Below are 57,671 nucleotides of genomic sequence, written 5' to 3' on the forward strand. Positions count from 1 at the left end.
AGGTTACATGCTCTTAATTCCCTCTATAAGCCAGGTTCAATCCTATAGTTCATTATTTCTGCTATTTTAACATGTGATTTTGTGAGATTCATTGCCTTTGTCTTTAGATTCTTTATGGCTGAGCGGAATTCCTGCTTTTTCGAAGATTATTTAGGTTATAGGCAGGGTTTCCATGGTTTTTTCGCTTGATTCCTCTTTATATATGGAAAGGTTTTTCCATTGCGCACGGATTATGCACATATACGCACGCTTTATACATAAATACGCACGGGATATTCATCTATACGCACAGGTTATGCACCTTTGCGCGCGGAAAACCTTCAGACACGCACACTTTTCCTTTTTATGTAAAAATACCACCCTGCTAGAAAAACAAAAAAACGGCCAAACCCGGCCGCTACGTTATATATTGTTATTGATTCATACGCTCGAAGTTGGTCTCTAACGTCTTTTTCATATCTGATGTGAAGCCGTCTTTCATCTGCTGGCGTTCAGTGCGGAAATAGTCTACCACTTCTTCGTCGAACTCGATTTCGATCAAATCGCGAAGATCCCAGATTCTAAGCGCTGCCATGATGGAAATCAGGTGGGCGACAGTCAATGATTTCTTTTTAAAATTCACGAGTTCATTGATTGTTGCAACACGCAGGCCTGTGAGTCGGTGCAGATCGCCCTGCGTCATTCCGCGTTCCTTCAGAATTTTCCCCAGCTTGATATTGACCTTGTGAGGAAACTTTTCGAGGGTTTCAATAACAATGGTATTTGTCTTTTGATGGATCATGCTGTTACCCCCTAACAGTATTCTCTATAAGAATACCGCGATTTCCGTAATTCGTGAAGAGGGAAACAGTTCCAGCAAAACCATGCCGCTTTAGTGCTTTAAACCACTAAGAGGGCCTGGCCCTTTTCCTGCAGTAACGCGGTGAAGTACTAAGAGGGCCAGGCCCCCTTAGCGCGCCACCGCGTTAATGCGCAAAAAAGGGCCTTCCCCACTCCAGGGAAGGCCCTTGCTGCTATTACATTTGCACCTGGTTCATCAATGTGGTTTTGATGCTTTGGAATACGACGTTCCAGATGGTTTCGTTTTCTTTGTATTGAGCTGTCAGCCTGCTGATCATTTGCTGCTGGGCTTCGGGGAAGGATTCGTGGTCCTTCGGGGGCATCTTCGCTTTTTCTTCGTCCACCAGCTGCTGGACCATAGCGGCACGCGGTCCCCAGACTGCTGTCTCGTTATAATCTTTATCTATAAATATGAAAATAGGAATCGCACGCGATGTTCCATTTGTTAAATACTGATCCATCAACTCGAGGTTTTCATCGCGGTTCAGCGTGCGCACTTCCATATCCGCTGCTTCCGCGATCTTCAGCAAGATTGGCAGGTTGACCATGGCGTCACCGCACCAGTCCTCTGTCAAAACAATGACACTCAAATTTTTGGAAGCGAGCTGTTTCAGGTTCTCTTTTTCATTATCCGGGATTGAAAACCCCTGATACACTTTCAGCAACTCTTCTTTATTATGTTCCATAGAATCTATATATTCCCGGGGCGTCTGCCCTTTTTCAAACCACTGTTTCAAATCCATGACGCTCCTCCTTCTGGCTTTCCTGTTGTGCAGTACTACTAGCTTATTTCTATTTTTTCTATTTAAAAAGAAATTCTGCTTATTTTTCAAGTATTATTTGTAAAAAATATGCTTACAGGCATATAATTAATGAAAGGCCTATTTACTTGCAAAGCGTTGTACAATCGCCTACATAAAAAAGAGACCGCCACCTTTGTAACAGCCTCTAGGTTATTTCAGCATTTGTGGGAGCTCTCAACAATATTCTTGAATTTTGCGTAATAATATTTCAGCTCGGTCACGCTATCTGCCTCCTTTATTTTTTCCAAATAATCCTCTGCTTTGGAATATTGCTCCGGGGGCAATTTAACTCTTGTTTTCTTCTCTTTCTTGGACTTCGCCAACAGGTTTCACCTCATTATGCTTTGAAGATCCTCCTATAGTAGAGGTCGTCTCGAGCTGATATTTTGAAAGCTCTTGAAGGTATTCCCATTTAGTTCTTTCCAGATTTTGCTCGATTTTTCTCGTGATTACCGAACTTCCGCCAATGCCGGATAATAAACTGATATAAATCACATACCAGACGGGTACCGTTTCCACAACAGGCAATACTGACAAATAACCGGCCAACACCCCAATAATGATATCTTTTGAGGATCCAAACACATAATGCTTCTCTCCATCTTCATCAACAAAAATACGGGGAAATGTAAAGCGGCCACCCTTGAAAACTAAAATATGTCCTAAGCCACCAATACCTCCCATTAACATCGGTAACAGTATCAATTCAATTAAGGACATTACATTCACCCTCTGGAATGATTTACTAATAGTATACATTATTTACAGAATTTTCTGAATAGAGAATTGGACGCAGTTTTGTCCTTTGCAAAGGAGAGTGCCGCATGCGGAAAATTGTGCTGAAAGTCTCGTCAATCGACAAGCTTCGATTTCAAAATTACCTCGTCTTAATGCAAAAGGCGGAGAGCAAGGCCGAAGCGGACATGTATTTCCGCCTAGCAAAAAAAATCATCCAAAAAGCCCGGATGAAAAAAAATTAGAAGACTACCTTATAACTTTGATAAATCATATACAGGGCCTTTTTTGATATCTCTGAGAATAAAGAACGGGATGAGGAACAGCAGCACTGCAGCAAACAGAAAGAAGATTCCCGCTTCACCTGTCATCTGCTGCCTTCCCTTGGGATGAAATAGTGGGTTGCGTTCGGATATCTGACTTCTTTTAAAAAGCCCAGTGACCGGTAAAAACGGTCAGCTTGATCTGTATCAGTGTTTAATACTATTACATCGAAAGTTTCCCCTGCCCCTTCAAGAATCTTTTCTACAAGCTTCCTGCCGATTCCGGTTCTTCTGTACTCTTTTGCTACGTAAAACCTTCTTAATCTTCCAATGTTTCCTTCTCCTGAAAAGGGATCCCTGTTCAAACCGCCGATTGCAATCAGCCGCCCCTCTGAAAACACACCTGCCATCTGTTCACCCTGTTTGTTAAACGTATTGAAACCTTCTCTATAGTCGTTCACCAATCTCTCAAGAAAACGAAATCCGGCTGTCTGGCTTTCTTTTAGCAAATGGCTGATTTCTGTTTTAAGCAGGTTTGGTATTTTTTCAAAAACATACTTGCTCATACTGTTGTCAGCTCGAGCTTTTCAACAAGCTCTTCCAATTTATCGATGATATTCTTTTCATAGTCACCTTGCAGCATGATCGTTTCATCTGCAAAGCCGGATAGCTGATCATGGTGGCCGATCATCACCGCGCGATTGGCATTTTGAAACAAGGTGATATCGTTCGCGTCGTTGCCGAAAGCGATATAGTCTTTAACACCCAGTGCCCTCAAGGCATTCCATTTATCAATATTCTCAGGAGAAATATCAATTACTTTCTCATTGCGGTGGGTATGCAGTGTCACCTTCAGTTGTGCCAGTTCCTCTGATAATTTTTCAAAATCCGTTGCTGTAAGGATCAATACTTTCAGCATGGAGTGGAGGCTGTCGAATGAAATCGCATTGGCCAAATTAGCTTTATCAAGATTATTTAATATCGGGTGGTTGGCAGGGCCTGTGTAACAGTAATCCCAGTCCCCATCAACCAAATAGGATGCTTCGTATTTTTCAAGCAGATTCTTTAGCCGGGCCACATCTTCCTGAGGAAACGGTTGGGAAAAAATCAGTTCCCCGTCTTGATAAATCATCGATCCATTGCCGCCAATTAATATATTTGTATGAAACCGGGGATGAAGAACCGGGAGCATATCCCGAATCGGACGGGCTGATGCAAAAATAACGTCATGCCCTTCTTCTATTATTCTTTCAAGCGCGTGCAAAATCCCCTCCGAAACCGGCTGGCCTTTAAAACAAATCGTCCCATCCAAATCAAACACGAATTTCATTGAGTGAACTCCTTTATACGAGTATTATCTGTCAGAATTTTGACCTTGTGCAGGTTAGGTTTAAGCATCTTCATGATTTCCGGCTTACTGACTTTTTCAAAGTGATAATTCCACTTATACATGTTCCTCAGCATGCGCCACGTTTGCTTATAATTCCCCTTCTCGAATCCGAGCTTTTGAATGGTAAATCGCTTTAGAATGCGCCAATTCCTCTTGGCTATTGGTGTGTCCAGAAAAACAATCAGGTCGGCGCGCTGAAAGCCTTCTTCTGTCCAGGTATGATGAACCCCTTCAATGATCCAGTGCTCCTGATTCAGGATTCTATTGAACTTCCGATCACGGACTTCAGGGCTGTTGCGGATATCTCCATCTTCGTGCCGCTGCCAGACGACATTATCTAATTCATAATAAGGAATGTTCAGGTCAGCCGAAATCGTTCTTGCCAGTGTTGATTTTCCGCTTCCAACTGATCCGATGATATGTATTTTCATTGCAACTCCTTCAGCATTGGCTCAAAAGTTACTATCTATTTATGATACCTCTCTTCTAATTCGATTTCATGAGAAGAAAATCCTGCTTCTGTTTTTTTGTTAACCAATTTAAATAAACAGGTTGACACAAAACGGTATTTTACTATATTCTATTTTCAGAAAACAATTAGGGGGATACATACTATGAAACTCAGAACAATCGATATCACCATGGCTGCCATGTTTGCCGCACTAATGGCTATCGGCGCCAACCTGACTTCCATGCTTGTCATCGGCGGAGTGCCGATCACACTGCAAACTTTCTTCTGCGTCCTGGCCGGACTGATCCTCGGCAGCAGGCTTGGAGCCATCTCCATGACGGTCTATGCACTCGTCGGTTTAGTGGGTGCTCCTGTATTCGCAGGATTTACCGGAGGGCCGGGAGTTTTATTAAAACCAACATTCGGATTCATTCTTTCTTATATTCTGGTAGCTTATCTTGTCGGTAAAATCGTGGAAGCTAAATCCGGCAAAAAAACATTCATCATTGCCGCATTAGTCGGTATGGCTGTCAACTATATCTTAGGCACAAACTGGATGTACGCTGCCTACATCTTCTGGGCAGATGCTCCTGAAGGCTTCTCTTACGGAATGGCTTGGGCATGGATGCTTGCTCCGCTGCCTAAGGATATTATTTTATCCGCTTTTGCAGGAGCGGCGGCCCCTCGTTTCATAACGGCCATCAGCAAGAACACCACTACATTGAACAGAAGAGCAGCATAAAACATCAAATCCGGGAATTTATTTTTCCGGGTTTTTTTCAATAAGGAATCCGGGAACCCTTTACCCCTTTAAAGCACTAAGAGGGACTGTCCCTTTTGGCGCTTTAAAGCAGGAAAGCAATCTAAGAAACATAGCGAGGCCAGCGGCGGATCAGGGATTGTCATCGGCCTGAAGACAGATGACGTTCATCAGACGGCAGAAGATCTTAAGCTGCGTGGCGTGGAGCTTCTGATGCCTGAGCCGGCTGACTGTCCTCCCGGGAAATATATCAGCTTCAAAGATCCATTCGGGAACACGATGGAATACCTGCAGTTTATTGAGTAGATTGAAAAATGCTTGGAGAAAGGCTTCCTTTCGTCAAGGCATTTTTCAACAGATAAGAAAGAATAAAAAATACTGGTTTAGAAATTAGGCGGCGGTTCTGAATCCAGCTCCAGTGCCTAGCCCCTCGGGTCATAAGCCGATCCGTCAAGAAGGTTAAAGAACAACCTTCCCGCCAGCTCTTCTTATGCCTGTCGGGGCTGAACAAGGCACTTGCGCTTTTTTATTGTGGAAGAGTCAACTGCCAGGAGACCCCAAACTTGTCTGAGATCCATCCGAATTTTTTGCTGAAACCATAATCACCAAGCGGCATCATAGTTCCTCCTCCATCTGATAATCTTTCGTAAAGACGGTCGATCTCCTCTTCGGTCTCACATGTCACAAACAGGGAGAACGACGGTGTGAAGGTGAAATCATGCTGGATGTTGCTGTCAATGCACATGATCTCCTGTCCCTTCAGCGTAAAGACCGCCTGCTTGACAGTGCCTTCGTCCCCGGGTTCACCTTTTCCATAACGGGTAATGCTCACTATCTCAGAATCCTCTATATGGGATATGTAAAAGTTCATTGCTTCCTCAGCCTTCCCCTCGAACATTAAGAATGGAGTAACTTTTCCCATCTCACACAACTCCTTTTAAATAAAATGTTATCATTATTGCCAAGAATGCTATTTTTCAAGGTGGCGTTCGTATTTAAAATAGGAATACATTCTATAGGCGACTGGAACGAGTGCAATTAACGCCACCCCTTTCATGGGCCCCTCTGCAAAAATCCCCCAAAGGACAGCCAGGATCAATGAAATGATGGCGAAGAGGCTCCCGGCGAACCCGTTAATAGGTTCGTTGCTGACAAACAGTGTCCTCGCGCCTTTAATGTTGCTTCCATAACAGCCCTCATGGTAGGGAACCACTTCAAGCATCATTGTTGCTGTAATCAGATCATCCCTGACTTTAATCTGCCTGGAGCAGAAATCGCAGTATATCTCTTTTGACACTTCATCACCTCTATCTATTGGAGCAAACTTATTATGACCAGCTTATTCTTACCTGCTCTTTGTAAAATTCGATATCAAGAGCTTTGTTCCTGCCTGTATTTTTGTGACATTATTTCTATCGAGGAGCCGACATTCTTCGAGCTATTCCGGGGCGTGCCTGTCAAACCCCGAATTACGCCCAGACACGAAAAAACCCCCGCAGACATCTGCCCGGAGGGGGGTTAATTCACGTATTATCAGCGTTTGTTCATTTCTTCGATCAGCAATTTGTTGACCATTGGCGGGTTGGCCTGGCCTTTGGTCTTTTTCATGATTTGTCCGACGAGGAATCCAAGGGCACGGTCTTTTCCGTTCTTGAAGTCTTCGATGGATTGCGGGTTATCGTCAAGTGTTGCTGTAACGATCTTCAGCAGCTCGCCTTCGTCAGAGATTTGGACAAGTCCTTTTTCTTTGACGATCGTCGCTGGGTCTCCGCCATTTTCAACAAGCTCTTTAAAGACCTTCTTTGCCATCTTGGAAGACAAGGTTCCATCCTGGATCAACTTGATCATTCCGGCAAGCCCTTCCGGTGTCATCGGCAGGTCTTCAAGCTCTTTCTGCTCGGCATTCATGTAAGCAGACACTTCACCCATCAACCAGTTCGATGCCTGTTTGATGTCAGCGCCGGCATCCACTGTTGCCTGGAAGTAATCGGACATTTCTTTAGTCAGTGTAAGAACCATCGCGTCATACGCAGGCAGTCCCATCTCTTCGATATACCGTTTTTTACGAGCATCCGGCAGCTCAGGGATTTCAGCGCGTACACGCTCTTTCCAATCCTCATCGATTTGAAGAAGGACAAGATCCGGCTCAGGGAAATAACGATAATCGTCAGATCCTTCTTTTACACGCATGAGAATCGTCTTGCCTGTCGTTTCATCAAAACGGCGTGTTTCCTGCTCAATGATTCCGCCTGAAAGAAGAACTTTTTCCTGGCGGACGATTTCGTGCTCAAGGCCTTTACGCACGAAGTTAAAGGAGTTCAGGTTTTTCAGCTCGGCTTTTGTACCGAATTTCTCCTGGCCGATTGGACGAAGGGAGATATTCGCATCACAACGAAGTGACCCCTCTTCCATTTTACAGTCTGATACACCAGTGTATTGGATGATTGACTTTAATTTTTCCAGGTAAGCATACGCTTCAGCCGGTGTACGAAGGTCCGGTTCTGATACGATTTCGATCAGCGGTGTGCCTTGGCGGTTATAGTCAACCAATGAATAGCCTTCACCGGAGTGATTCAGCTTCCCTGCATCTTCTTCCAGGTGCAGGCGCGTGATTCCGATGCGTTTTTTATAGCCGTCGACTTCGATTTCAATCCAGCCGTTTTCCCCGATTGGCTGATCAAATTGGGAAATCTGATAGGCTTTCGGGTTATCCGGATAGAAATAGTTTTTACGGTCGAATTTGGTATCTGTCGCAATTTCACAGTTCAATGCCATAGCCGCTTTCATGCCGAAGTCGATGGCACGTTTGTTAACGACAGGAAGAACACCAGGATAGCCTAGGTCGATTACGTTTGTATTCGTATTTGGCTCTGCTCCGAAATGGTTGGGAGCCGGAGAGAACATTTTCGAATCTGTTTTCAGCTCAACATGGACTTCAAGTCCGATAATCGTTTCAAAGTTCATTGATTTCACCCCTTACAGTTGTGGTTTTTGTTTATGGAAGTCAGTAGCCTGCTCATAAGCGTGTGCTACTCGATAGATTGTGCTTTCATCAAAGTGCTTTCCGATGATTTGCAGACCAAGCGGAAGACCTTCTTTTGAGAAGCCGCATGGTACAGAAATTCCCGGTACACCCGCAAGGTTAACAGGGATGGTTAAGATATCATTTGCGTACATCGTTAATGGATCATCGATTTTCTCGCCGATTTTGAACGCCGGAGTCGGTGTTGTCGGTCCGATGATGACATCATAGTTTTCGAATACATCTTCGAAATCTTTTTTGATCAGCGTCCGTGCCTGCTGGCCTTTTTTATAGTAAGCATCATAGTAGCCTGAGCTCAGGGCAAATGTTCCAAGCATGATACGGCGTTTTACTTCATCACCGAAGCCTTCTGCACGAGTCTTCTTATACAGATCCAGAAGATTTTCCGGATTAGGGGTGCGGTAGCCGTAACGGATTCCGTCAAATCGGCTCAGGTTGGATGAAGCTTCAGATGACGCAAGGATGTAATATGTAGCCACTCCAAATTTAGAATGTGGAAGAGATACTTCATCGACTGTCGCGCCCATGCTTTCAAGCAGTTTCAATGCCGCCTTGACCGATTGGCGCGCTTCTTCGCCGACACCTTCAGCCATATATTCTTTCGGCACTGCGATTTTCAGGCCTTTGACATCCCCTGTCAATGCAGACGCATAATTCGGGACTTCAACATTCGCCGATGTCGTATCGTTCGCATCGACACCCGCAATCGCTTGTAAAAGATAGGCGTTGTCTTCTACATTTCTTGTAATCGGTCCGATTTGGTCAAGTGAAGACGCAAACGCCACAAGGCCGAAACGGGACACACGTCCATATGTAGGTTTCAAGCCAACGGTTCCTGTAAAAGCTGCCGGCTGACGGATGGATCCGCCTGTATCTGAACCTAATGAAAACGGAACTTCCCCTGCCGCAACAGATGCTGCCGAGCCGCCTGAAGAACCGCCTGGCACTGTCTCAAGATTCCATGGGTTGCTTGTCTTCTGGAAGCCGGAATTCTCTGTGGAAGAACCCATTGCGAATTCATCCATGTTCAATTTTCCAATTGTAATTGTTTCTGCCTCATGCAGCTTGTTGATGACTGTTGCATCGTAGATCGGATTGAAGTTTTCAAGAATTTTACTTGCACAAGTAGTGCGGAGACCTTTCGTTACAATGTTATCTTTAATTCCGATCGGCATACCGAACAACAAGCCTTTCGCGTCGTCCGTCCCGAGCTTCTTGTCCAGTTCCTTCGCTTTTCCTCGCGCATTTTCTTCATCCAATGTTAAAAAGGCTTTCACTTTGTCTTCAACAGCGCCAATTCTTTTATAAGATTCATCGACAAGGTCGCTTACAGAGACTTCTTTCTTCTGCATCAGTTCGTGAAGCTCTGATAGTTTATGGTCAAATAATGACATCGAATTTCCCTCCTATTCTAAAACAGATGGCACGCGGACTTGTCCATCCTGGTGATCTGGTGCATTCTTCAGTACTTCTTCCTGTGGAAGCCCCTTAACCGGCTTATCTTCACGTACGATATTCTTCATTTCGAGTACGTGGGTTGTCGGGTCAACATTTTCTGTATCGAGCTCATTTAATTGCTCGGCAAAATTGATGATGGCATCCAATTGAGTAGTAAATTTCTGTGCTTCTTCTTCTGTTATCGCAAGACGGGCAAGGTGAGCCACATGCTTTACTTGATCTTCTGAAATTCTTGACATTCTTTTCACCTCCGCATATTTTCGAACACTAGCAATACTATTGATAATATCAAAATTTTAGCAGGAATGGCAACTAAGTACCGCGATTTCGCTGGTTTTTAAAACATTTCACACTCGCGGGTGATGCCCCTCGGCACGTTAACGCGTTAAAGCGCAAAGAGGGACAGTCCCTTTTGCTGTGGTAACGCGTTAAAGGACACTTGGTGCATACCGTCATCTCCTTCTACCATCTTGTTCTTTTTTCTCTAAAAGTATAAGTTTCTTCATTAATATAGAGGAAATCAATTGTCCGTGCCGAAAAGAGTGTCGAGGTGATTTCTATGATAATTTTCACATTTCATCAAAAGGACGGAAAGTCGATTAATATGTTTGACAGCAGAGGGGCAACCATCCATCCCCTGATCAAGACAGAAAAGCCTTTTCAAATTGGTTGTATGTATCTTGGCCAAAACAGCGTGCTTGGCATGCATGAAGCAAAATGCCCGCAGTTGTTTATCGTCACAGATGGAAGCGGCTGGGTCAAAGTCGAGGGCGGCGAAAAAGCTCCTGTTGAAAAAGGGATGGCCGTGTATTGGGAGACGGGTGAAAATCATGAATCAGGTTCTGATACCGGCATGACAGCGATCATTGCTGAAGGAGATGAATTCGATCCTGAACAGTTTCTAAACTCCATATAAGTTAAAATCGTCTGCACCATTCCCAAGCAGACGGTTTTTTGTTGTTTCTCATAATGTGGTAAGCTTGATTTCATTAAATGACAGCTATTATAAGAAGGGATTTTTCATGCTCGTAAAATTTTCATATACCATCATTATCGGGGCTGCAGGCGGTTGGTTGTTCAGCCTGCTCCATATTCCGCTGGCCTGGCTGCTGGGTTCGATGACGGCTGTCTATGCAGCTGAAAAGTGGACACCGGCAGAGTTCTATTGGCCGCCCGCATTCCGGAACATCGGCTTGATCATCGTCGGCTATACCATCGGACAGTCCTTCTCAAGAGATACAGCCATTGAAATCGTCCAACAGCTTCCCTGGATGCTGTTTCTGACACTGACTCTTCTCTTGTTCAGCGGTGTCCTTGCTCTTCTGATTACAAAACTGACCGGCATCAATTTAAAATCAACGATCACCGGCTGCATTCCCGGCGGTTTATCTCAGATGGTCGTACTTGGAGAAGAACTGGATGATATTGATGTGACGATTGTGACGATCATCCAGGTCATCCGGTTGTTATCGGTCATTTTCATCGTTCCGTTCCTTGCCTTCAGCCCGATTTTTCAAGGTGATCAAACCGGAGTGGTTACAAGCTCTGCGGCTGTTGATCTCTACCTGAACTTCCGCCTGTTGATTCTTGCAGCAGCAGCCGCTCTATCCTCTGTGCTGGCTGTAAAATTCAGGCTCCCGACGCCCACTTTGCTCGGCCCCATCCTTGGAATCGGCATCCTGTCGGCATCCGGAATCGGTATTGCCGCCATGCCCGACGCTGCCATCGTCCTTGCGCAAATATTCCTGGGAATTTATTTCAGCAAGATGATGAAATTTCAGAACTCAGGGTCCCTTTCCAAGTTCATTATGCTGACGATTGTGACGTCGGTTCTGCTGGTGGCCTTCACCTTTGGTTTGGGAGCAATCCTGATGGCATCACATCACATCAGTTTTATTACGTCTTTCCTCAGCATGGCTCCAGGGGGCATGGCCGAAATGGCGTTGGTTGGACAAGCCTTGCATGCCGACCTTTCCATCATTACCGGCTATCATTTGTTCAGGATATTATTTATCCTGTTTGCCGTCCCGGTAATATTAAAATGGCTATTCAGGCAGAAGATGTTTAGTTAAATGTATCGACAAAAACCGAGCGGTGCCTTCACCGCCCGGTTTTTATTTGAATATTTTTGAGAAAAACGATTTTTTGCCAGCTGTCGCTTTCTTGACCACCGGCTTCGGTTTAGTTTGAGTACCTTCCGTTATATAGATTTCCTCTTTATCGATTGCATAGCTGTAAGCCAGCACGAAGCCAATGTCCGAATTATGTTCTTTATTCGTGACGATTGTATATTCTATCCCATTTTTATCCGCTGATTTAATGTATTTGGACAGATACGTATAACTCATATTGCCATTAAGATACAGATGGGCACCTTTGTTTTCTTTCAACGCCGCTTCAGCCTGCTTCAGTATGCCGTCTTTTCTTACCTGGCTTTGTGTCATGGCCAATACGATCCGTTCTCTGAGCGTTCCAAGGAACTTGCGGCGTTCATCAGGTTTTGTCTGCTTCTGGCCGTACATTCCCTGCTGCACGTATTCATCGACACTCGGTCTTTCCAAATCTTTCACCTCCGAATTTATCGACACTCCATATTCCCTACACTATATGTCAGCACTCCTTAAAGTGCAAATGATAGACACGTTCGGATACGCAATCACCTATGCGCAGTAACGATTTCTTCTGTCCTTGATATGATTTCCTCACCAATCCTTTTATACCCGTCTTCATTGGGATGGAATTTATCTTCGGCCAGATATAATTCTGTGTCTTTTTCAAACAGCTGCTGAATCGGAATGAAGTTGGCATTCGGATACATTGCCAGTACATCTTCAGCACTTCTGTTCCAGCCGGTGATGATATCATTAAATTCCTTCACTTCTGAAAGTGCTTCGTAAACTGGATTGAAAATGCCGACAAAATATACAGGAACATCGGGATTCAGCAGGCGGATCGTCGACATAACCTTACGGAGCTTGGCTGTGTACTCCTTTTCACCTTCTTTAAAATCCTCAATACTCAAATGGGTGAAATTCTTATTGAAGATGGAAACAATGTCATTGCCGCCAATGGTCATAAATAGAACATCAGCCTGTTCGATATCACTGCTGATTCCGGGATCATCGAGCCTTCTTAATAAATGTACGGTCTCGGAGCCGTACACACTGTGATTGACGAGTACGACATCCTCTTCACTATTCGTTTCATAATATTTTCTCACAGGGTCCAGATATCCTTTATTGAACTCACTTCCTGTACCGGCTGTCAGTGAATCGCCTATCCCTACTATGGCAAAACTGTCCGGTTCTATTTCCGGCTGGGGCGGCAGAGCATAATTTTCATTAGAATCCTTCTGAAATTCACCATCCCAGTATTCAAATGCAACCGTATCAAGGGAACCGGTAACAAGCGCTGTTTCTTCCTTTTCATTTTCGATTATTTTTGATAAAAAGAGAGTCTCTTCAGTGAGGGGTTCTTCCGTTAAAAAAAGGCCAGGGGAGGTGATTGAAAGGGGATATGTGCAGAAAAGCGCAAGTGATGCAATAATGGCAGGCAGTATAAGTAAAAATACCTTCTTCATGCTGATTCCGTCCTTTTCATCATTTTGCCTATGGAAGAGTTTCTAAGACAGTAGCAGTATCGGCATGTCCTAATTGCTTAATACCTATTAAATTTGTTAAAGCTTCGTTACAAAAAATAGACAAGTCAAATTTTTTAGAAATAAGCGCCTGCCGGGTGACAGACGCTACTGAACTCTATGGGAAAAGCTGTACGGGGTAAATTATTCTTCTTCATTCAGCTCTTCTTCTGCTTCATCAATTGCTTCACCGGCTTCCTCTTCTAATTCTTCTTCGGTAGATTCTGCCGCATCTTCAATTTCCTCACCAGCGTCATTCAAGCCTTCTTCAGTAGACTCCGCGGCATCTTCAATTGCTTCACCGGCATCATTCAATTCTTCTTCTGCTGCCTCACCTGCGTCTTGAACATCTTCCTCAAGGTTTTCAGCACCTTCTTCCACGTCGACGCTATTATCTTCCGCTTCCTGTTCCACTTCTTCCAAGTCTGAGGCTTCATTATCATCTTGGGCACAGCCTGCCAAGAAAAGACCGGCTGCCATTGGAACTGCTGCTATTAAATTACTTTTTTTCATATATCCATTACCTCCTTGTCTTTTGTATTTATTTTCCTCATTCCCTTTTGATTACTTCTAAAACATCGCTTATAACAGCAATTTGTTTAGAAATGCCTTGTACTATGCAAGGGCCGTATTCATTCCTTCCATTATTCCTCTTCATCCAGCTCCTCTTCCACTTCTTCTTCTACAGCACCTGCCGCATCTTCAATTTCTTCACCGGCATTATTGGCACCGCCTTCTATTTCCTTCCCTGTTTCTTCAAGCTCTTGTTCTATTTCATCGGCCTCTTCTTCCACTTCATTCAGGCCTTCTTCTGTTTCCTGTTCCACTTCCTGTTCGACTTCTTCAAAGTTATCAGAAGCATCATCCTCTGCACAGCCTGAAAGGATTAGACCGGCTGCCATCGGAAGCGCTGCAAGTAAGGTGCGTTTTTTCAATGTTCTTACCTCCAGTCATTTTTCTTACATATTCAATACCCTGAGCATGTTGATTAAAACATTCCCCTTTCTTATGCCGCCGACGTCAAAGCGCCTGTCATTTGACAGGCGCTTTTGTATCTTGCTTTATATTGAACACAGGTTTAACAGTATTACTCATCCTCTTCTTCAGAAGGTTCTTCATCCATATCAGGTTCCTCTTCATCCGGGCCGGCATTTTCGGCTCCTTCTTCAGATGGTTCTTCATCAAGATCCGGTTCCTCTTCGTCTCCGGCAGCATCGCCGTCTTCTTCTTCAATACCCAAGTCTTCTGCTGCGCCATCTTCCTCAATCATTTCATCATTTTCAGATGCATCGTCCTCTGCACAACCAGCTAATAAAAGCCCTGCTGTCAGTGGAATCGCTGCTAATAAATTACGTTTTTTCATTTTCCATTCCTCCAGTCTTTTTAATATAAATGATTGATACCCAGGAAAAATGGGAATGAAACCTATACACTTTGCAACACTATAAAGCGTACTTTCCTACATCCCAATAAAGTACTGAAATGTTCCATTCAACACAAAAAACCGCCCACCCCTGAGGATGGACGGCATTTCTTATCAGTCATTATTTTGTTATATCGTTAGCTGCTGCTGCATCAAATTCAGCTTTGATTTCTTCACTTGGCTGTGGTCCAACCTTAGAGAAGATAACGACAGCGATTGCAGCAAGGATGAATCCAGGAACCATTTCGTAAAGATCTGTTCCCAGCATAGGCCATACAACAACTGTTACGGCACCAACAATCATACCAGCCAGTGCACCATTGCGTGTCATGCCTTTCCAGAACAGTGCTAATACGATAACCGGTCCAAATGCTGATCCGAATCCAGCCCATGCGTAACTTACAAGGTCTAAGATGCTTGAAGCATTTTCATTAGCAGGATTTCCACCAAATGCAAGGAATACTGCAATCACAGCAATCAGAATAACTCCGAAACGACCAACCCAAACCAATTCTTTATCAGAAGCGTCCTTGCGGATGATCGCTTTGTAGAAATCCTCTGCAAGAGCACTTGAAGAAACAAGAAGCTGGGAGTCAATTGTACTCATGATCGCAGACAGGATCGCCGCTAATAGAATACCTGAAACCCAAGGGTTGAATAGTACATCAGTAAACAAGATGAATACCTTTTCAGAGTTGTTGGCTGCGTCTGTGATAAGGGGTGCATCTGCAAAGTAAGCAATACCCGCAAGACCGACCAATACAGCACCGGCAACAGCAAGAATCATCCAAGTCATACCGATCCAGCGCGCTTTCGGTACATCTTTTGTAGATTTCAAAGCCATAAAACGAGTGATGATATGCGGCTGGCCAAAGTAGCCAAGGCCCCATGCAAGCAACGAGATGACACCGACAGCTGAAGCACCGGCGAATAAGTTAAGTCCGTCAGGGTTAACAGCTGTTACTTGGTCCATTGTGTCTCCCCAGCCGCCCAGTTCAGTAATCGCAACGATCGGCGCTACAATTAAAGCAAGGAACATCAGGATACCCTGGATGAAGTCAGTCCAGCTGACTGCAAGGAATCCGCCAAGGAAAGTGTAAGAGATAATGACAATCGCACCGATTAGAAGTGCTGTATTATAGCTCATGTCAAATGATTCCTGGAATAGAATCGCTCCACCGACAAGGCCTGATGAAGTATAGAAAGTAAAGAAAATCAGGATTACAAGTGCAGAAATTACGCGTAGAATGCGTGATCCGTCTTTAAAACGGTTTTCAAAAAAGTCAGGAACAGTGATTGAATCGTTCGCAACCTCTGTGTAAGAGCGCAGTCTGGAAGCAACAAATTTCCAGTTCAGGTAAGCACCGATGATAAGTCCAATCGCCAGCCATGTAGATCCAAGGCCCGATGCATAGGCCGCACCCGGAAGACCCAATAATAACCAGGAGCTCATATCAGATGCCCCGGCACTAAGCGCGGCAACGCCCGGTCCCAAGCTGCGTCCTCCCAATACGTAATCTGATAAATTGCTTGTTAATCTGTAAGAAATGATACCAATTGCCAACATACCTACTAAATAAACTATAAATGTAACTAAAGTAGCCGTATCCATGTTAGGTTTACATTCTCCTTCCAATTTTTAAATTTTTTCTTATGAAAACTCTTAGGTGAAATGGTGCTGTTAGTCTGACGCTCTTATTTACCCTATGCATCTCACTTGTAAACTTATTCATAAAGATTCCAAAGCGGAAAGGTTATGAATAAGCCCGGTGAGCCCGGATTAACTTTACAACATTAATAATCGTAACATAGATTAACCCCTTTATCATTATGAATTTTCAGAATATAACTACAGGAATGATTAAATATACATATATTTTGTATAAATAATTCTATGAAAGCGCTTTAATGAACATATATATTCAGAATAATTTATAAAATTAAATTCGAAAATTGTTCAAAAATACCTATTGCAAACCGTAAAATCATCAAAATTGATCCTACTTTTTCTACAAAAAAACTACCTACGAAGAGTGGTTTCTCCCTAAATCAGTTAAAGTATTATATTAACAAAATAAAAAGAACCCGCCTCCGGATCCTCTAAATGATACTGAAGCTGCAACCAATTCGTTAATAGCGGATTTTGTCCTGCTGCGGCGGCTGCTCCAGCCAGCTGTTTTTAATTAATATTGATTCAGCTTTCTTGCCAAGCTTAGACGTTTCCGTCAGCATGTTCATATAGTGGGTCTTCAAATCTTTCCTCAAACTTGCTGCCAGTGCCGAAGCATAATCAGAAATGCCTGCAGCCACCAGCACACTGACCTCATACATCATCAGCTTATCTGAAAAAGGCGCATGGGAAGTGCTGTACACCTGTGTTTCCGATCCTTCCGGAGCCGGGAGCTGACTTCCTGTCAAAAATTCAGTCAATGAATTAATCACTTTTCCCGCCATCTGGTTTGCGTTTTCCATGAACTCACACACTTCCTGCAAATCAGCAGTCTACCCAAATCCTTTCATCAAGGTACGGCCTACAAGATTGGCTTCTATATTTCCGAAAATATGAGTAATTTCAATTGCGTTCAATAATCTTTGATCCTTCAGAAAGTCATTTCCACTGAGATACTCCTTACTTTCAAGGAAATCAATTTTCTTTGGCGTTTCAATAAATGGCGGCCTCGTATAGACCCCTTTTGCCAGCATTGCATCGCATATCTCATTAAAAATGCTCGTTCCTTTTGTCAGACAACTCTCGAAGTATTATCTTATGTCTTTGCGAGTCGATACGGTGAACATCAAAATACAGGAAGCCATCATCACTGTCGCTAAATTTTTCAAATACATCATAGCAAAAGTATCTGAAAACAGGCGCGGTGCAGAAATATCGACATCATTTTCCCCGAATCCCATAGGCACCGGAATATTCTCAGATTGTAAAAGGGCCTCACATTCATTTTTTGACTTTTCCAATGCTTCATAGGTATGAGTAAGTATTTCCAATACTTCGCCGTCTTCTGCTTTGGCGCGGAAATACTTCAGTATACACAAAGTATGTGTATGGCTGATATAAGCATCCCATAAGGACGCCATTTCCGATGAAGTAAGATTTACTTTATTAGAATCGCTCAACCTTATCCCTCCGATTCAGGCAAGATAGCTATAATTTCTCCTAAACGGTATCAACTATTCACCATATAATGCTACTTTCTTTCATCATAATAAAAAACCGGCCACGTTTGTGACCGGTCCTTCTTAATTATTCATAGATGTGTACGAATGGTTCGTCCTCTTTGTTAATGACTATAAGAGCTTCAGGCCCGTCTGCCGAAGTAATTTCGATTTCGACATCGATTTTCTTTGGGAACAGTTCAGCAGCCAACTCCGCTGCATACTGGGTATAGCCAATGGTTTCAGCCTTGCCGTTAAACTGGATCGGAATATCGATATCCAGGCTCTCCAGCACTCCGTCTTTGTAAAAGGCGGATCCGACTACTCCAACATAATTCGGAAAGTAGGTTTCCATTTTTTCTTTAAAAGAATTAAAGACCTTCATATCTTCCGGGTGTGCTTCTTCAGCTTGGACGGAAGGAAAGAAGTAATGCTGCTCGTCGACTGATTTCCACTCATTGATGGTGCCGGCCCCGGCTTCCACATTTGTGTAGGCAAAGTAACTCCCAGGTGAGACCGAATCCTTACTGGACTGTTCATAAAGAGCGATGGTGATTGGCACACCATCCAGCTCGGGTTTCTCTCTCAACCTGTTAATGACTTCCTGGGCAATCTGTTTTCCTTGCTGCTGGACTTCTTCGTGACTGATTTTCGTTTCTCTTGTTACTCCGTTGGATTGATCTTGGTAATAGGAAACGGAGTTCATCGCAAGGCCGATGACAACACCCGCTAAATGGATCTTGTCATCTTCGACTTTTTCCAAATAATTATGCTCGATCATATGAGCAAGATAAATAGGTGAATCTTTCCCGTCATTGGGCGTGTTTTCAACAGGATTCAAACCGGTATTTTCCTTCTCGGACAACCCTTTTTCCTCTAATTGCTCACTGGTGAACTTTCTGTTCAACCATGACTGGATCGTCTCTTTGTCTAAAATCTGGCCTTCTTTGAAGAGGTATTGATCTGTTGAAAAACTGTTTTTCGCCATCCTGACCAATCCCGATTCAAATACGTCGATATCGTAGCGGGAATGAAGGTTATTCACGACCATCCCCCGGGTATCCGTAGATTCATATGGCAGCAATTTTTTATAATAGTCATCAGAAATTTGATAATTAGGGATTATCGCCTTTTCTGTTTTGTTTTCATCTTCCTGGACCACTTGATCTTGTTTTTCAAAAGCGGGAGCACAACCGCTCAACAGTAGAGCCGCTGCGGCTGCCGCGAACCACTTCTTCATGTATTTCCTCCACCTTTAACGGTTAAGTTCTCCAAGCAGCTTCTCTTCGTCCCATATTTCAATTCCCAATTCTTGCGCTTTCGACAACTTTGATCCTGCATCTTCTCCTGCAATCAGCAAATCTGTCTTCTTGCTGACCGAACCTGTCACTTTGCCGCCAAGCCCTTCTACTTTTTGTTTGGCTTCGTTTCGGCCGAGCTGTTCCATCTTGCCGGTAAGAACGACGGTTTTTCCTGCAAGATAGGAATCAATATCTTCTGCCTTCACAGGTTTCGGACCTTTATATTCAGTATTGACACCTGCCGATTTCAATTCGCCAATGAGTTCCACTGCTTCTTCCTTGTCAAAATAAGCTACAACGGCATCAGCCATCTTGTCACCGATTTCATTAATGGCTGTCAGCTCCTCCTTGGAAGCCTTCATCAGGTTATCAATATTATCAAACTCCTGAGCCAGAGTCTTAGCTGCCTTCGCACCGACATGGCGGATTCCCAGCCCGAATAAGAGCTTTTCCAGAGAATTCGCTTTGGAAGCTTCTATCGCGCCAAGAAGATTGTCCACCGACTTCTCGCCCATTCTTTCCAGCTGAAGCAGCTGGTCTCTTTGAAGACGATAGATGTCAGCTACATCGACAATCAAACCTTCTTTGAAGAGCTGGCTGATCACCTTTTCCCCAAGTCCGTCGATATTCATGGCGTTCCGGGAGACGAAGTGGATAAGCCCTTCCCTTATCTGGGCCGGACACTTCGGATTGATGCACCGCAGGGCCACTTCTCCTTCCAGCCTTACCAGTTCGCTTCCGCATTCCGGACAATCTTCAGGCATATGGAAATCCTTTTCTTCGCCTGTGCGGCGCTCTTCCAGGACATTGACCACTTCAGGGATGATATCCCCGGCTTTTTTTACAACGACATAGTCACCGATTTTAATATCCTTTTCCCTGATCAGGTCCTCATTATGCAGTGAGGCGCGCTGCACAGTGGTTCCCGCCACTTTCACCGGTTCAAGGATGGCTGTAGGCGTCACGACACCGGTTCTGCCGACACTCAATTCAATATCTTTCAGCAGGGTCACCACTTCTTCTGCAGGGAATTTATAAGCAATCGCCCACCTTGGGCTCTTCGCAGTCGTTCCCAGCTCTTGCTGAAGGTCGAGGGAATCTACCTTAATAACGATGCCATCGATGTCATATGGCAAATCTGGGCGCTTCTCGACCCATCCTTCCACATACTGGATGACTTCTTCTATATCCTTACACTTTTTTCTCTCTCTATTTGTTTTGAAACCCATCTTATCTAAAAGGTCTAAACCAGCACTGTGGGAAACGACTCCGGTTTCACCAACATCTGCGATTGAATACAGAAAAATATCCAGGTTTCTGGATGCGGCTATCCGGGGATCGAGCTGGCGCAGGGACCCGGCCGCCGCATTGCGCGGATTGGCGAATGGTTCTTCCTCGCGCTCTTCCCTTGCCTTGTTCAGGGATTCAAAGGAACGCTTCGGCATGAACGCTTCTCCTCTGACCTCCATGGTCAGCGGCTCGGAAATTCTTAGCGGAATCGATTTGATTGTCTTAAGATTCGCGGTTATGTCTTCACCAATCGTACCGTCTCCCCTTGTAGCACCCTGGCTGAACAGGCCGCCCTCATAACGCAGGGAAACCGCAAGCCCATCAATTTTTAATTCACAGACGTAAGAAAAATCCTCACCTGCTGTTTGGCGGACTTTACGGTCAAAATCTCTCAAGTCCTCTTCATTAAATGCATTGCCGAGACTGAGCATCGGCGTTCTATGTTCCACCTTTTCAAAAGCTTCGAGCGTGTTGCCTCCCACCCGCTGTGTCGGTGAGTCAGCTGTCCTCAGCTCTGGGAACTCAGTCTCAATGGCAATCAATTCATTCATGACCCGGTCATATTCGGCATCCGGCACAGAAGGCTTGTCCAGGACATGATATTCATAATTATATTGATTCAACAGATTATGAAGCTCTGTAACTTTTTGTTCAGCGTTTTTGATATCCACACTAACAGCCCTTTCTGGTGAAAATTATACTTTTTCGACTGGAGCAAATTTAGCCAATAAGCGCTTGATGCCAGTCGGACTTGGGAATGCGATATCCAGTTCCATTCCGTCTCCGCTGCCCTTCACGCTGACAACCGTTCCTGTGCCCCACTTTTTGTGGGCCGCTCTGTCGCCAACCTGCCAGGAGATTCCTTCGCCGCCTGTTGTCGTAGGCACCGGACGTGTAACGGCCTTTCTTCTTGCTTGCGGCTGAGTCCTTGAAGCTGAGGCAGTACCTCCGGCTGAGAATGGGCTTTTCTTTTCAGGTACAAAATTATCGATCAGGTCTTCCGGGATTTCAGTGATGAACCGGGACACCGGGTTCATCTTCGTCTGCCCGAACAGGGTTCTCATTTGTGCATTCGTCAGGAACAATTCTTCTTCTGCACGCGTGATTCCAACATAGGCAAGACGGCGCTCTTCTTCCATCTCTTCCTCTTCCATCAGCGATCTGCTGTGGGGAAAGACCCCTTCTTCAAGCCCCATCAGGAATACGACCGGGAACTCCAGGCCTTTCGCGGCATGCAGGGTCATCAACGTGACTGCATCCTGAGGCTTATCGTCATCATCCAGCTTGTCGATGTCTGCCACTAGAGCAAGATCTGTAAGGAACGCAACCAAAGATTTATCATCATTGGTATCTTCAAAACTCTTCGTAACAGACAGGAACTCGTCAATATTCTCCAGGCGGCTTTGTGCTTCGATCGACTTCTCTGCTTTCAGCATTTCTCTGTAACCGGACTTTTCAAGGATTTCTTCAACCAGCTCTGTTACAGATAAGTACTCCTGCATTTGCGTATAGCCTTTCACAAGCTCCTTGAATTCGATGACAGATTTCGTGATTTTAGCGCTCAAGCCGATAAAGTCTGCTTCTTCAAGTGCCTGGATCATGGAAAGGTCATTCATTTGTGCGTATCTCGCAATCTTATCAAGAGAGGTTGAACCGATCCCTCTTTTTGGAACATTGATGACACGCTGCAAGCTGATATCATCATCAGGATTTGCGACCAGCCTTAGATAGGCAAGGATATCCTTGATTTCTTTTCTGTCGTAGAACTTGGTGCCTCCGACGATATTGTACTCGATATTGGACTTAAGAAGGACTTCCTCCATTACACGTGACATGGCATTCGTCCTGTACAGGATGGCGAATTCAGAGAACTTCCGCTTCCGGTTGTCGGTCATTTCTTTAATTTTACCGGCAACGAATTGGGCTTCTGATTGTTCGCTGTCACCTCTGTAATAGGTGATCTTTTCCCCATCATCATTTTCCGTCCAGAGATTTTTCGGTTTGCGGTTCATGTTCTTCTGAATGACATCATTTGCCGCATTCAGGATTCTTTTCGTTGAACGGTAATTTTGCTCAAGAAGAATCACATTGGCACGCGGATAATCTTTTTCAAAAGACATAATGTTTGCGATATCCGCACCGCGCCAGCGATAGATCGACTGATCGGAATCCCCCACAACACAGAGATTTTGAAAGCGTGACGCAAGCATCTTAACGAGCATGTACTGCGCTTTGTTCGTATCCTGGTACTCATCCACGTGGATGTATTGGAACTTTCTTTGATAATATTCCAGCACTTCCGGCACTCGCTGGAACAGTTGGATCGTCGTCATGATCAAGTCGTCAAAGTCGAGCGCCTGGTTCTTGCGGAGCCTCTTCTGGTACTCCTCATAGACATCGGACGCGACATTATCATAGTAGCTTCCGGCTTCTTTCGAGAACTCTTCCGGTGTCTTCAGTTCATTTTTCGCTGATGAGATCGAACCGAGGATAGACCTTGGATCAAACTTTTTGGGGTCGATGTTTTTGTCTTTGAGGATCGATTTGATGACGGATTGCTGATCCGTTGAGTCCAGGATCGTAAAGTTGCGGTTGAATCCGATCCGGTCGATATCACGTCTCAGGATACGCACACACATCGAGTGGAAGGTGGAAATCCAGATTTCTTCCGCCACTCCACCAAGGATTTTTCCGATCCTGTCCTTCATTTCCCTTGCTGCTTTATTCGTAAAGGTAATTGCAAGAATGTTATATGGGTTGACTCCTTTTTCCACCATCAGGTAGGCGATACGGTGAGTCAATACGCGCGTCTTACCTGAACCGGCACCAGCCATGATCAATAGCGGTCCTTCTGTTGCTTTCACAGCTTCCGCCTGCTCGGGATTCATTCCATTTAATAATCTGTCTGTTAAAAATTGCATTTTCCTATTCCACCACCATAACGAACGTTTGTTCTTATTATATCAGACTTTTATTTGTAAACATAAGTAAACTTTCAATTGATTTATCTAGTGCATCTGCCCATTGACGCGTTAATGCATTAAAAGGGACTGTCCCTCTTAGCGCTTTAACGCGTTAGTGCGCTATATTATTTTACTGCTTCCACCGTTTTTAAAGCAGCTTTCAAGTCATCGTAGAGTATATTCCCGACGACCACTACGTCTGCATGCTCTCCCATTTCTTTGGCCTGTTCAGCCGTTTGGATTCCTCCCCCATAGAAGAAGGTGGAGTTTTCCAGCACACGGGCTGTCTCTTTCACGATCTCTATGTCGCCATACATTCCGCTGTATTCAAGATAGAAAATGGGAAGATGAAACATTTTCTCTGCCATCATGGCGTAGGCAGTTACATCTTCTTTGGTGAGATCTGTTTTTGCTCCCGTGAGCTGTGCCGCTTTGCAGTCTTTGTTTAAAATACAGTAGCCTTCGACAAAGATCTCATCCCAATTCATGATTTCTCCATACTCTTTGACCGCCTGATGATGAAGGCCTTTCAACCACATCGGGTCATCACTGTTCAAGACAGTCGGGATAAAATAAAAATCGAAGCCTGGCGTGAGAGATTCCATATTGCTGACTTCAAGTGCACAAGGCACAGTGTACCTCCTGACTCTCGCCATCAAGTCCAGAACTCCTTCCAGGGTGACACCGTCTGTTCCCCCGATAATCACAGCATCCGTCCCTGACTCGCAGATTTCCTCTAAATCATCATCGCTGATTTCCTTCGCAGGGTCGAGCTTAAATACGTGGCGCCACTCTCTGACATCGTACATCCTTACTCCTCCAATTCTTTCATTTCCATTAAAACATTATACCATTCCTGCTGGTAATAAACGAGGGAGCGGGGAAAGGGATTGCTGGTTACTCTTTCCAATATTAACTATCCGATTTCTTCCTCAGAACCAACACTTTACCCCTTTAAAGCACTAAGAGGGACAGTCCCCTATAGCGCTTTAAAGCATTAAAACAACAAAAAAGGACTGGCAAAGGCGTGTTTCCTTTGTCAGTCCTTCTGTTATGATGCTGTATCACGTTAAGTTCCGGTTAGTCTTCCTGTTTTTCATCTTTGACACGCTCGAGCACCATTTGGTAAGCGTCATTGCCGTAGTTCAGGCAGCGTTTCACACGGGAAATCGTAGCAGTACTTGCGCCTGTTTCCGCTTCGATCTTGTGATACGTTTTGCCTTCTTCCAGCATTCTTGCCACTTCAAGGCGCTGCGCCAGAGATTGAACTTCATTGATTGTCGCAAGGTCATCAAAGAAGCGATAGCATTCATCCATATCTTGCAGAGACAAAATTGCCTTAAACAACTGGTCCAATTCTTTACCTTTGATTTTATTGATTTGCATAATGATTGCTCCTTCTATTCAATTATTGTACTGTAACGAATTCTTCTAAACCAGGGCTGTCAGGTATGATGTTGATCCAGGTTTTTCCCGGGACGAACGGAGTATCCCCAGCCGGCACGATGCGGCCATCCCTGTTCTCCCACTGTACTTCAAGCAGTTTGCCACGCTGCAGCAGGTATGCGTTTCCGCCTGATTCTAAATCGATTTCCCTGCGGCCATCATCATCAATGACCTTATGGGCAGCCTCAATAATGAAGATATTATCAAGAAGGACAGGTTCCTCTGTATCATAGTCTGCCGTTACAACGCCTTGTGATAGTCTTGTATACTTCTCTTTTTCCTGATCATATTCATAGACTGGCGAAAATGTTGGATTATCATAGTAGGAAACTTCAACCGACAAGGCATCTTCACCCGTGACTTCTTCCGATTCCCCATTGAAATCCAGTGCTTCAGGCGCACCCGACATATCCGCACCGACTTTTTCGGCCCCTTTTTCAATGTTCCTGAATGTGATGTATGAATTATGAGGAGCAGAGCGGAAGTCCGCACGTTTGAATAACGAGCCATCATATTCCATGCCGTTGATATTATCAATCGAACCGCTTGTCAGCATCTCTTTCGCTTCAGGGCTGTAGCCATGTGCGACAAAGAAGCTGTCGTAGCCTGTTGCAAGCTTGATAAAGTAGTCACGCGCACTTCTTACCGGACCGATTTTCTCCGGCTGTTCGCTTTGAAAAATAGCGACAAACCTTGTTACATTTCCTTCAGCAAGCACTTCATGGACAATGTCAGCTTTATCCAAACCGGATTGCGGACGTGCTTTGGGATGGTTGTTCACTACCACCGCGACCGCTCTCTGTTCTGGTTCCTCATCCGTGCCGATTCCAGTCAGCGGATAATGAAAAGCAAATTCTGCTTCCTCTTCATTTGTGTCTTTCTGAACGGAATCATTTTCTTCAACATTGTCTTCTGGAGGATTGCTGTTGTTTTCAGTTGCTTCATTATTTGAACTGCATGCTGTCAGCAGTAAAGCGGTCATTGCCGCTATCGCAGTTTTCTTCCACATCAAAAAATTACACCCCTAAACCAAACTTTTTACCTTACTTTAACATTTTAACGCATTATCGTAGGAAAGAGTACCGTTTTCTTCATTACATCATAGATTCCGCGCTGTGTGACCCGTATATAAGGAAGGTGTGTGGACTGCAAAAACAGAAGCGTATATACAGGATCACTGAATGAGTAGCCCCGTTCGAAAAGAAGCTCTTTCATTTTCTTCTCTTCTTCTATCAAGACATCCATCGGCTTATTTGACATGATTCCGCCAACAGTTAGAGGAATTTCGTGAAGGATTTCCTGATTCTCACTGAGAACGATTCCTCCACCGATTTCCTTCATTCTGTTAAAAGCATGCAGCATATCATTTTTATTTTTCCCTATCACAATGATATCGCCTGTATTTGAAAAGGATGATACAAATCCCTTCACGCTTGTTGCGAACCCTTTCAGCATCGTGCTGATCCGCCATTTTCCATTCCTGTCAATCAACATCAGGAAGCTTTCATCATGATTTTCTCCCAGCGTTGTTTCAGAAGCATCGATGCTGACAGAATAAGGTTTGGTGATGACTTCATTGACCATTTCGATTCCGAATGGCATGGAGAATTGCAGGTCGTCATAGGTCATCTCCCACTGAATCTTAAGGGGAGCCATTCCGTATTTTTTCCAATCAGGTGAAGGCACATCAATCGCTTCACCCTCATCGGTTTTAACCCACTCACCCTTAGCCAGTACACGAACGGGCGTCGGATTCTCCTGGCTTTCAAGGAAGTTGATGTTGGCAACCCTGCCTGCAGCAATCATCCCATGGTGATGGGAGATCCGGTAATGTTTTGCCACATTGTAGCTCGCCATATGGTAGGCGTCTATTAATGGAATGCCGTGATCGATTGCCATCTTAATCAGTTCGTCCAGCACGCCTTTATCATAAAAACCCGGTGTCGAGCCGTCTGTCGTAAGCATGATCTCACTGTAGTTATCAATTCCGTATTCATTCATTTCTTTTAAAAGCTTATCCAGGTCAGGCCGTATCGATGAATTTCTGAGCGTGACCGACAGCCCCTGCGTCAGCCTTGCATAAACATCTTTCCCGGTCATTGCCTCATGGTCGCCATCAATCCCCAGCAATGCCAGCTTTGCCAGTGTCTTTTCAGATGCACCAGGAAGATGTCCTTCCATTACTTTGTTCAGCCTCTTCGCTTCCTGCATGAGATGAAGAATCATATCATCTCCATCAAGCAGTTTTGGCCATGACGTCAATTCTCCTCCCTGCAATACATCTTCATGATTGAGCCAGGCTTTGACTTCATTATGAGAAAAGACCGTCTCCTCCCTCTGCATCTCGGTCTGGGAATCAAAACGCGCCCACCAAAACATTGAGAAAGGCAGTTTTTTCAGCTCCGCCAATAAAGAAAACGCTTTCTTTTTGTTCAACAATAAAAAAAGCATAAGGTTATCATTGATGAAAGTCGTCGTTCCGGATTGGGATGCATAATGGGCAAAAGAATGGGGATTATAAAGTTGAAACGGGTGAACGTGAGGTTCGATATAGCCCGGGACCAGGAAATAATGGCTGCAATCTGTCACTTCACACCCATCAAGGTTTTCAGGCAGCTTATCGCCGCAGTAAATAATACGGTCTTCATAAATCCAGATATGGGCAGTTACCCACTTCTTCAGGACTGAGTGAAGGTAAACCGCATTTTTCAGTATTTTTGTCGGCGCCAAGTCGCCATTGATGACATCTATATGTTCACGAAGCTGTTTGTTTTTCCAGCGATAACGTTGTACCAACGATGAACACTCCTCTATGTAGAGACTTCAGTATTTTTCATTTTTTAAAAAAGTATTGATTATTAATGTTATCACAGTTTGGACTTTAACGCATTAAAGGTTAACAGAATTAAATGTTAAATTTTTGTAAGGAGGAGATCACATGAAGGTGACACAGAATATTGGCATTGTGAATGCTTTAATCAGGATTACAGTTGGATTTACCATCCTTGCCTGGTCCACATCCAAGCTCGTTAAACGCCCTTGGAGGGATTCCTATTTGTGGATGGCGCTGATCGGCGGCATGAAAGTCGGCGAAGGGATACTCCGTTTTTGCCCGATTACCGCCATGTTTGAAAAAGATCAGGACTCCGGTCCCGAAGAAGGCAAAAGCATGCTGAACCTGGGTTCTCTCATGAAGAAATATACCGGCAATAATGAGAATAACGACAAGACGGAAGATATCGACAGCGACGAAAAGAAGCAGGACAGCACTCCCGATCTTCCTTATGACCCATCTTGACGCTTTAACGCATCACCGCACGAAGAGGGACTGTCCCTCTTAGCGCATTAACGCGTTACCGCGATAGGGGACTGTCCCCCGCTGCTTTAATGCAATAAAGTAAAACAGGGTGTCCATTGGGCACCCTGTTATTACAAATCTTTTCTATAGGAGTGATACTATGTTCTGGGAATATGTTATGGATATGTCCTATGTGTTCATTTCGTTGATTGGCGGCATCGTCGCTATCTTGTATGTGTTTCTTCGAAAGGGACGGAAGAAGCGCGCCCGATAGCGCGTCGCCCGATATCATTTCGATAAAATAACCCTTCGATATCCAATTTGTCCAATTCACTGTATACTTCTTTGAGTGCCATTCCGATGTCTTCCTGCTTGGAAGCAACCAGCAGGACTCTTCCGCCATTGGAAACCAGCCGGTGATTTTCATCGATGCATGTTCCGGCATGGTATACAAGTGTTCCATCTTTCAATTGCTCAAGTCCATTGACAGGCACAGCCTTTTTATAAGCTTCCGGATATCCTTCTGCGGCGAGGACAACACCTGCTACTCCACGCTCATCCCATTCCAAAGCGACTTCTTTCCCTTCACAGATATTGTAAAGCACTTCACCAAGATCTGTTTGAAGGCGCGGCAGGACCACTTGTGTCTCAGGATCGCCGAAGCGGGCATTGAACTCAATGACCTTAGGGCCCTTGTCGGTTAAAATCAAACCGGCATAAAGCACACCCGTAAATGATCTTCCTTCCGACTCCATTGCTTTGGCAGTCGGCAAAAGAATCGTTTGAACTGCTTCCTCAATCACATGTCCTCCGATATGGGGCACTGGTGAATAAGCACCCATACCGCCTGTATTTGGCCCTGCATCTCCATCAAATGCGCGCTTATGATCCTGGGCTGCAGCCATCGGATGAACATTGCTGCCGTCAACAAATGCCATCAATGAAAATTCTTCGCCTTCTAAAAATTCTTCGATGACAACCTTCGCAGACGCCTCTCCGAATTTCTGGTGAAGGAGCATGTCTTCGAGTGCTTCCAGCGCTTCTTTTTCTGTAAGGGCTACTGCCACTCCTTTTCCTGCTGCGAGGCCATCGGCTTTAATGACGATCGGTGCCCCCATTTTCAGGACATACTCCTTCGCACTTTCATAATCAGAAAACGTTTCATACTGCGCCGTCGGAATTTCATACTTTTTCATAAGTTCCTTGGCAAACGATTTGCTGCCTTCAATGACCGCCGCCTTCTGGTCAGGACCGAACACTCTTAATCCGGCTTTTTTGAATGTGTCAACAATCCCTTCTAATAGAGGAACTTCCGGACCGACAACCGTCATGTCGATCTTGTTCTCTTGGGCAAACTGGATCAACCCGTCAAAGTCTGTTTCCTCGATAGTGACCGTCTGTACAGATTCTGCAATCCCGGCATTGCCAGGAGCACAGTAAACCTTTGCAACACTTGAGCTGTTCAGCAATGCATCACATAATGCATGCTCTCTTCCGCCGCGGCCGATGACAAGAACGTTCATTATGACACCCCTTTTTTTATGTATCGGTGCAGTGGCTGCACCTGTTTTTTTTGTAAAAGCAACGCGCAGTCCGTGTCGAGTTGTGTCGTTTCGCCGATAAACCGGCCATTTCCGCCGATAAATTGCCCGAAACCGCCGATAAACTTTGAGTTTCCGCCGATAAACCAATCAAAAACGCTGATAAAACCGGCTTATCCGCTGATACCTCCTGGCTGTGCTGATGTTCGCCACCGCGAGACCGATTTCCGACAGAAATGGCTGTTATTCAACACAACCCCACCGAAATACACAACCATAACTACCAACGATTAATGTTTAAAGTGACGCACACCCGTCATCACCATAGCAATACCGTACTCATCCGCTTTCTTGATTGAATCTTCATCACGGATGGAACCGCCAGGCTGGATGATTGCGGTGATGCCGGCTTTTGCAGCTGCTTCGACTGTATCGTCCATCGGGAAGAATGCGTCGGATGCCATTGCTGCGCCTTCTGCCTTCACACCCGCTTGTTCCAAGGCAATCTTGGCCGCACCGACACGGTTCATCTGGCCTGCCCCGATGCCAAGCGTCATATCTTTATCCGCAACGACAATCGCATTGGATTTTACATGCTTTACGACTTTCCATCCAAGCTTCAAGGCTGCCCATTCTGCTTCGGTCGGCTCACGCTTTGTTGCTACTTTAACATCCGCATCTTCAAGACCGTACATATCGTCTTCCTGTACAAGAAGGCCGCCTTCGACAGATACATGTTTATTTTCAACTTTGCGTTCTGTATTGAATGGCACAGTCAACAGCCTGATATTCTTCTTGCCGGACAAGATTTCAAATGCTTTGTCTGTGAATGCTGGTGCAACGATGATTTCAAGGAAGATTTCTCGAAGCTTCATCGCTGTTTCCTCATCCACAGCCCGGTTCAAAGCAATAATGCCGCCAAAGATCGAAGTGGAGTCTGCTTCATAAGCCTTGTTAAAAGCCGCTTCAATCGTGCTGCCGGTTCCCACTCCGCAAGGGTTCATATGTTTTACTGCCACTGCTGCAGGCTCATCGAATTCCTTGATGATTTGAAGGGCTGCATTGGCATCGTTGATATTATTGAAAGATAGTTCTTTTCCATGAAGCTGCCTCGCCATCGCCACAGAGTATTCCGACCCAAGCTCCGTTCTGTAAAACGACGCCTTCTGATGGGGATTTTCTCCGTATCTCAGCGGCTGTTTCAGTTCATAGGTCACTGTCATCCTCTCAGGGTTTTCTTCCCCCGCCAGGTCTGTCATGAATTGAGAGATATAAGAATCGTAAGCTGCTGTATGGCGGAATACCTTGGCTGCGAGCCTTTTTCTCAGGAGTGCCGGCGCTTCGCCATTCGCCTTGATCTCGTTGATGATCATATCGTAATCCTGGGCGTCCACGACAACCGTTACATACTTGTGGTTTTTGGCAGCAGCACGGAGCATAGTCGGACCGCCGATATCGATATTTTCAATCGCTTCTTCTTCAGAAACATTCGGCTTGGCAATCGTCTGCTGGAACGGGTAAAGGTTGACGACCACAAGATCGATCGGCAGGATTCCCTGTTCTTCCATTTGCTGGCGGTGCCCTTCATTATCTCTTTTTGCAAGAAGGCCGCCATGAACTTTAGGGTGGAGAGTCTTGACTCTTCCTTCCATGATTTCAGGAAAACCTGTCACTTCTTCGATACCTGTCACGAAGATCCCATTATCAAGAAGGATGTTCTTTGTTCCGCCTGTTGAAATGATTTCATAATCAAGCTCTTGAAGTTCTTTGGCAAATTCCACAATTCCGCTTTTGTCTGACACACTGATGAGTGCTCTTTTCTTCATCTGGTATTCCTCCTTGTTATGCAGTCACAGACTCTTTGTTTTATGTGTTGAGGTCATAAAAATGTGGGTCAAGGTTTCCGGATACATATGATGTTCCATCTCCTGGATCTTCCGGTGAAGGGTGGCCCTTGTATCAAAAGGGGAAACCCGGACAGCCTCCTGGGCGATGATCGGGCCTGTATCCATCCCTTCATCAACGAAGTGGACTGTTACCCCTGTAATTTTGACTCCCGCATTGATCGCCTGCCCGATCGCATCTTTACCCGGGAAAGCAGGAAGGAGCGATGGATGGATATTGACGATCCTGCCTGAAAATTGTTCGAGCAATACCGGACCGATCAGCCGCATATAACCTGCAAGGACAATAAAGTCCACTCCCCTGCCCTGAAGCTTTCCGGCAATTTCCTGCTCAAACTCCGCTTTCGAGGAATAATCTTTTGGGTTAAAAACAAAAGTGGCGATTCCAGCCGCCTTTGCCCTTTCGATAACGAAAGCCTCCTCTTTGTCGCAGACAAGCATTTCGATTTTCGCCTGCAGCTTTCCGCTATGTACTGAATCAACAATCGACTGAAAGTTAGTGCCGCTGCCTGATGCAAATACTGCTATTGATTTCATTTTTCGTCCCCATTTCTGCCGTAGCTTTTTAATAGGCAAATACCTTGATAGGAAGATGAACGCCTAAATGAGTTTTAACAGAAGGACACTAACTTTCATTTATAAAAACAGTGTCTTCGCACCCATTTTATTCTTCTTGCGTATCACCTTCAACAAATCGGACTCCCTCGCCAGAAGTTACTTTTCCGATGATGTAAGCTTCTTCACCGAGTTCCTTGAAAAATTCTACTGCCTCTGCCGCTTCGGATGCTTCCAAAGCAATGACAAAGCCGATACCCATATTAAATATGTTGAACATTTCCTCATGAGGAATGCTTCCATATTCTTCAATCAGTTTAAAAACCTGTGGAACTTCCCAAGTCGTGCGGTCCAAATCAGCTCCAAGTCCTTCCGGAAGCATTCTCGGAACGTTTTCAATGAATCCGCCGCCGGTAATATGGGACATGCCTTTTATTGAAAATTTCTTAAGGGCTTCCAATACCGGTTTTACATAGATCCTGGTCGGAGTCAAAAGAGCTTCCCCAAGGGTTGCCTCGAGTTCTGGCATATACGTATCAAGCGCCAAAGCATGATCTTCCAAAAATACCTTTCTGACTAATGAGTATCCATTACTGTGTATACCACTGGAAGCCAGGCCGACTAACATGTTTCCTTCAGAAATATTGTCGCCGGTGATGATTTTGCTTTTTTCACAAGCGCCAACTGCAAACCCGGCAATATCATATTCATCTTCATCATACAGCCCCGGCATTTCAGCTGTTTCTCCGCCTGTTAATCCGCAATTTGCAAGCTCACAGCCGTCAGCCACACCTTTGACGATGCTTTCAATCTTCTCCGGCACCGCTTTTCCGCATGCAATATAGTCGAGAAAATACAAAGGCTCCGCTCCCTGGACAATGATGTCATTCACACACATTGCGACACAGTCGATCCCGATGGTGTCATGCTTATCCGCCATAAATGCAAGCTTAAGCTTCGTGCCGACACCATCTGTACCTGACACCAGAACAGGTTCTTTCAGTCCAAGCTCCGACAGGTCGAACATTCCGCCAAAGCCGCCAAGGGAACCGAGCATTCCGTTGCGCTTCGTTCTTTCCACGTGCTTCTTGATTCGGTTTACCGATTCATAGCCGGCATCAATATCGACACCGGCATTTTTATAAGCATTAGCCATTAGAGTTCCTCCTAGCGTACAAGCTCTTTTTCATATGGATGAAGGGTGTCGGGATAGATTTCTGTCGGGTATTTCCCCGTAAAGCATGCAAGGCAGTGTCCTCTGTTTTCAGAAGAATCATTGCGGCCGACCGCTTCGACCATTCCTTCTGTGCTCAAGAAGGTCAACGAATCTGCACCGATGATTTCCCTGATTTCTTCTACAGAACGAGTCGAAGCAATCAGTTCTTCATGTGTACTTGTATCAATTCCGTAATAGCACGGATTCTTGATCGGCGGTGAACTGATGACAACGTGCACCTCTGTCGCACCCGCTTCTTTTAACATCGTTACGATACGCCTGCTCGTCGTTCCGCGGACAATCGAATCATCGACCATAACAACACGCTTTCCTTCGACAACACCTCTGACAGGGGAAAGCTTCATCTTCACACCCTGTTCCCTGAGTGATTGGGAAGGCTGGATGAATGTTCTGCCGACATAACGGTTCTTGATCAAGCCCATTTCATAAGGAATGCCTGAAGCTTCCGCATACCCGATGGCACTGGAGATGCTTGAGTCAGGAACACCTGTCACCACATCCGCTTCGATAGGGGCTTCTTTCGCCAGCTGGATCCCCATCCGTTTCCTCGCACTATGAACATTGATGCCATGGATGTTGCTGTCTGGTCTTGAAAAATAAACATATTCCATCGTACAAATCGACGTCCCGCATGAAATTGTAAACTTCTCTGAAGTGATTCCTTCATCATTGATGATGAGCAGCTCTCCCGGTTCAACATCACGGATGAATTCTGCACCAGTGATATCAAAAGCACAAGTTTCAGAAGCTACACAGTAGGCGTCTCCGATTTTGCCTAGTGATAATGGCCTCAATCCATTCGGATCCAGCGCAACCATCATCTCGGTTTCGGTCATGATAACAAAGGCATAAGCTCCCTTCAGCATCGTCAGCGCATTTTTCACACGATCCTTCAATGACGGAAATCCGCTTCTTTTAATCAGGTGAGCCAATACCTCGGTATCTGAACTCGTCTGAAAAATACTCCCCTGGCTCTCAAGCTGGTGTTTCAGCGCATTGGCATTGACCAGGTTTCCGTTATGAGCGAGCGCAAGGCTGCCGCTTCCGGAATGGAAAAGCAGGGGCTGGACATTTTCATATCCGCCGCCCCCTGCTGTTGCATAGCGCACATGGCCGATTGCTGCTTTTCCGTTCAGGTTGTCAATCGCCCCTTGTTGGAAAACCTCTGTAACCAGGCCTTCGCCTTTTACACCTGTCAGTTTCTCTCCATCGGTCACAACAATTCCGGCGCCTTCCTGCCCGCGATGCTGCAGGCTGTGAAGGCCGTAATACGTCATCTGTGCCGCATTGCTGCTCCCCCAGATACCAAACACACCGCACTCTTCATTTAAGCCTTTGATTTCAGCAAGCATGGGATAGCTCCTTTCCAAGCTGTTTCCAATTCTTCAACCGTGGACAGAATAACTACTTTTCCGTCCTGGTCAACCATTTTCAGATAAGCTGAGTCATTGACTTCACCAACAAGTTTAGCTTCAGATATTTCTGCTTCGAACGCTTCTTTATATTCTTTTTTCACCGAAATAATGAAGCGGGATTGCGTTTCACTGAACAATTCAGCAGTCAGGTTTTCTCCGATACAAACCGTTGCCCCCAAGCCTTTTGTGCCGAAAGCCGATTCTGCCATAGCGACAGCAAGTCCGCCTTCAGCGATATCATGGGCAGAAGCAACATAGCCTTTGCGGATTGCATTCAACAGCGACTGCTGCCTTTGTTGTTCTACGTTCAAATCAAGTGAAGGTGACTGGCCAAAGATCTTGCCGTGCATCATCTTCTGCAGTTCGCTTCCGCCGAACTCTTCTTGAGCATCCCCGATGACATAAATTAAATCGCCGTCAGATTTAAACTGCTGTGTTGTAATATGTGAAAGGTCTTCCACCAATCCGACCATCCCTACAACCGGAGTCGGGTAAACCGCTTTGCCTTTTGATTCGTTATAAAGGGAAACGTTGCCTCCGATTACCGGTGTGGACAGCGTGCGGCAAGCCTCGCTCATTCCATCGACCGCTTTCTCGATCTGCCAGAAGATCTCCGGCTTTTCAGGGTTGCCGAAATTCAGGCAGTCTGTAATCGCCAGCGGTACACCGCCTGAGCAGACGATATTTCTTGCCGCTTCAGCTACAGCAATTTTTCCGCCGACTTCAGGATCAAGATACAAGTAACGTGAATTACAGTCCGTTGTCATTGCCAGTGCTTTTTGCGTGCCTCTGATTCTGATGACCGCTGCATCGGAACCCGGGCAGACAACTGTATTCGTACGCACTTGATGATCATATTGATCGTATACCCACTCTTTGCTTGCAATTGTCGGCTGCGTGAGCAGGCTTTTCAATGTATCTTTATAATCGATGATGTTCGGAATTTCCATGTTCATTTCCTGGAACTCCCTATAGTAAGCAGGTTCTTGTGATGGCTTGTTGTAAACTGGTGCATCTTCAGCAAGTGCATCGACAGGGACTTCAGCAACGATTTCGCCTTTATGAAGAAGTCTCAGCGTCCTATCATCCGTAACACGGCCAATTGCAACTGCGTCCAAATCATATTTAGAAACAATCTCTTCAATTTCAGCCTCGCGTCCTTTTTCCACGACAATCAGCATTCTCTCCTGAGATTCAGACAGCATCATTTCGTAAGGAGTCATGTCTTTCTCACGCTGAGGGACCAGGTCAAGGTTCATTTCGATACCGGATCCCGCTTTGCTCGCCATTTCGGCTGATGAACTTGTAAGGCCTGCAGCACCCATATCCTGAATGCCGACAAGCGCATCGGATTTAACCAGTTCAAGGCATGCTTCCAAAAGAAGCTTTTCCATGAACGGATCGCCGACCTGGACTGCCGGACGCTTCTCTTCTGACTCTTCTCCCAATTCCTCGGATGCAAAAGTTGCCCCATGGATGCCGTCGCGGCCTGTTTTTGCGCCGACATACATTACAGTGTTGCCTGTTCCGTGAGCGACACCCTTTTGGATGTCTTCATGGTTGATGAGGCCGACACACATGGCGTTAACAAGCGGGTTGCCTTCATAGGCAGCATCAAATTGGACTTCCCCGCCGACCGTCGGGATCCCGATACAGTTACCGTAACCGGCTATACCTGCGACTACCTCTTCAAAAAGGTACTTAACACGAGGAGAATCCAATTCTCCAAAGCGTAAAGAGTTGAGTAATGCGACTGGTCTCGCCCCCATCGAAAATACATCACGTATAATTCCGCCGACACCTGTTGCCGCGCCCTGGTAAGGCTCGATAGCGGAAGGATGATTATGGCTTTCAATTTTGAAAACAACTGCCTGCTTGTCTCCGATGTCAACGATTCCAGCTCCTTCTCCAGGCCCTTGAAGGACGCGCTCTCCTGTAACAGGGAACTTTCTCAGCACAGGCTTTGAGTTCTTGTAGCTGCAATGCTCAGACCACATAACAGAGAACAGGCCTGTTTCTGTGTAGTTAGGTGTTCTTCCAAGGATGTTCTCCACCATCGTGAACTCGTCATCCGTCAGTCCCATTTCACGGTAGATTCTCTCAGTCTTAATTCTGGCTTCATTCGGCTCAAGCATTAACGGCATGTTGTTCCCTCCAGTGCTTTACAATTGATTGAAATAGTTTTCGTCCATCAGCGCTTCCGAGCAGTTCATCCATTGCGCGCTCCGGATGCGGCATCATACCGAGTACATTTCCTGCCTTATTGGTGATCCCGGCAATATCGGCTGTACTTCCATTCGGATTCTTGCCTTCATATTTGAAAACGATTTGGTTATGACTCTTTAACTCTTCCAATGTTTTCTCATCACAGTAATAGTTGCCTTCTCCGTGGGCAACAGGGACATTCAGGATCTCGCCATTCTCATAGCTGCCTGTGAACAATGTGTTGTTGTTCTCCACTTTCAGCGGCAGTGTACGGCAGATGAATTTTAGCTGATCGTTTCGTAAAAGGGCTCCCGGAAGAAGTCCCGCTTCCAATAAAATCTGGAATCCATTGCAGACACCAAGGACCGGCTTACCGGCTTCAGCCGCTTTCACCACTTCTGCCATCACATTTGAAAAACGGGCAATCGATCCGCAGCGGAGGTAGTCTCCATAAGAGAAACCGCCTGGCAAAAGGATAGCATCATAGTCTTCGAGATTGTCGGCATCATGCCACACATATTCAACTTCTTCACCAATTTCATCTTTAATCGCATGGTACATGTCAATATCACAGTTCGATCCCGGAAATACGATTACAGCGAACTTCATTGGCCAACCAACTCCTCGATTTCATAACGGTAATCCTCGATGACCGGATTAGCCAGCAGCTTGCTGCACATTTCGTCGACCGCTTCTTCTACACTCTTGTCAGAAGGAGAGATTGTCAGTTCCATATACTTGCCGATGCGGACATCTTCCACCTGGCTGTAATTCATGCTGTGAAGGGAATTCTGAACTGCTTTCCCCTGTGGATCCAATACACTCTCTCTTAATGTGATGAATACTTTTACTTTGTACATGATTCTTTTCCTCCCAATCGTTCAAGAATAATAGAATAAACGTCTGTCAAATTCCCTAAATCTCTGCGGAACACATCTTTATCCAGTTTTTGGTTGGTTTTCACATCCCAAAGCCTGCATGTATCCGGCGAAATCTCGTCAGCGAGCATTATCGTGCCTTCACTGTCCTTGCCGAATTCCAATTTGAAATCAATCAGCTTGATCCCGATCTCAGAAAAAATTTCTGTCAGCACTTCATTGACTTCCAACCCTTGTGATGCTAAAAATTCCCGCTCTTCCTTATCCGCAAGCTCCAGCAATTCAATATGAGCATCTGTCAGCAGCGGATCGCCAAGGTCATCATCCTTATAATAAAACTCGACGATGCTGTGTCTTAAGGCTGTTCCTTCTTCCAAACCAAGTCTTTTCGCCAAGCTTCCGGCCGCAACATTTCTGACCACAACCTCCAGAGGAATGATGTCCACCTTTTTCACAAGCTGTTCATGCCCGGAAATCCTCTGGATAAAATGACTCTCAATCCCCTTGTTCTTCAGCTTCGAAAACAGCAAACTGCTAATCTCGTTATTCAAGACGCCTTTGCCGCTGATGTCCGCTTTCTTCTCCCCATTGAAAGCAGTCGCCGAATCCTTATATTCCACCCATACCTCTTCGCTGTTTTCCGTACTGTAGATCCTCTTCGCTTTACCTTCATATAAAAGACCCTGCTTTTCCATCCCTAGATCCCCTTTTCTATGTGGAAGATGTCTTCATCACTTTAAAGCGCTAAGAGGGCCAGGCCCTCTTAGTACTTTAACGCGCTAAAGATTTAATAGTAGCAATCTTCAGTCTATGTTTTATAAAAAAAGGAAGAGACCCCTCTCTTCCTTTATGGAATTACTTTAAACCGCAGCGTTCAAAGATGGTCTCGACATGCTTCAGGTGATGATTGTAATCGAAGCAATCATCAATTTCTGCCGGTGACAGCTTGGAGGTAATAACCTCTTCCCCTTCAATCAACGTGCGGAAAGGAACTTGTCTCTCCCATGCTTCCATCGCCTTAGGCTGCACTGTGTCATACGCTTCTTCACGCGCCATCCCTTTGTCGATCAGCGCAAGCAATACACGCTGAGAGTAAATCAATCCAAGAGTGCGGTCCATGTTGCGCTTCATGTTCTCAGGATAGACTGTCAGGTTTTTGACAATATTGCTGAAGCGGTTCAACATGTAGTTCAGCGCAATCGTCGCATCCGGCAGGATAACCCTTTCAGCTGATGAATGGGAAATATCGCGTTCATGCCAAAGCGGAACATTCTCATAAGCCGTCATCATATAGCCTCTGATGACACGCGCCATTCCTGTCATGTTCTCAGATCCAATCGGATTGCGCTTATGAGGCATTGCAGAAGATCCTTTTTGCCCTTTTGCAAAAAATTCTTCCACTTCACGCGTTTCACTTTTTTGCAGACCGCGGACTTCTGTTGCGAACTTTTCAATGGAAGTCGCAATCAAAGCGAGTGTGCCCATATAATGAGCATGGCGGTCACGCTGCAATGTTTGCGTAGAAACCGGAGCTGGTGTCAATCCGAGCTTCTCACATACATAGGACTCAACAAATGGATCGATATTTGCGTAAGTTCCGACCGCTCCGGACATCTTCCCGAATTCCACGCCGGCTGCAGCATCCTTGAAACGGTCAAGGTTGCGCTTCATTTCTTCATACCAGAGAGCAAGCTTCAACCCGAATGTCGTCGGTTCTGCATGCACACCATGTGTTCTTCCCATCATGACCGTATCTTTGTGCTCAATGGCTTTATTTTTTAAAATCTCAATGAAGTTTTCAAGGTCTTTCAAAATAATCTCATTTGCCTGGCGAAGCATGTAGGATAATGCCGTATCAACAACATCAGTGGAAGTCAATCCGTAATGGACCCACTTGCGCTCTTCTCCAAGCGTCTCTGATACCGCTCTAGTAAAAGCAACGACATCGTGCCTTGTTTCTTCCTCGATTTCCTTGATGCGGTCCACATTGAAACCTGCATTTTCTCTGATTTTGGCAACATCGTCTTTCGGGATGTCACCGATTTCAGCCCAAGCTTCACATGCTAAAATCTCGACTTCCAGCCATGCCTGGAAACGGTTCTCCTCTGTCCAAATCGCTCCCATTTCCGGGCGGGTATATCGTTCGATCATAATTGTTTTCCTCCGATCATTTCTTTACTGTTCCATATCTTTGTTTCTTCCAATTCTGTTAGCGTACCCTCTATATCATCAGTCAGGATGGTTACATGCCCCATCTTGCGTTTTACCTTTGCTTCATCTTTTCCATAAAGGTGGATGGACCAGTTTCGCTTGTTCGGAATTTGGCCGACTACCGCTTCCATATGTTCCCCAAGGATATTCACCATGAGGGCCGGCTTGATGATCGCCGTGCTTTTCAGCGGCCAGTTGCATACAGCCCGTATATGCTGGGCGAACTGTGAAGTCTCGCAGGCTTCAATTGAGAAGTGCCCCGAATTATGCGGTCGCGGCGCCAATTCATTCACATAGATGTCTCCCTCTTTTGTCAGGAACATCTCTACTGCCAGCGTCCCGATCATATCCAAGGTCTCCGCCACTTTTTTTGCTATAGTAACAGCGTTCTCATTGTCTGCACTAGTTATTCTTGCCGGAGCGATCGTCTGATGAAGGATGTTATCGCGGTGGATATTTTCCACTGCAGGAAATACGCTTATTTCTCCTGAAGGGTTTCTTGTGACAATGACCGAAACCTCTTTGTCAAAGGACATCCACTTTTCCATCACACAGGCTCCACCGGCAAGCAGTCCCGCCGCCTTCTCAATATCCGTTCCATCGTACAGGACGACCTGGCCTTTTCCGTCATAACCGCCTCTTGCTGTCTTCATGACAACAGGGTAGCCTAGCTTCTCTGCCTTTTCTCTCATCTCTGTTCTTTCAAAAATGACCTCATATGGAGCCACCTTCACCCCGCCGTAAACCAATGCTTCTTTTTCAGCGATCCGGTCCTGGGTGATACGGATCAGTTCCGCTCCCTGTGGGATATAGGCTTTCTCCGTCAGTTCCTTCAATGCTTCATAATCAATATTTTCAAATTCATATGTAACGACATCACTTATGGCTGCGAGTCGGCCAAGCGCTTCACGGTCTTCGAATGAAGCGGTGATGACTTCATCTGCAACCTGCGTACAAGGGGAGTCGGCACCCGGATCCAATACCGCGATCCTGAAACCTGCTTCCTTTGCGGCAAGAGCCATCATCCTGCCCAATTGGCCTCCGCCGATGATACCGATGGTCTGACCCGGATAAATGATTTTATTATTCAAGCTCATCACTGCTTTCCATCACTTTTTTTCTCAGGGCTTCTCTACTCGTATCCAGCTTTTGTGCCACTTCCTCATCTTGTGTGGAAAGGATCTGGGCTGCAAGCAGTCCGGCATTCTTCGCTCCGGCATCCCCGATTGCGACGGTCGCCACCGGGACACCGCCTGGCATCTGTACGATGGAAAGAAGCGAATCCATACCATTTAACGCCTTTGACTGTACCGGAACACCAATGACAGGAAGGGTCGTTTTAGCAGCAATCATGCCAGGCAGATGGGCTGCACCGCCAGCGCCGGCAATGATGACATTCAAACCTCTTTCCCGCGCTGTTTCCGCGTATCGGAACATCAAATCGGGTGTCCTGTGTGCAGAGACGACTTTTTTCTCGTAAGCAATTCCATATTCATCCAGTATTTCACAAGCATTCTTCATCGTTTTCCAATCGGAAGTACTTCCCATGACAACTCCTACCTTAGGCTGCATCTTTTTACCTCCTGAATGTATGTATTCGTCAAAAATTGAATTCTATTGGTGGTGATTCCGAGTGGTGCCTGGCACCTAATTTCACCTTTGCGGCAAACAAAAACCCGGATTAACGCTTCTCATGAGAGAAAGCAGTTAATCCGGGCAGTATCAGCCAATACACGTATCCCGTCAATAAGGGATGATGACTGTATATACCAGACAGCTACTTTCCCTCATAGTCCGGTCATTTACGGTAACCGGGTAGATACTTATGGGCCATATTCCCAAGATTATATGAGGGTATCGACTTGTTGATTTCATCATAACAACAGGACAAGGTAACTGTCAACGAAAAATCGAACGATAATAAATTTCTGAAAATTAATGTTCGTATTTTAGTCGATTTTTCTTCCTTCGAATATTATTTTTTGTCTTACAGGTACATATTCAACTTTGCCATTTTGCTTTTCTTCATGGAACACAGGCTTTTCCATTCTCTTTACAGGGGCATACCCTTCCTGTTTCATCCTGTCCAGGCAATCGGCAATGTTTTCGTTTTCTTCTACTTCAAATACTTTCTTGTTTTTACTCATTGGCAGACAAATTTTCCTTTCTGATTTTCCTTACTGTTTTCACCCAGAATCCACCGTGTATCGCTTTTGGTTCATAAGCGATGATAAAGGCCTTAGGGTCCAATTCTTTTATCGTCTGATACAATTTCATTTCATTTTTTCTCGGTGTCAAAATCTGCATCGCCATCCGGTCACCTTCCAGACCATGAGCTGCCCAGTTGGTCACACCATACCCTTTTGCCCTCAATTGGTCGGGCAAGGCTTTATCATAGTCTGCGGTGATGACATTGACGGTTATATACCCGAGTGCAAGCTTCTCTTCGATCTTCATGCCGACAATGACTCCAAGTCCATAGCCGACCGCATAGGCGACAAGATTCTGGATTTCATTCAGGTTATCCAGTACCAGCCCCAGGCCGACGACATAGATGACAACTTCGAACATACTTACAAAGGCCGCGACATAGCGATATCCCTTTAAGGTGAGAATCATTCGGATTGTAAAAAAAGAAACGTACACAATATTGATGATCAAAATGATGGCGACCATGATATAACTGTTTTCAAGCAATCTTGTTCCTCCTCTCCTGCCTTACGAATAGCCGTATCTTCTCGATTTCTACTTACTCTACTAGAATTTTCCCTTTTTGTGAACAGTTAATCCGTAATTCTTATATTAAATCAAGTTTTCGTGAGCTCTGACTGACTAGAAATGTGTTATGATTTCCGCTCCAGGCGTGCGACTCCGCGGGGCGTGCGGTGAGCCTCCTCGGCTTCGCCTGCGGGGTTACGTTCCAGTGGGTACGTAACCTTGGTCTCACCTGTCCCGCTAGTCCCGCAGGAGGTCGCACGCCTTCCGCTCCAATCAACTTTGCATTCAACTGAAAACCGATGAGACCAAACAATAGTATTAGGAGACACAAAGGAGAAATAGGCTAATTCATTGTAGTATGTTTTATCTGATAATAGAGTCAATTAATATAACCTGAATTTCGCCCCCCTATGACCACCACTTACGATAACAAAAGCGCTTTAAGATTCAGACTGACTTATCCCTGATTGAATATATAACGTAGCGGTGCCTGAATTTTCATATAAAAAGAGAGCACTCCACAGAGCAGCCTCTTCATTCAGGTAAAGCTTCCCTTCTATCGGTAACAGGCAGGCTGACTTCGACAATCGTTCCTTTTCCCTGCACACTTTTAATCACCATCGACCCTCTATGTTCATGGGTGATTTTTTTACATAGCAGCAGGCCAAGCCCTGTTCCCTTCTCTTTAATGGAGTAGAATGGTTCTCCGAGATGCCTTAACCGGTCAGGTGCTATGCCCACTCCTTCATCCTTGATCCTGACGACCATGTTTTTGTCCTCCTGGATGACAGAAACATTGATGATACCGCCCTCCGGCATCGCCTCTATGCTGTTCATGAAAATATTCATAAACAGCTGTTCAAGCTGTTCCTTTACGCCTCTGAGCGGCAGGCCGGCTGAACCTTCATCCAGATTAATTCTCGTCCCGCTTTCCAATAATTTCGGTTTTAAGGAGTTTACAAGCGGAACAAGGATGTCTGCAAAGAGAGATACGAAATCCATTTTGATTGACTGAGGTTCTGCCAGTGTTAAAAATTCGCTTGTCACCTGGTTAATACTCTCGAGTTCATCCAGAACGATTTCCAAATAATCCTGATTGACTGAATGTTCATTCTGCATCATCTTCAAAAAGCCCAAGCTGCTGGTAAGCGGATTTTTCACTTCATGTGCCACCCCCGCCGCCAATTGCCCGACGAGTGCCAGCTTTTCTTTTTCTTTGATCATTCTGTCCACTTCCACTTTTGCGGTAATATCATGGAAAGTAGAAATAATGTTCTCAACAGAACCTTCTTTATCCATCAAAACATTTCTTGTGTTAACAAGTATCCATTTGGGCTCTCTTTTAACAGGGTGGTAAAACCCCATCACAAAGTTGCGTATTTCCTCATTTGTAACATACGCTTTTTTCCAAGGGTGCTCTTCCAATGGAAGATTATTACCATTTTCATCATATAAAATCCAATCCTGTGTACTATTATGAAGGCACGCCATCTCTTCTCTGGACAACCCGCATATATCGACTGCTTTTTGATTGGCAAAAATAATCTGCCCTGTTGTATCCTGGACGGTGATCCCGCAGGCAATCGCTTCATAATATCTTTCACGCTGCCTATTGAGCAGTATCCTGTCCGTAATATCGTACATCGTGATCAAAGCGCCCTCTTCACAGTCCATAGGGACCATCTTTACTTCAAAATACTTTATTGCACCATTTGAGAAAAGAGAGACCTCTGCTTTGTGATCGCCTTTCATCAGTCCTTCTAAGCTGATTTTCTCATCGCCGGCCGTCATTTCGGCCATCTGTTCAAACAGTCTTTGTCCATGGCATCCCACGAGTTCATCTTCCCGCACTTTTAAAAGCACTAATAACGTTTTATTGACAAAGGTTATTTGAAAATTTTCATCCAGGCCTATGATGACCTCATCAGTCGAACTAAGAACTTTATCCATTTGGCGATTGACCTGCCGCAGATTTTGCTCGGCTTCCTTTTGAACACTGATATCCCTCAAGATTACCTGAATAAAATTTTCTCCCTCTATCTCCTTAATAATGCCTTTTGCCTCAACCGTTACTTTGCTGGAATCCGACCTGGTAATCCCCAGATCTATTAGGTGAGAAGAGCACGACTGGCTGGTCAGCCCTCTGAAGTACGCAAGCGCCTTTTCTCTGTCTTCAGGATCGACCTTTGAATACAAAATAATCCGGTCTGCCAGCTCAGAAGGGTATCCCAGTATCCTTTGGGCCTCATTATTCAAGTAAATCTGGTTATTATCAGCAAACAACACAATCCCATCTGGGTTATCTTCTACCAGGCTTCGGTACTTTAGAGTACTAGCCAGCAAAGAATTCTCATATGATTTCCGTTCAGATATATCAATTCCTGAACCAACAATATACTCCTCCTCACCTGGAAGGCAAGAAATCGACCATTGGATATGCAGCCGTTCTCCCCCTCTTGATATCCAGCAGCTTTCATGGAATTCAGAGGGATTCAAACCATTTCTGCAAATGTTCTTGAAAGACCGCTTTTCTTCTTCATTAACCAGCAAATCCCATACTGCCTTTCCCTTCACATCATCAGCCAGATAGCCAGTCTTCTCCTCACAATATCTATTCCAGCTTACAATCCGGCCTGCTCTGTCCATAATCATGATATACGCCTGAACTCCATCCAGGAGATCTATGGTAAGATTTTTCTCGGCCAGCCATTGATCCTGCACTTCTTTTTTCTTTTGGATATTTTTAATCGTATTGAGAGCAAACCTCTGGCCATTAAATAAAATTATAGAAGATTTGACTTCCGCAAGAACAGTCTGGCCCTCCTTTGTTCTAAGCTCTATCTCTAGTAAAGCTTGCTTTTTTTCCAAAAACATTTCCTTAATAAAATTCTTCACCTTGCTGCCGATTGTTGAGAAAAGGACCTCATCAGGCGACAAACTCAACAACTCATCTTTAGCAAAACCAAGCAATCGGCATGCGGCTGGATTTGCATCCCAAAACCTGCATTCCATTGACTCTAAGTCCTCAAATTGAGTTATCAATATGGCATCATCGGTATTTTCATAGAAAGCATCAAGGAGAACATGTATGTCTTCTCCTGCAGCGGCTGGGGTTCTCATGTCTCTCCCCCTTTCCGTATTATTGAGAATTGTTTAATCGATAGAAGAATTAAGTAGGTGGAATGATAATCTGAGGAACATACTGTGCCATAAATGGAAATGAAGAATTCCACATGACAGTGACTTAACATTTCGTTTTTCGAATTATAAGTTAAAGGTATTCTAAATAGATTGAAAAGTCAAACACATATTAATGAAGAAAGTCAGTTTTGATAGATTTATAATATGATAAAATGCTCCCGGCTCACCTGTGTCCTTAAAGAGGATTTTGAGCAGTAAATGTAGAATTTCCAAGAGTATCATTTTTAGGGGGAAAACGTCATGGATAATTTATTGGAAAAGGTCAATGAATCAATTTACGTTGCAGCTATTTGGGATGAAGACTGGAATACCTACAATAACTGTTATCTTATAGTGGAAGAGGACGGTATTACGTTAGTCGATTCTTGTAAAAAACAACATACAGACTATCTCAGGAATGCTCTCGCGGCTATCGGAAAGACTCCTGAGGATGTAAGGGTAGTTCTGGCAACTCATGGGGCACGAAGATCACGTGGAAGGAACGACTATTTTACACAAGCCCAAAAAGCGATCCATTCCCTTGAGCAGCCGGGAGAGCCGGCATCCTTTGAACTTGAATTAGCCGACCATGGAACCCTCGGGAATTTTCAATACTCTCTTGTGGGTCACCATACTCCCGGGTCGTTGGTTTTCCATCACCGCCCTTCAAGGACTATCTTTACCGGAGACTTATTCAGTTTCTTCGGAGATCCCCTGTCTACAGATGGCCTTGTCTCCAAAGGGAACGACCTTCGAAACGCCTGGATCGACTTCCTTGCAGGCGGAGGCGTCCCCAAAGAACAACTTCCAAGCTTTCTTGAAGGATTGAATACCATTAAGAGCTTCGGCGCAGAAACCATGGATACGGGCCACGGAGGAGTGTTGGCAGGAGATATCGACTCATTTATTGATGAGTTAATGCAACTAGGAGTCACCCATTAATATTTCATGAGGACGTGTCTGTAAAAGCACGTTCTTTCTCCATCCATTTAAAAATTTAGCAAAAACGTTCCATCTTAGTAGCCCCTATGTAACACGCTCCCATACGAAATTCTGTCATAAACACAGGACTTATGTGGGATTTTGTCAATTTAAATCGAATTCCTCCACCAATCAAGGTATAATTCAATTTGTATAAAAATAGTTTCATATAAGGGAGGACTATTAGATGGGATGGGTAATTGCCATTTTGTTTGGTTCAGCAGTTGTGCTGCTCATTTTATCGTTTATTAAAACGACACAATCCAAATCATATCTTGAGCAACAGATCGCACAGGTTTCAATATCAGTAAGAAATGAAGTCCACGATGTACAGAAACAGATCAGAAATATAGAGTTAGATGCAGAGATCACCGCAAGGCAGACAGGAGCAATGGAGGCAGATTCAAAAGAGCGGATCTTACTGCGTGAAATGCTTGACCTGCATAAACGTGGCTATTCGTTTGAAAGTATTGCCGCGAAAACTGAATTGACGCAGCATGAGGCAGAACGCATGCTTGATCCCTACCTGACGAAAAAGGCTGAAAGGGGCATGGCAGTATCATGACACCAAACTCCTTGCGAAGCTTTGCCGCAGGCCTCTTAATCGCAGCCATTCTAACCGGCTCGGTCTACTTCTTCGGCCCTTCAGAAGCCGACAGTTCTGAAAAGCCGGCTCAATCAGTAAAAACCGTAAAACTCACTGAAGAGCAAATGATTGAACAGCTGACATCCAAAGGCTTTGTCATACATACAGAAGAGGAATGGAACAAGCAAATCGCTGCCGCTTCAGAAAAAAAGGACGAAAAAGCGGATGAGAAACCCGAACAAACAGCCGAAGAAAAAATCGTATACCGCACTATGTTAACAGTCTCCTCAGGCATGACAAGCATCGATGTTGGAAATGCCCTGGAGAAAGCCCACATTATTGAAGACGGACTACAGTTCTTCAAAGAAGTAGAAAACCGCGGCCTCGAAAACGACTTACGCCCAGGCACATTTGATGTCGAAAGCGGAATGACAATGGACGAAATCATTTCAACCATATTCAAATAACTTTTTAACGCATTAACGCACTGGGGGACTGTCCCCCAGTGCGTTAATGCGTTAAAGCCATTATCTCTGTTTGTCCAAAAGGTCTTGTCATAAATCACAGAAGTCATCGCTTGCCTCAATGGGTTTAAGACTTCTAATGTGAATTATAATACGTGTGGATAAATTGCTTCTCCTGGCAAAAACAACATGAAGATTGATCGGAATCCTGGTCATCAACGGTAAAATGCTCATATATTTGAATTTAGGCTCATAAAACTGGAATTATGTTCATAAATAAAATTTGATGCTCATAAACATGCCGAATTGGCTCATATATCTGAAATTAGACTCATAAACAGATTTGGCAGCCGTATCAGTTGCTTGTAAGATGGCCAATTCTACTTTAAATGGGTGGTTTTTAATTCTGCTTTCTATTTAGTAGACCGTAATGAGTAACTTTTTGTTTAAATTGGATTAGACTACGCCCTTCTTTCAGTGAGAGCCGTATTTAAGACTAGATCTTAGAAGTCTTGGCCCGAGATGAGCGGCGAATCTCTTCGTCCGCTTCGCTCGTTCACATCCTCATGGGCAGAGCCCACTCCGGTGCTCACTCTCTCGTGTCCTCGACCTTCTGGCTCCTCCCCACCCGAGCTCTGCTTCTGATGGGATCTCAGAACTAAACATACGAATATTGTTTAATCCTTTTTATAGTACAAAAAAGAGCACCTCATCAAAGGTACTCTCTGCTTGCCTGGCGACGTCCTACTCTCACAGGGGGAGTCCCCAACTACCATCGGCACTGAAGGCTCGGCCGGCGATGAGCGGCGAATCTCTTCGTCCGCTTCGCTCGTTCACATCCTCATGGGCAGAGCCCACTCCGGTGCTCACTCCCTCGTGTCCTCGACCTTCTTGCTCCTCCCCACCCGAGCTCTGCTTCTGATTAGACTCAAGAACTAGACAAACTAATCATGAATGATTTTTATGTATACAAAAAAAGAGCACCTCATCAAGGTACTCTCTGCTTGCCTGGCGACGTCCTACTCTCACAGGGGGAGATCCCCCAACTACCATCGGCGCTGAAGAGCTTAACTTCCGTGTTCGGCATGGGAACGGGTGTGACCTCTTCGCCTTAATCACCAGACATATTCAATTGAAAGAACATCGTTCTCTCAAAACTAGATAAAGTATGAAGAAAAGAAAGTATTCCGAGTTTCGCGCAATAATTGTGGTTAAGTCCTCGATCGATTAGTATCTGTCAGCTGCACGTGTCGCCACGCTTCCACCTCAAACCTATCTACCTGATCATCTTTCAGGGATCTTACTCACATAAAGTGATGGGAAATCTCATCTCGAGGGGGGCTTCATGCTTAGATGCTTTCAGCACTTATCCCTTCCGCACATAGCTACCCAGCGATGCCTTTGGCAAGACAACTGGTACACCAGCGGTGCGTCCATCCCGGTCCTCTCGTACTAAGGACAGCTCCTCTCAAATTTCCTGCGCCCACGACGGATAGGGACCGAACTGTCTCACGACGTTCTGAACCCAGCTCGCGTACCGCTTTAATGGGCGAACAGCCCAACCCTTGGGACCGACTACAGCCCCAGGATGCGATGAGCCGACATCGAGGTGCCAAACCTCCCCGTCGATGTGGACTCTTGGGGGAGATAAGCCTGTTATCCCCGGGGTAGCTTTTATCCGTTGAGCGATGGCCCTTCCATGCGGAACCACCGGATCACTAAGCCCGACTTTCGTCCCTGCTCGACTTGTAGGTCTCGCAGTCAAGCTCCCTTGTGCCTTTACACTCTGCGAATGATTTCCAACCATTCTGAGGGAACCTTTGGGCGCCTCCGTTACTCTTTAGGAGGCGACCGCCCCAGTCAAACTGCCCACCTGACACTGTCTCCCACCCCGATCAGGGGCGAGGGTTAGAAGTTCAACACAGCCAGGGTAGTATCCCACCAGCGCCTCCACCGAAGCTGGCGCTCCGGTTTCCAAGGCTCCTACCTATCCTGTACAAGCTGTGCCAAAATTCAATATCAGGCTACAGTAAAGCTCCACGGGGTCTTTCCGTCCTGTCGCGGGTAACCTGCATCTTCACAGGTACTATAATTTCACCGAGTCTCTCGTTGAGACAGTGCCCAGATCGTTGCGCCTTTCGTGCGGGTCGGAACTTACCCGACAAGGAATTTCGCTACCTTAGGACCGTTATAGTTACGGCCGCCGTTTACTGGGGCTTCGGTTCGCACCTTCGCTTGCGCTAAGCACTCCCCTTAACCTTCCAGCACCGGGCAGGCGTCAGCCCCTATACTTCGCCTTACGGCTTCGCAGAGACCTGTGTTTTTGCTAAACAGTCGCCTGGGCCTATTCACTGCGGCTCTCTCGGGCTTGCACCCTAACAGAGCACCCCTTCTCCCGAAGTTACGGGGTCATTTTGCCGAGTTCCTTAACGAGAGTTCTCTCGCTCACCTTAGGATTCTCTCCTCGCCTACCTGTGTCGGTTTGCGGTACGGGCACCTTTTTCCTCGCTAGAGGCTTTTCTTGGCAGTGTGGAATCAGGAACTTCGGTACTATATTTCCCTCGCTATCACAGCTCAGCCTTCACGGTGACGGGATTTGCCTCATCACCAGCCTAACTGCTTAGACGCGCATATCCAGCAGCGCGCTTACCCTATCCTCCTGCGTCCCCCCATTGCTCAAACGGAAAAGAGGTGGTACAGGAATATCAACCTGTTGTCCATCGCCTACGCCTTTCGGCCTCGGCTTAGGTCCCGACTAACCCTGAGCGGACGAGCCTTCCTCAGGAAACCTTAGGCATTCGGTGGACAGGATTCTCACCTGTCTTTCGCTACTCATACCGGCATTCTCACTTCTAAGCGCTCCACCAGTCCTTACGGTCCAGCTTCTCAGCCCTTAGAACGCTCTCCTACCACTGACACCAAATGGTGTCAATCCACAGCTTCGGTGATACGTTTAGCCCCGGTACATTTTCGGCGCAGAGTCACTCGACCAGTGAGCTATTACGCACTCTTTAAATGGTGGCTGCTTCTAAGCCAACATCCTGGTTGTCTAAGCAACTCCACATCCTTTTCCACTTAACGTATACTTTGGGACCTTAGCTGGTGGTCTGGGCTGTTTCCCTTTCGACTACGGATCTTATCACTCGCAGTCTGACTCCCATGGATAAGTCTTTGGCATTCGGAGTTTGTCTGAATTCGGTAACCCGATGAGGGCCCCTAGTCCAAACAGTGCTCTACCTCCAAGACTCTTACTACATGAGGCTAGCCCTAAAGCTATTTCGGAGAGAACCAGCTATCTCCAAGTTCGATTGGAATTTCTCCGCTACCCACACCTCATCCCCGCACTTTTCAACGTGCGTGGGTTCGGGCCTCCATTCAGTGTTACCTGAACTTCACCCTGGACATGGGTAGATCACCTGGTTTCGGGTCTACGACCACATACTCATTCGCCCTATTCAGACTCGCTTTCGCTGCGGCTCCGTCTTTCCGACTTAACCTTGCATGGGATCGTAACTCGCCGGTTCATTCTACAAAAGGCACGCCATCACCCGTTAACGGGCTCTGACTACTTGTAGGCACACGGTTTCAGGTTCTATTTCACTCCCCTTCCGGGGTGCTTTTCACCTTTCCCTCACGGTACTGGTTCACTATCGGTCACTAGGGAGTATTTAGCCTTGGGAGATGGTCCTCCCAGCTTCCGACGGGATTTCACGTGTCCCGCCGTACTCAGGATCCACTCAAGAGGGAACGAAGTTTCGACTACAGGGTTATTACCTTCTGTGACGAGCCTTTCCAGACTTCTTCGTCTACTTCATTCCTTTGTAACTCCGTATAGAGTGTCCTACAACCCCAAGAGGCAAGCCTCTTGGTTTGGGCTAATCCCGTTTCGCTCGCCGCTACTCAGGGAATCGCGTTTGCTTTCTCTTCCTCCGGGTACTTAGATGTTTCAGTTCCCCGGGTCTGCCTTCCATACTCTATGTATTCAAATATGGATACTACACCATTACGTGCAGTGGGTTCCCCCATTCGGAAATCTCCGGATCAAAGCTTACTTACAGCTCCCCGAAGCATATCGGTGTTAGTCCCGTCCTTCATCGGCTCCTAGTGCCAAGGCATCCACCGTGCGCCCTTTCTAACTTAACCAATAGGTTAATCTTACAAAATATCTCATAAGAGATATCCTAAAATGGCGAATTCTCGGTTCTTTCTTGACTTTCTTCATATATCTTTATCTAGTTTTCAAAGAACAATGTTTTGACGGTATTAAACCATCAAAACTGAACAAAACAAAATCAAATCGTCACGTCTCATATATCCTTAGAAAGGAGGTGATCCAGCCGCACCTTCCGATACGGCTACCTTGTTACGACTTCACCCCAATCATCTGTCCCACCTTAGGCGGCTGGCTCCAAAAGGTTACCTCACCGACTTCGGGTGTTACAAACTCTCGTGGTGTGACGGGCGGTGTGTACAAGGCCCGGGAACGTATTCACCGCGGCATGCTGATCCGCGATTACTAGCGATTCCAGCTTCATGCAGGCGAGTTGCAGCCTGCAATCCGAACTGAGAACGGTTTTATGGGATTTGCTAAACCTCGCGGTCTTGCTGCCCTTTGTACCGTCCATTGTAGCACGTGTGTAGCCCAGGTCATAAGGGGCATGATGATTTGACGTCATCCCCACCTTCCTCCGGTTTGTCACCGGCAGTCATCTTAGAGTGCCCAACTGAATGCTGGCAACTAAGATCAAGGGTTGCGCTCGTTGCGGGACTTAACCCAACATCTCACGACACGAGCTGACGACAACCATGCACCACCTGTCACTCTGTCCCCCGAAGGGGAAAGCCCTATCTCTAGGGTTGTCAGAGGATGTCAAGACCTGGTAAGGTTCTTCGCGTTGCTTCGAATTAAACCACATGCTCCACCGCTTGTGCGGGCCCCCGTCAATTCCTTTGAGTTTCAGTCTTGCGACCGTACTCCCCAGGCGGAGTGCTTAATGCGTTAGCTGCAGCACTAAAGGGCGGAAACCCTCTAACACTTAGCACTCATCGTTTACGGCGTGGACTACCAGGGTATCTAATCCTGTTTGCTCCCCACGCTTTCGCGCCTCAGCGTCAGTTACAGACCAGAAAGTCGCCTTCGCCACTGGTGTTCCTCCACATATCTACGCATTTCACCGCTACACGTGGAATTCCACTTTCCTCTTCTGTACTCAAGTCCCCCAGTTTCCAATGACCCTCCACGGTTGAGCCGTGGGCTTTCACATCAGACTTAAGAGACCGCCTGCGCGCGCTTTACGCCCAATAATTCCGGACAACGCTTGCCACCTACGTATTACCGCGGCTGCTGGCACGTAGTTAGCCGTGGCTTTCTGGTTAGGTACCGTCAAGGTACCGCCCTATTTGAACGGTACTTGTTCTTCCCTAACAACAGAGCTTTACGATCCGAAAACCTTCATCACTCACGCGGCGTTGCTCCGTCAGACTTTCGTCCATTGCGGAAGATTCCCTACTGCTGCCTCCCGTAGGAGTCTGGGCCGTGTCTCAGTCCCAGTGTGGCCGATCACCCTCTCAGGTCGGCTACGCATCGTCGCCTTGGTGAGCCGTTACCTCACCAACTAGCTAATGCGCCGCGGGTCCATCTGTAAGTGGTAGCTAAAAGCCACCTTTCCACTTTTCCTCATGCGAGGAAAAGAAATATCCGGTATTAGCCCCGGTTTCCCGGAGTTATCCCAGTCTTACAGGCAGGTTACCCACGTGTTACTCACCCGTCCGCCGCTGACTTCAGGGAGCAAGCTCCCATCAGTCCGCTCGACTTGCATGTATTAGGCACGCCGCCAGCGTTCGTCCTGAGCCAGGATCAAACTCTCCGATAGAAGTTTGACTCGCTCATTTGCTAATTTTAAAGTGTTAGCAACTTTGTAAGAACTGTGTTCTTACTAGAATTAACGTTGACGTTTTGTCTTGTTTTGTTCAGTTTTCAAGGTTCAACCTTTTTGTTTGTCGCTTCGTTTGAAGCAACTTTTATATCTTATCATCTGTTATCAAATCTGTCAACAAGTTTTAAAAACTTTTTCGAGAAATAATACTAGATAGATATTTTTGTGCTGCCTCTTTGCGAGACAGTAATATTATATTAACAGCTTGTTTAATAGAGTGCAATAGTAAATTAGTACTATTGTGAAACCTGCATTAAAAAACATCATTGTTTTTCCTGTAGTTAGGGGAGAATTGATTTTTTTCGGATAGTTTGAAACGACTCGGGAAACCTACTCCTAAATATACTTTAGGGTGATACCATGACAAAAAGAAGTTCACTTTTATTACTCATTGTAGTTGGCGTTTTAATCGGATCAAATAATGATAAAGCCTTATCAACAGGATACACACCGCAGTCTGAAGAAGATTTTTATCGAGAGATTGGTTATGAAACGATTGATGCAGCAATAAGTGACTTTGAAAATCACTATAGCCATCAGTTGCAATTGCCTCTTAGAGTACCTCCGATAGCTTTCACTCATAGTCTGGGGCGATTTAATGATTTGAGTGGAGAGGTAAATGACTCTTTTGAAGCAGAATATATCAATGAAAAATTTCCTGATAACCATTACAAAATAAATGTTCGCCCTGTGAAACATAAAATTGAGTTCAAAGAAGAAAAGATTATAAAAGTTATCAAATTGGAAAATGGAAAGGAAGCTATGTTTATTGACTTAGAAGGTTTCCACGTACTGGTCTTTGAAAGAGACAATTGGCAATACATGCTCAGTATCAACAAAAAGGTTGCTAGTGTGATGCTGCCAGGGACCTTAGTTAAAATAGCAAATTCTATTGATGGGAAAAACAAGAATTAACCGTAAACACAATGAAAACGACTCGCCCTATTCGACGAGTCGTTTTTACATATAGATGAACCTTAAGTCAGTCGTGTTTTTTCTTCATCAGTAAATATCCTGGATCTCGTCAAAAACCTGAGTCCTTCAGGCCCCTCCAAGGAGAACATTCCTCCTCTGCCATTGACAACATCGATGACGAGCTGTGTATGCTTCCAATATTCATATTGGGCTTTGGCTATATAGAATGGACACTCTTCAATATATCCCAGCAATACATCATTATCGCCAATCATCATATCCCCTTCCTGATAGCACATAGGGGAACTGCCATCACAACAGCCTCCAGACTGATGAAACAGCAGTGGACCATGTTTATCTTTCAACCGTGAAATCAGCTTTGACGCTTCCTCTGTTGCAATCACTTTTTTGACTATCGGCATCCATTTACCTCCTTTATAAATTCAGGGATCAAAAGAAACCTAATTTTTGCGGGCTATAACTTACAAGCAAATTCTTGGTTTGCTGATAGTGGCTGAGCATCATCTTATGATTTTCCCTGCCGATTCCTGACATCTTATAACCGCCAAATGCAGCATGCGCTGGATAAGCATGATAGCAGTTAGTCCACACACGTCCTGCTTCAATTTCCCTGCCGAATCGATAGGCTGTATTGATATCCCTGGACCACACCCCGGCACCTAATCCATAAAGTGTATCATTTGCAATCTCAAGTGCTTCCTCAGGAGTGCTGAATGTCGTCACAGACACTACAGGACCAAATATCTCCTCTTGGAAGATGCGCATCTTATTGTTACCTTTAAATACTGTAGGCTCTACATAGTAACCGCCTTCCAGGTCCCCTTCAAGGTAATTACGGCTCCCCCCCGTCAAAACAGCAGCACCTTCTTGTTTTCCGATATCAATATAAGAAAGAATCTTTTCTAACTGTTCAGTTGAAGCCTGGGCGCCAACCATCGTATCGGTATCCAGAGGATTTCCTTGTTTAATTGCCTTTACCCTCTCAAGGGCTCTTTCCATAAACTTATCATAGATCGATTCATGGATAAGCACACGGGAAGGACATGTACACACTTCACCTTGGTTTAACGCGAACAAAACAAAGCCTTCAATCGCTTTATCAAGAAAATCATCATCCTGGGACATTACATCCTCAAAGAAGATATTCGGTGACTTACCGCCAAGTTCCAATGTTACAGGGATAAGGTTTTGAGAAGCATACTGCATAATCAAGCGGCCGGTTGTCGTCTCCCCAGTAAAGGCAACTTTTGCAACTCTATCGCTTGTAGCCAGCGGTTTGCCGGCTTCAACACCAAATCCATTGACAATATTCACAACACCCTTTGGCAATAAGTCCTCGATGAGTTCCATCATGACCATAATACTCGCCGGGGTCTGTTCAGCCGGTTTCAACACCACACAGTTTCCAGCTGCAAGGGCAGGAGCGAGTTTCCAAGTCGCCATCAAGAGCGGAAAGTTCCAAGGAATAATCTGCCCAACCACTCCCAGGGGCTCATGAAAATGATAGGCAACTGTATCATTATCCACCTCTCCTATGCTGCCTTCCTGAGCACGGATACAACCGGCAAAATAACGGAAGTGATCGATCGCAAGCGGCAAATCCGCATTTAGAGTCTCCCTGACAGGCTTCCCATTATCCCATGTCTCTGCAACCGCCAGCATCTCCAGATTCTCTTCAAGTCTATCAGCAATTTTATTTAAAATATTAGCTCTCTCTGCAACCGATGTTTTTCCCCAAGCTCCCTTAGCTTCATGAGCCGCATCCAACGCAAGCTCTATATCTTCAGAAGTTGACCTTGCCACTTCGCAAAACGCTGCCCCTGTTACTGGTGTAATTGCTTCAAAATACTCCCCTTTTACCGGAGCTACCCATTCGCCACCAATATAATTGTTGTACTTCTTTTTAAAATTGACCTTCGAACCATCTTTATTGGGTTGTGCATAAATCATTAAATCCCCTCCAGTTTTTATATTAAAAGTTATATGTATTCTCGTGGAAGTTTTTGTAAGCGTTTTCTATTACATTATAACTCTATTTAAACAACTATTCAAAATATTTAAAAATATTACTATAAAAATTGAATAGGTTCCCATAGAGATACATTTTAGTTTTGGAAGTAGCGCTAAGTCTCAAAATATTTTTGTGTTATGGAGATTTGGAACTCGCTGTATAAATAGGTCTCTAAAAACGGAGTCACTACCAGGAGAATTTGTTAGGGGTTAGTTAAATGAGATAACTTTAATTTTCCCTCCCCGGAGTTATTCCAGGGATGAGAAGATAGATTGATCTCTACCCGAATAACTGCCGAGGCTGTAAGATTATTTGCAGATGGGACTAAAGTTTTTTCCGTAATCTTCGCTTTTTTGCCTTTGCCTTTCATATATGGAGGAATCCCGCCCCTCTTCGTTTGATTATCTTGGTCAGACCCTCTGCTTTTTCCAGTTTAATGGATTTAAATGTTAAAATGCTCATATATTTAAATTCAGGCTCATAAAATGGAAATTATGCTCATAAATTACTTTTTAGGCCCATAAAGTTGTAATCTCGCTCATAAATGTATTTTATTGATTTGTCTTTTTAAAAAGCTGCTTCTCCTTGAATCTATGTTTCTTCACTCTTATCTATATATAAACTCTGAAGTGAGTAACTTTTCT

The 57,671-nt window shown here is 45.3% G+C and carries 54 protein-coding genes, 3 rRNA genes and 1 riboswitch; of the genes, 10 read left to right on the forward strand and 47 right to left on the reverse strand.

Annotated elements, in window-relative coordinates:
- Positions 1 to 412: 412 nt before the first annotated feature.
- The 6 genes from M1E09_RS19905 to M1E09_RS19930 form a co-directional block, all read right to left on the reverse strand.
- On the reverse strand, positions 413 to 781 hold the full coding sequence (locus M1E09_RS19905) for a helix-turn-helix domain-containing protein (protein ID WP_456272560.1): 369 nt from the start codon (positions 779 to 781) through the stop codon (positions 413 to 415).
- A 235-nt stretch (positions 782 to 1,016) separates the two neighbouring features.
- Positions 1,017 to 1,583, reverse strand: a complete 567-nt coding sequence (locus tag M1E09_RS19910) for a thioredoxin family protein (protein WP_456272561.1) — start codon at positions 1,581 to 1,583, stop codon at positions 1,017 to 1,019.
- 345 nt (positions 1,584 to 1,928) lie between these two features.
- Positions 1,929 to 2,363, reverse strand: coding sequence for a hypothetical protein (locus M1E09_RS19915; RefSeq protein ID WP_456272562.1), 435 nt, complete (start codon positions 2,361 to 2,363; stop codon positions 1,929 to 1,931).
- Positions 2,364 to 2,745: 382 nt separating this feature from the next.
- Positions 2,746 to 3,207 (reverse strand): GNAT family N-acetyltransferase, encoded by a 462-nt coding sequence (locus tag M1E09_RS19920; protein ID WP_456272563.1) that lies wholly within the window; start codon positions 3,205 to 3,207, stop codon positions 2,746 to 2,748.
- Entirely contained in the window at positions 3,204 to 3,971 is a 768-nt protein-coding gene (locus M1E09_RS19925; protein ID WP_456272564.1) for an HAD-IIB family hydrolase, read from the reverse strand. The genes M1E09_RS19920 and M1E09_RS19925 overlap by 4 nt, the downstream gene beginning before the upstream one ends.
- The gene (locus M1E09_RS19930; RefSeq protein WP_456272565.1) at positions 3,968 to 4,462 is read right to left on the reverse strand and encodes a DNA topology modulation protein FlaR; all 495 of its coding nucleotides are present in this window, start codon (positions 4,460 to 4,462) and stop codon (positions 3,968 to 3,970) included. Before M1E09_RS19930 ends, M1E09_RS19925 begins: the two co-directional genes overlap by 4 nt.
- A gap of 183 nt (positions 4,463 to 4,645) precedes the next feature.
- Here M1E09_RS19930 and M1E09_RS19935 point away from each other — a divergent pair, with 183 nt between their 5' ends.
- A complete protein-coding gene (locus M1E09_RS19935; protein WP_456272566.1) occupies positions 4,646 to 5,224 on the forward strand; it encodes a biotin transporter BioY in 579 nt (192 codons plus the stop codon).
- A gap of 168 nt (positions 5,225 to 5,392) precedes the next feature.
- Entirely contained in the window at positions 5,393 to 5,548 is a 156-nt protein-coding gene (locus M1E09_RS19940; RefSeq protein WP_456275041.1) for a VOC family protein, read from the forward strand.
- Between the two features lie 220 nt (positions 5,549 to 5,768).
- On the opposite strand, the gene M1E09_RS19945 is transcribed toward M1E09_RS19940, so the two are convergent.
- The 5 genes from M1E09_RS19945 to gatC all read right to left on the reverse strand — a co-directional run bounded on the left by M1E09_RS19945 (position 5,769) and on the right by gatC (position 9,982).
- A complete protein-coding gene (locus tag M1E09_RS19945; RefSeq protein ID WP_456272567.1) occupies positions 5,769 to 6,164 on the reverse strand; it encodes a VOC family protein in 396 nt (131 codons plus the stop codon).
- Between the two features lie 48 nt (positions 6,165 to 6,212).
- Positions 6,213 to 6,539: a hypothetical protein gene (locus M1E09_RS19950; RefSeq protein WP_456272568.1), complete on the reverse strand. Its 327-nt coding sequence runs from the start codon at positions 6,537 to 6,539 to the stop codon at positions 6,213 to 6,215.
- Between the two features lie 236 nt (positions 6,540 to 6,775).
- Positions 6,776 to 8,206, reverse strand: coding sequence for an Asp-tRNA(Asn)/Glu-tRNA(Gln) amidotransferase subunit GatB (gene gatB / locus M1E09_RS19955; RefSeq protein WP_456272569.1), 1,431 nt, complete (start codon positions 8,204 to 8,206; stop codon positions 6,776 to 6,778).
- A gap of 12 nt (positions 8,207 to 8,218) precedes the next feature.
- Positions 8,219 to 9,679 (reverse strand): Asp-tRNA(Asn)/Glu-tRNA(Gln) amidotransferase subunit GatA, encoded by a 1,461-nt coding sequence (gatA, locus tag M1E09_RS19960; protein WP_456272570.1) that lies wholly within the window; start codon positions 9,677 to 9,679, stop codon positions 8,219 to 8,221.
- 12 nt (positions 9,680 to 9,691) lie between these two features.
- Positions 9,692 to 9,982: an Asp-tRNA(Asn)/Glu-tRNA(Gln) amidotransferase subunit GatC gene (gene gatC / locus M1E09_RS19965; RefSeq protein WP_456272571.1), complete on the reverse strand. Its 291-nt coding sequence runs from the start codon at positions 9,980 to 9,982 to the stop codon at positions 9,692 to 9,694.
- 320 nt (positions 9,983 to 10,302) lie between these two features.
- Between gatC and M1E09_RS19970 the strand changes: the two genes are divergently transcribed.
- Together M1E09_RS19970 and M1E09_RS19975 are read left to right on the forward strand one after the other, a co-directional pair.
- Positions 10,303 to 10,659 carry a cupin domain-containing protein gene (locus M1E09_RS19970; protein WP_456272572.1) on the forward strand — a complete coding sequence of 119 codons (357 nt, stop codon included), beginning with the start codon at positions 10,303 to 10,305 and terminating at the stop codon, positions 10,657 to 10,659.
- A gap of 106 nt (positions 10,660 to 10,765) precedes the next feature.
- Complete coding sequence (locus M1E09_RS19975) at positions 10,766 to 11,815, forward strand: AbrB family transcriptional regulator (protein WP_456272573.1); 1,050 nt, start codon at positions 10,766 to 10,768, stop codon at positions 11,813 to 11,815.
- 42 nt (positions 11,816 to 11,857) lie between these two features.
- Here M1E09_RS19975 and M1E09_RS19980 read toward each other — a convergent pair whose 3' ends face one another.
- The 16 genes from M1E09_RS19980 to M1E09_RS20055 all read right to left on the reverse strand — a co-directional run bounded on the left by M1E09_RS19980 (position 11,858) and on the right by M1E09_RS20055 (position 27,767).
- Positions 11,858 to 12,304 (reverse strand): YueI family protein, encoded by a 447-nt coding sequence (locus M1E09_RS19980; RefSeq protein WP_456272574.1) that lies wholly within the window; start codon positions 12,302 to 12,304, stop codon positions 11,858 to 11,860.
- 95 nt (positions 12,305 to 12,399) lie between these two features.
- Positions 12,400 to 13,323: a GDSL-type esterase/lipase family protein gene (locus M1E09_RS19985; protein ID WP_456272575.1), complete on the reverse strand. Its 924-nt coding sequence runs from the start codon at positions 13,321 to 13,323 to the stop codon at positions 12,400 to 12,402.
- A 201-nt stretch (positions 13,324 to 13,524) separates the two neighbouring features.
- Positions 13,525 to 13,893, reverse strand: coding sequence for a hypothetical protein (locus tag M1E09_RS19990; protein ID WP_456272576.1), 369 nt, complete (start codon positions 13,891 to 13,893; stop codon positions 13,525 to 13,527).
- A 131-nt stretch (positions 13,894 to 14,024) separates the two neighbouring features.
- Entirely contained in the window at positions 14,025 to 14,315 is a 291-nt protein-coding gene (locus tag M1E09_RS19995) for a hypothetical protein (protein ID WP_456272577.1), read from the reverse strand.
- Between the two features lie 152 nt (positions 14,316 to 14,467).
- The gene (locus M1E09_RS20000) at positions 14,468 to 14,743 is read right to left on the reverse strand and encodes a hypothetical protein (RefSeq protein WP_456272578.1); all 276 of its coding nucleotides are present in this window, start codon (positions 14,741 to 14,743) and stop codon (positions 14,468 to 14,470) included.
- Between the two features lie 181 nt (positions 14,744 to 14,924).
- Positions 14,925 to 16,415 carry a sodium/proline symporter PutP gene (gene putP, locus M1E09_RS20005; protein WP_456272579.1) on the reverse strand — a complete coding sequence of 497 codons (1,491 nt, stop codon included), beginning with the start codon at positions 16,413 to 16,415 and terminating at the stop codon, positions 14,925 to 14,927.
- A 518-nt stretch (positions 16,416 to 16,933) separates the two neighbouring features.
- A complete protein-coding gene (locus M1E09_RS20010; RefSeq protein ID WP_456272580.1) occupies positions 16,934 to 17,275 on the reverse strand; it encodes a DUF3231 family protein in 342 nt (113 codons plus the stop codon).
- Between the two features lie 30 nt (positions 17,276 to 17,305).
- Positions 17,306 to 17,506 (reverse strand): hypothetical protein, encoded by a 201-nt coding sequence (locus M1E09_RS20015; RefSeq protein WP_456272581.1) that lies wholly within the window; start codon positions 17,504 to 17,506, stop codon positions 17,306 to 17,308.
- A 57-nt stretch (positions 17,507 to 17,563) separates the two neighbouring features.
- On the reverse strand, positions 17,564 to 17,932 hold the full coding sequence (locus M1E09_RS20020; protein WP_456272582.1) for a DUF3231 family protein: 369 nt from the start codon (positions 17,930 to 17,932) through the stop codon (positions 17,564 to 17,566).
- Positions 17,933 to 18,059: 127 nt separating this feature from the next.
- Complete coding sequence (locus tag M1E09_RS20025; RefSeq protein ID WP_456272583.1) at positions 18,060 to 19,211, reverse strand: CamS family sex pheromone protein; 1,152 nt, start codon at positions 19,209 to 19,211, stop codon at positions 18,060 to 18,062.
- A gap of 15 nt (positions 19,212 to 19,226) precedes the next feature.
- Complete coding sequence (ligA, locus tag M1E09_RS20030) at positions 19,227 to 21,233, reverse strand: NAD-dependent DNA ligase LigA (RefSeq protein ID WP_456272584.1); 2,007 nt, start codon at positions 21,231 to 21,233, stop codon at positions 19,227 to 19,229.
- A 24-nt stretch (positions 21,234 to 21,257) separates the two neighbouring features.
- A complete protein-coding gene (pcrA, locus tag M1E09_RS20035) occupies positions 21,258 to 23,483 on the reverse strand; it encodes a DNA helicase PcrA (protein WP_456272585.1) in 2,226 nt (741 codons plus the stop codon).
- A 167-nt stretch (positions 23,484 to 23,650) separates the two neighbouring features.
- The gene (pcrB, locus tag M1E09_RS20040; RefSeq protein WP_456272586.1) at positions 23,651 to 24,334 is read right to left on the reverse strand and encodes a heptaprenylglyceryl phosphate synthase; all 684 of its coding nucleotides are present in this window, start codon (positions 24,332 to 24,334) and stop codon (positions 23,651 to 23,653) included.
- Between the two features lie 271 nt (positions 24,335 to 24,605).
- On the reverse strand, positions 24,606 to 24,911 hold the full coding sequence (locus M1E09_RS20045) for a YerC/YecD family TrpR-related protein (RefSeq protein WP_456272587.1): 306 nt from the start codon (positions 24,909 to 24,911) through the stop codon (positions 24,606 to 24,608).
- 22 nt (positions 24,912 to 24,933) lie between these two features.
- On the reverse strand, positions 24,934 to 25,980 hold the full coding sequence (locus tag M1E09_RS20050; RefSeq protein ID WP_456275042.1) for a DUF3048 domain-containing protein: 1,047 nt from the start codon (positions 25,978 to 25,980) through the stop codon (positions 24,934 to 24,936).
- A gap of 47 nt (positions 25,981 to 26,027) precedes the next feature.
- Entirely contained in the window at positions 26,028 to 27,767 is a 1,740-nt protein-coding gene (locus tag M1E09_RS20055) for an adenine deaminase C-terminal domain-containing protein (RefSeq protein WP_456272588.1), read from the reverse strand.
- A gap of 142 nt (positions 27,768 to 27,909) precedes the next feature.
- Between M1E09_RS20055 and M1E09_RS20060 the strand changes: the two genes are divergently transcribed.
- Both M1E09_RS20060 and M1E09_RS20065 read left to right on the forward strand, forming a co-directional pair.
- Complete coding sequence (locus M1E09_RS20060) at positions 27,910 to 28,269, forward strand: YgaP family membrane protein (protein WP_456272589.1); 360 nt, start codon at positions 27,910 to 27,912, stop codon at positions 28,267 to 28,269.
- 160 nt (positions 28,270 to 28,429) lie between these two features.
- Positions 28,430 to 28,543, forward strand: coding sequence for an EYxxD motif small membrane protein (locus M1E09_RS20065; protein ID WP_456272590.1), 114 nt, complete (start codon positions 28,430 to 28,432; stop codon positions 28,541 to 28,543).
- On the opposite strand, the gene purD is transcribed toward M1E09_RS20065, so the two are convergent.
- The 15 genes from purD to M1E09_RS20140 form a co-directional block, all read right to left on the reverse strand.
- Positions 28,494 to 29,792, reverse strand: coding sequence for a phosphoribosylamine--glycine ligase (purD, locus tag M1E09_RS20070; protein WP_456272591.1), 1,299 nt, complete (start codon positions 29,790 to 29,792; stop codon positions 28,494 to 28,496). The genes M1E09_RS20065 and purD overlap by 50 nt on opposite strands.
- Before the next feature lie 308 nt (positions 29,793 to 30,100).
- Positions 30,101 to 31,636, reverse strand: coding sequence for a bifunctional phosphoribosylaminoimidazolecarboxamide formyltransferase/IMP cyclohydrolase (purH, locus tag M1E09_RS20075; protein WP_456272592.1), 1,536 nt, complete (start codon positions 31,634 to 31,636; stop codon positions 30,101 to 30,103).
- A gap of 24 nt (positions 31,637 to 31,660) precedes the next feature.
- Entirely contained in the window at positions 31,661 to 32,251 is a 591-nt protein-coding gene (gene purN / locus M1E09_RS20080; protein WP_456272593.1) for a phosphoribosylglycinamide formyltransferase, read from the reverse strand.
- Positions 32,252 to 32,378: 127 nt separating this feature from the next.
- Complete coding sequence (gene purM, locus M1E09_RS20085) at positions 32,379 to 33,425, reverse strand: phosphoribosylformylglycinamidine cyclo-ligase (RefSeq protein ID WP_456272594.1); 1,047 nt, start codon at positions 33,423 to 33,425, stop codon at positions 32,379 to 32,381.
- Positions 33,426 to 33,436: 11 nt separating this feature from the next.
- Positions 33,437 to 34,858 carry an amidophosphoribosyltransferase gene (purF, locus tag M1E09_RS20090; protein ID WP_456272595.1) on the reverse strand — a complete coding sequence of 474 codons (1,422 nt, stop codon included), beginning with the start codon at positions 34,856 to 34,858 and terminating at the stop codon, positions 33,437 to 33,439.
- Positions 34,834 to 37,065 carry a phosphoribosylformylglycinamidine synthase subunit PurL gene (gene purL / locus M1E09_RS20095; RefSeq protein ID WP_456272596.1) on the reverse strand — a complete coding sequence of 744 codons (2,232 nt, stop codon included), beginning with the start codon at positions 37,063 to 37,065 and terminating at the stop codon, positions 34,834 to 34,836. Before purL ends, purF begins: the two co-directional genes overlap by 25 nt.
- Positions 37,049 to 37,735 (reverse strand): phosphoribosylformylglycinamidine synthase subunit PurQ, encoded by a 687-nt coding sequence (gene purQ, locus M1E09_RS20100; protein WP_456272597.1) that lies wholly within the window; start codon positions 37,733 to 37,735, stop codon positions 37,049 to 37,051. Before purQ ends, purL begins: the two co-directional genes overlap by 17 nt.
- Positions 37,732 to 37,986 (reverse strand): phosphoribosylformylglycinamidine synthase subunit PurS, encoded by a 255-nt coding sequence (gene purS, locus M1E09_RS20105; RefSeq protein WP_409252690.1) that lies wholly within the window; start codon positions 37,984 to 37,986, stop codon positions 37,732 to 37,734. The genes purQ and purS overlap by 4 nt, the downstream gene beginning before the upstream one ends.
- Entirely contained in the window at positions 37,974 to 38,699 is a 726-nt protein-coding gene (gene purC, locus M1E09_RS20110; protein WP_456272598.1) for a phosphoribosylaminoimidazolesuccinocarboxamide synthase, read from the reverse strand. Before purC ends, purS begins: the two co-directional genes overlap by 13 nt.
- Before the next feature lie 160 nt (positions 38,700 to 38,859).
- Positions 38,860 to 40,155, reverse strand: coding sequence for an adenylosuccinate lyase (gene purB, locus M1E09_RS20115; RefSeq protein ID WP_456272599.1), 1,296 nt, complete (start codon positions 40,153 to 40,155; stop codon positions 38,860 to 38,862).
- Positions 40,152 to 41,312, reverse strand: a complete 1,161-nt coding sequence (gene purK, locus M1E09_RS20120; RefSeq protein WP_456272600.1) for a 5-(carboxyamino)imidazole ribonucleotide synthase — start codon at positions 41,310 to 41,312, stop codon at positions 40,152 to 40,154. Before purK ends, purB begins: the two co-directional genes overlap by 4 nt.
- Positions 41,299 to 41,787, reverse strand: coding sequence for a 5-(carboxyamino)imidazole ribonucleotide mutase (purE, locus tag M1E09_RS20125; protein ID WP_456272601.1), 489 nt, complete (start codon positions 41,785 to 41,787; stop codon positions 41,299 to 41,301). Before purE ends, purK begins: the two co-directional genes overlap by 14 nt.
- Before the next feature lie 198 nt (positions 41,788 to 41,985).
- Positions 41,986 to 42,087, reverse strand: a riboswitch (purine riboswitch).
- A gap of 77 nt (positions 42,088 to 42,164) precedes the next feature.
- Positions 42,165 to 42,362: an NETI motif-containing protein gene (locus M1E09_RS20130; RefSeq protein WP_456272602.1), complete on the reverse strand. Its 198-nt coding sequence runs from the start codon at positions 42,360 to 42,362 to the stop codon at positions 42,165 to 42,167.
- Positions 42,355 to 42,891 carry a DUF2179 domain-containing protein gene (locus M1E09_RS20135; RefSeq protein WP_456275043.1) on the reverse strand — a complete coding sequence of 179 codons (537 nt, stop codon included), beginning with the start codon at positions 42,889 to 42,891 and terminating at the stop codon, positions 42,355 to 42,357. Before M1E09_RS20135 ends, M1E09_RS20130 begins: the two co-directional genes overlap by 8 nt.
- A 576-nt stretch (positions 42,892 to 43,467) precedes the next feature.
- Positions 43,468 to 46,053, reverse strand: a complete 2,586-nt coding sequence (locus M1E09_RS20140; protein WP_456272603.1) for a PAS domain S-box protein — start codon at positions 46,051 to 46,053, stop codon at positions 43,468 to 43,470.
- A 321-nt stretch (positions 46,054 to 46,374) separates the two neighbouring features.
- Between M1E09_RS20140 and M1E09_RS20145 the strand changes: the two genes are divergently transcribed.
- The 3 genes from M1E09_RS20145 (at position 46,375) to M1E09_RS20155 (ending at position 48,147) form a co-directional block, all read left to right on the forward strand.
- The gene (locus M1E09_RS20145) at positions 46,375 to 47,055 is read left to right on the forward strand and encodes an MBL fold metallo-hydrolase (protein WP_456272604.1); all 681 of its coding nucleotides are present in this window, start codon (positions 46,375 to 46,377) and stop codon (positions 47,053 to 47,055) included.
- A gap of 226 nt (positions 47,056 to 47,281) precedes the next feature.
- Entirely contained in the window at positions 47,282 to 47,659 is a 378-nt protein-coding gene (locus M1E09_RS20150; protein ID WP_456272605.1) for a hypothetical protein, read from the forward strand.
- Entirely contained in the window at positions 47,656 to 48,147 is a 492-nt protein-coding gene (locus tag M1E09_RS20155; protein ID WP_456272606.1) for a hypothetical protein, read from the forward strand. The genes M1E09_RS20150 and M1E09_RS20155 overlap by 4 nt, the downstream gene beginning before the upstream one ends.
- A 1,003-nt stretch (positions 48,148 to 49,150) precedes the next feature.
- On the opposite strand, the gene rrf is transcribed toward M1E09_RS20155, so the two are convergent.
- The 3 genes from rrf to M1E09_RS20170 form a co-directional block, all read right to left on the reverse strand.
- A 5S ribosomal RNA gene (rrf, locus tag M1E09_RS20160) occupies positions 49,151 to 49,267 on the reverse strand.
- A gap of 84 nt (positions 49,268 to 49,351) precedes the next feature.
- Positions 49,352 to 52,287, reverse strand: a 23S ribosomal RNA gene (locus tag M1E09_RS20165).
- A gap of 178 nt (positions 52,288 to 52,465) precedes the next feature.
- Positions 52,466 to 54,017 (reverse strand): 16S ribosomal RNA (locus M1E09_RS20170).
- Together the 16S, 23S and 5S rRNA genes form the textbook arrangement of a ribosomal RNA operon.
- 423 nt (positions 54,018 to 54,440) lie before the next feature.
- Here M1E09_RS20170 and M1E09_RS20175 point away from each other — a divergent pair.
- A complete protein-coding gene (locus tag M1E09_RS20175; RefSeq protein WP_456272607.1) occupies positions 54,441 to 54,995 on the forward strand; it encodes a hypothetical protein in 555 nt (184 codons plus the stop codon).
- A gap of 62 nt (positions 54,996 to 55,057) precedes the next feature.
- On the opposite strand, the gene M1E09_RS20180 is transcribed toward M1E09_RS20175, so the two are convergent.
- Positions 55,058 to 55,417: a DUF779 domain-containing protein gene (locus M1E09_RS20180; RefSeq protein ID WP_456272608.1), complete on the reverse strand. Its 360-nt coding sequence runs from the start codon at positions 55,415 to 55,417 to the stop codon at positions 55,058 to 55,060.
- Positions 55,418 to 55,445: 28 nt separating this feature from the next.
- On the reverse strand, positions 55,446 to 56,966 hold the full coding sequence (gene adh, locus M1E09_RS20185; protein ID WP_456272609.1) for an aldehyde dehydrogenase: 1,521 nt from the start codon (positions 56,964 to 56,966) through the stop codon (positions 55,446 to 55,448).
- Positions 56,967 to 57,671 lie beyond the last annotated feature (705 nt).

It is taken from the genome of Bacillus sp. AK031, assembly GCF_053903065.1.

What these genes read in the sequence shown, in the direction of transcription:
- M1E09_RS19905 (WP_456272560.1), bottom strand. Translation starts at nt 781, where the DNA reads ATGATCCATCAAAAGACAAATACCATTGTTATTGAAACCCTCGAAAAG.
- M1E09_RS19910 (WP_456272561.1), bottom strand. Translation starts at nt 1,583, where the DNA reads ATGGATTTGAAACAGTGGTTTGAAAAAGGGCAGACGCCCCGGGAATAT.
- M1E09_RS19915 (WP_456272562.1), bottom strand. Translation starts at nt 2,363, where the DNA reads ATGTCCTTAATTGAATTGATACTGTTACCGATGTTAATGGGAGGTATT.
- M1E09_RS19920 (WP_456272563.1), bottom strand. Translation starts at nt 3,207, where the DNA reads ATGAGCAAGTATGTTTTTGAAAAAATACCAAACCTGCTTAAAACAGAA.
- M1E09_RS19925 (WP_456272564.1), bottom strand. Translation starts at nt 3,971, where the DNA reads ATGAAATTCGTGTTTGATTTGGATGGGACGATTTGTTTTAAAGGCCAG.
- M1E09_RS19930 (WP_456272565.1), bottom strand. Translation starts at nt 4,462, where the DNA reads ATGAAAATACATATCATCGGATCAGTTGGAAGCGGAAAATCAACACTG.
- M1E09_RS19935 (WP_456272566.1), top strand. Translation starts at nt 4,646, where the DNA reads ATGAAACTCAGAACAATCGATATCACCATGGCTGCCATGTTTGCCGCA.
- M1E09_RS19945 (WP_456272567.1), bottom strand. Translation starts at nt 6,164, where the DNA reads ATGGGAAAAGTTACTCCATTCTTAATGTTCGAGGGGAAGGCTGAGGAA.
- gatB (WP_456272569.1), bottom strand. Translation starts at nt 8,206, where the DNA reads ATGAACTTTGAAACGATTATCGGACTTGAAGTCCATGTTGAGCTGAAA.
- gatA (WP_456272570.1), bottom strand. Translation starts at nt 9,679, where the DNA reads ATGTCATTATTTGACCATAAACTATCAGAGCTTCACGAACTGATGCAG.
- gatC (WP_456272571.1), bottom strand. Translation starts at nt 9,982, where the DNA reads ATGTCAAGAATTTCAGAAGATCAAGTAAAGCATGTGGCTCACCTTGCC.
- M1E09_RS19970 (WP_456272572.1), top strand. Translation starts at nt 10,303, where the DNA reads ATGATAATTTTCACATTTCATCAAAAGGACGGAAAGTCGATTAATATG.
- M1E09_RS19975 (WP_456272573.1), top strand. Translation starts at nt 10,766, where the DNA reads ATGCTCGTAAAATTTTCATATACCATCATTATCGGGGCTGCAGGCGGT.
- M1E09_RS19985 (WP_456272575.1), bottom strand. Translation starts at nt 13,323, where the DNA reads ATGAAGAAGGTATTTTTACTTATACTGCCTGCCATTATTGCATCACTT.
- M1E09_RS19990 (WP_456272576.1), bottom strand. Translation starts at nt 13,893, where the DNA reads ATGAAAAAAAGTAATTTAATAGCAGCAGTTCCAATGGCAGCCGGTCTT.
- M1E09_RS20000 (WP_456272578.1), bottom strand. Translation starts at nt 14,743, where the DNA reads ATGAAAAAACGTAATTTATTAGCAGCGATTCCACTGACAGCAGGGCTT.
- putP (WP_456272579.1), bottom strand. Translation starts at nt 16,415, where the DNA reads ATGGATACGGCTACTTTAGTTACATTTATAGTTTATTTAGTAGGTATG.
- M1E09_RS20010 (WP_456272580.1), bottom strand. Translation starts at nt 17,275, where the DNA reads ATGGAAAACGCAAACCAGATGGCGGGAAAAGTGATTAATTCATTGACT.
- M1E09_RS20015 (WP_456272581.1), bottom strand. Translation starts at nt 17,506, where the DNA reads ATGCTGGCAAAAGGGGTCTATACGAGGCCGCCATTTATTGAAACGCCA.
- M1E09_RS20025 (WP_456272583.1), bottom strand. Translation starts at nt 19,211, where the DNA reads ATGAAGAAGTGGTTCGCGGCAGCCGCAGCGGCTCTACTGTTGAGCGGT.
- pcrA (WP_456272585.1), bottom strand. Translation starts at nt 23,483, where the DNA reads ATGCAATTTTTAACAGACAGATTATTAAATGGAATGAATCCCGAGCAG.
- pcrB (WP_456272586.1), bottom strand. Translation starts at nt 24,334, where the DNA reads ATGTACGATGTCAGAGAGTGGCGCCACGTATTTAAGCTCGACCCTGCG.
- M1E09_RS20045 (WP_456272587.1), bottom strand. Translation starts at nt 24,911, where the DNA reads ATGCAAATCAATAAAATCAAAGGTAAAGAATTGGACCAGTTGTTTAAG.
- M1E09_RS20050 (WP_456275042.1), bottom strand. Translation starts at nt 25,980, where the DNA reads ATGTGGAAGAAAACTGCGATAGCGGCAATGACCGCTTTACTGCTGACA.
- M1E09_RS20060 (WP_456272589.1), top strand. Translation starts at nt 27,910, where the DNA reads ATGAAGGTGACACAGAATATTGGCATTGTGAATGCTTTAATCAGGATT.
- M1E09_RS20065 (WP_456272590.1), top strand. Translation starts at nt 28,430, where the DNA reads ATGTTCTGGGAATATGTTATGGATATGTCCTATGTGTTCATTTCGTTG.
- purD (WP_456272591.1), bottom strand. Translation starts at nt 29,792, where the DNA reads ATGAACGTTCTTGTCATCGGCCGCGGCGGAAGAGAGCATGCATTATGT.
- purH (WP_456272592.1), bottom strand. Translation starts at nt 31,636, where the DNA reads ATGAAGAAAAGAGCACTCATCAGTGTGTCAGACAAAAGCGGAATTGTG.
- purN (WP_456272593.1), bottom strand. Translation starts at nt 32,251, where the DNA reads ATGAAATCAATAGCAGTATTTGCATCAGGCAGCGGCACTAACTTTCAG.
- purM (WP_456272594.1), bottom strand. Translation starts at nt 33,425, where the DNA reads ATGGCTAATGCTTATAAAAATGCCGGTGTCGATATTGATGCCGGCTAT.
- purF (WP_456272595.1), bottom strand. Translation starts at nt 34,858, where the DNA reads ATGCTTGCTGAAATCAAAGGCTTAAATGAAGAGTGCGGTGTGTTTGGT.
- purL (WP_456272596.1), bottom strand. Translation starts at nt 37,065, where the DNA reads ATGCCGTTAATGCTTGAGCCGAATGAAGCCAGAATTAAGACTGAGAGA.
- purQ (WP_456272597.1), bottom strand. Translation starts at nt 37,735, where the DNA reads ATGAAGTTCGCTGTAATCGTATTTCCGGGATCGAACTGTGATATTGAC.
- purS (WP_409252690.1), bottom strand. Translation starts at nt 37,986, where the DNA reads ATGTACAAAGTAAAAGTATTCATCACATTAAGAGAGAGTGTATTGGAT.
- purC (WP_456272598.1), bottom strand. Translation starts at nt 38,699, where the DNA reads ATGGAAAAGCAGGGTCTTTTATATGAAGGTAAAGCGAAGAGGATCTAC.
- purB (WP_456272599.1), bottom strand. Translation starts at nt 40,155, where the DNA reads ATGATCGAACGATATACCCGCCCGGAAATGGGAGCGATTTGGACAGAG.
- purK (WP_456272600.1), bottom strand. Translation starts at nt 41,312, where the DNA reads ATGAGCTTGAATAATAAAATCATTTATCCGGGTCAGACCATCGGTATC.
- purE (WP_456272601.1), bottom strand. Translation starts at nt 41,787, where the DNA reads ATGCAGCCTAAGGTAGGAGTTGTCATGGGAAGTACTTCCGATTGGAAA.
- M1E09_RS20130 (WP_456272602.1), bottom strand. Translation starts at nt 42,362, where the DNA reads ATGAGTAAAAACAAGAAAGTATTTGAAGTAGAAGAAAACGAAAACATT.
- M1E09_RS20135 (WP_456275043.1), bottom strand. Translation starts at nt 42,891, where the DNA reads ATGGTCGCCATCATTTTGATCATCAATATTGTGTACGTTTCTTTTTTT.
- M1E09_RS20140 (WP_456272603.1), bottom strand. Translation starts at nt 46,053, where the DNA reads ATGAGAACCCCAGCCGCTGCAGGAGAAGACATACATGTTCTCCTTGAT.
- M1E09_RS20145 (WP_456272604.1), top strand. Translation starts at nt 46,375, where the DNA reads ATGGATAATTTATTGGAAAAGGTCAATGAATCAATTTACGTTGCAGCT.
- M1E09_RS20150 (WP_456272605.1), top strand. Translation starts at nt 47,282, where the DNA reads ATGGGATGGGTAATTGCCATTTTGTTTGGTTCAGCAGTTGTGCTGCTC.
- M1E09_RS20155 (WP_456272606.1), top strand. Translation starts at nt 47,656, where the DNA reads ATGACACCAAACTCCTTGCGAAGCTTTGCCGCAGGCCTCTTAATCGCA.
- M1E09_RS20175 (WP_456272607.1), top strand. Translation starts at nt 54,441, where the DNA reads ATGACAAAAAGAAGTTCACTTTTATTACTCATTGTAGTTGGCGTTTTA.
- M1E09_RS20180 (WP_456272608.1), bottom strand. Translation starts at nt 55,417, where the DNA reads ATGCCGATAGTCAAAAAAGTGATTGCAACAGAGGAAGCGTCAAAGCTG.
- adh (WP_456272609.1), bottom strand. Translation starts at nt 56,966, where the DNA reads ATGATTTATGCACAACCCAATAAAGATGGTTCGAAGGTCAATTTTAAA.